The organism is Cytobacillus sp. MT66 (assembly GCF_058792595.1).
This window is the reverse complement of record NZ_JBXAFB010000011.1, coordinates 57,672-115,342: the sequence shown is the minus strand read 5'-3', so window position 1 is coordinate 115,342 and position 57,671 is coordinate 57,672. Positions and strand designations below refer to the sequence as shown.

Below are 57,671 nucleotides of genomic sequence, written 5' to 3'. Positions count from 1 at the left end.
AAGGCAAAAACATCAAATCTTGAATATTTTGCAGCTTACTATCGCGAGATGGCCAACCAGGGTGTATTCCTTCCGCCTTCACAGTTTGAAGGACTATTCCTTTCAACTGCCCATACGGATGAAGATATTGATAAAACAATACAGGCAGTTGAAACTGCTTTTTCAAAACTGAAAAATTAATTGTGCAAACACTCATCAAAAGATGAGTGTTTTTTCTTTTTCTGAGGCTTTTTTCAATCATAAAAAAAACAAAATTCTCATAGAGTGTAAATGACATAGTGATTAAACGTGCAGGTTATGAAAGGAGGAGTCGCTTTGTCTCAAGGAAACCCATCGTTTTTACGATTTTCTTTAGAAGAGTCGGTCTGGTTTCAAAAAGGACAGGAAGTCGCTGACTTAATTTCTATTTCGCTTGATCCAAATATATTTATTAAAGAAAACGAGCAATATGTAACAATCCAAGGTGCCTTGGAACTATCAGGAGAATACAGACGAAATGAAATTGGCGGAGAGGAGGATGAAGATTCATTTGCCGCTCCGAAATTTATTCAGGTTGTAGAAGACCGGGGCGAAGGAATAAACGAATTTACTCACTTCTTCCCTGTAGATATTACAATTCCAAACAATAGAATTGAAAACCTAAACGATATTGATGTAATTATAGAATCATTTGATTATGTTTTTCCAGAAAGAAGCTGTATGAAACTGACAGCGAATTTGACGATAACTGGCTTGTATGGAGACCAGCAGCATACGTCACAAGAAACCCAAGTGGCCGAAGATTTAGAACCGCTATACCGTTCTTCAGCCGCAACAACAGCCGTGGAAGAGGAGCCGGTTGAAACGGCCAATGCTAGTGCTGCTGAAAGAGAGGCCGAAGAAGAGTTTACTGAAATTAAAGTGGAATTTTCTCCTTCAAGGTCTGAAGAAGAAGCAGAGCAAGCCACAGAGCTGCCTGCTGCTCAAAGTCCGGAAGAATATGTGGAATCCTCACCAGAAAATGAAAATGAAAATGCTTTGGAGGGTATGGAATCACCAGCTGTTAATGAAGTACAGGAGAAAATAGAAGAGGAAGCGGTGCCAGGTGCCAGGGAGACTTTCGGGCGTGACCCACAAGAGGTTGTGGCATCGGATGAAGATCAGTTATACGCACCATTTGAAGCAGAGGCAAGAAAGCGGCCTGAAAATGTAAAACCAGCTGAGGTGAGGGCAGAGCCGAATGAAGAAGAGGCCAGTGAGATAGAGGCTGAGGTCATCAGCAAAGCGCCTGAAGTTTCTTTCCAGGCACAGAAAAGGAATGAGGCACCTCCATCAGCGGGAGAAATCTATGGAATGGTAGAAAGCCCTAGCGACAGCAGCGTGGATGTGGAGGAAGGAACTGTCGTTGAAGCTGAGATGGAGTCCGAGTCTTCTTCATCAGAAGAAAGTCCAGAAAAACAGCCGAAAAAGAAAAAGGCTTCAAAAAAGAAGAGCATGTCTTTAACTGAGTTCTTTGCCAGAAAAGAAGAGGAAGAAGACGTCACGAAATTAAAAATGTACATCGTCCAAGGCGGCGATACCATTGACCTAGTAGCAGAAAGATACGAAATCACTGTCCAAAAGCTGCTCAGCGTCAACCGTTTGGAGATCAGCCAAGACATAGCCGAAGGTCAAGTCCTATACATCCCAGTCTCCCCAGCCCGCCTTGAGAAATAACTTAGCGTCATAACAGAGCGGGGGCCTGACCCCCACTAGTTTAAAGCGTTAATACATTGGGGGCCTGACCCCCACTAGTTTAAAGCGTTAATACATTGGGGGTCTGACCCCCATCAGTTTAAAGCGTCACAGCAGAGGGGGCGTGCCCCCCCTCTTCTCCTCGAAAGAGAGTGAACACTTATGGATAGGAAGAATGGGTTATCGAAGGTTTCGCAGATTTTGAAGGGGTATTCGCTTGTTCCCAGGTTTACGGAGGATTTGGGACGGGTGCAAAAGGTTTACACAGATAAAGGGGTATTCGCTCTGAAAAAGATTACTCCAAATCAGGGCGGGGATTTTATTAAGTATATCCAGACCCTCTATCATAAAGGCTATAATCGGATTGTTCCCATCTACCCCACACAGGATGGGAGGTATGCGGTCTTGCATGAGAATGAATTGTATTATCTGATGCCGTGGCTTGCCAACGAAGAAAAGGAAAATTATTTTGAACGCCACCATCAGATGTTCCGTGAGCTGGCCCGTCTCCATACGATCTCTGCAAGTGAAGTCACTATAACCCCTGAAGATCGGACAGATCATTATGAAAAGACATTGGCAGAGTGGGAAAAAGAACAAGAGTTTCTCGAAGGATTTATGGAGACGTGCGAGCACAAAGAGTATATGTCTCCGTTTGAATTAATGTTTGTCCTGTCTTATCATGACACTAGCCAGGCGCTGCGTTATTCGATGAATAAGCTGAAAGCCTGGTATGAAAAAACAAAGGACCAAGAAAAGGCCCGAACCGTAGTTGTTCACGGGAAAATATCACCAGAGCATTTTTTATATGATGACAAAGGATACGGCTATTTTTCAAACCTGGAACGGGCAAGGCGAGGTTCCCCGATTCATGATTTATTGCCGTTTTTATCTCGTACTCTAAAAACCTATCCGAAGCGCTCTGAAGAATGTATTGAATGGATATACACCTATCTGAAGTACTTTCCGCTGAAGGAAGAGGAGATGCTTCTTTTTCAGAGCTATTTTGCTCATCCGGGCGCTGTCATCCGTTCAGCGGTCAAATATTATAAAAGTGAGAGGCGTTCAGAGAGAAAACTTATTCAGCATTTTCAAAGACATTATTGGCAGCTGAAAAATACGGAATATGTCATAATGAGGCTGGAAGAAATCGAAAAGCAAAAAGCAGATGCAAAGGCACAGGCAGAAGCAGCGGCACAAGAAGGAGCCCAAAATTAATGGATCATTGGGCTCCTTAAATCATTTCAAAATGAATGGCAACGGCCAATAAGATTAAAATAGCCAATAAAAGCACGTCAAATGTTGTTGGGAAAATAACTACGCGAATCCCCTGGAAACAGCAAAACGGGATGATAAACTGGTTACAGGCACCGCGTATGGTCCGCAAAAATGGCTGCAGTTTATATAAATTGTATCCCTTCTTTTTCAAATCAATTCCCCCCTTAACCCCTTCCTATTGATGTATTCTATGGCAAAAGTCCATGGATTGTGTCATTTCCCATTCGTTTAAAAAACGTATAATATTAAGGAACATTTCTCTTAGAACTGTATAAAATACTAAAAATCGGATATGCTATTGACGTCAATCCTATTTATTAGGTAGTATAAGGAATATAAATTGAATGAATACTGTGATGATAGGGAAGAGTACAATTGTCCATTGCTTTTAGAGAGGAAAGCCATTAGCTGAAAGGTTTTCTAAGCAAAACAGCTGGAAGGTCGCCCTTGAACTTCTTTCGCGAAATACTGAGTAGTGAAAGACGGGAAATCCGTTATCTATGTTAAGAGTCAATCAGGCTATTACTGGTTGAAAAAAAGGTGGTACCGCGAAGCAAACTCCATTCGTCCTTTTATAGGCGAATGGAGTTTTTTTATTTTTTCGAACAGTGAAAGGATGATAGAGAAATGGATACAAAAGAATTGGCTATGCCAACCAAATATGATCCGATTGCCATTGAAAAAGGCCGTTATGAATGGTGGCTGCAGGGGAAATTTTTTGAGGCGAAGGATGATGAAAACAAACAGCCATATACCATCGTTATTCCGCCGCCAAACGTTACCGGCAAGCTGCATTTAGGCCATGCATGGGATACAACTCTGCAAGATATTCTAACCCGAATGAAGCGTATGCAGGGCTATGATGTACTGTGGCTTCCAGGAATGGACCATGCGGGAATTGCCACACAGGCAAAAGTTGAGCAAAAGCTCCGTGAAGATGGAAAAAGCCGCTATGATCTAGGACGCGAAAAGTTTGTTGAAGAAACATGGAAATGGAAAGAAGAATATGCAAGTCATATTCGCCAGCAATGGTCTAAGTTAGGTCTTGGATTAGACTACAGCCGCGAGAGATTTACGTTGGATGAGGGCTTATCAAAAGCCGTTCGCGAGGTGTTTGTATCTCTTTATAATAAAGGGCTCATCTATCGCGGCGAATATATCATCAACTGGGATCCATCTACGAAAACGGCTCTTTCCGATATCGAGGTTATTTACAAGGATGTTCAAGGTGCATTCTATCATATGAATTATCCTTTAGCTGACGGATCCGGACAAATTGAGGTGGCAACAACCCGTCCTGAAACAATGCTTGGCGATACGGCTGTTGCTGTTCATCCTGAAGATGAGCGCTACAAGCATTTGATTGGAAAGAAAGTGAAGCTTCCAATCGTTGGCCGCGAAATTCCAATCGTTGCTGATGACTATGTTGATATGGAATTTGGTTCAGGTGCGGTGAAAATTACGCCAGCACATGACCCGAACGATTTTGAAATCGGAAACCGCCATAATCTTGAGCGTGTGCTGGTTATGAACGAAGACGGCACAATGAATGAAAAAGCAGGCATTTATCAAGGGCTTGACCGCTTTGAATGCCGCAAGCAAATTGTTAAGGATCTTCAGGAGCAGGGTGTATTGTTCAAGATTGAAGAGCATCTTCACTCTGTTGGCCACTCCGAGCGCAGCGGTGCAGTTGTTGAGCCATATTTATCTACGCAATGGTTTGTTAAGATGCAGCCGCTTGCTGATCAGGCAATCGACTTGCAGTCTAAAGAAGAAAAGGTACATTTCGTGCCGGAACGTTTTGAAAATACGTATTTAAGATGGATGGAAAATATCCGTGACTGGTGTATTTCCCGTCAGCTTTGGTGGGGACACCGCATTCCTGCCTGGTATCACAAAGAAACAGGCGAGGTATATGTTGGTCACGAAGCTCCAGCAGATATAGGGAACTGGGAACAGGATAAAGATGTTTTAGATACATGGTTCAGCTCTGCGTTATGGCCTTTCTCAACCATGGGCTGGCCAGATGTCGATGCAGCTGATTTCAAACGCTATTATCCAACTGATTGCCTTGTTACAGGCTATGACATTATTTTCTTCTGGGTATCCCGGATGATTTTCCAAGGCCTTGAATTTACCGGCAAGCGTCCATTCAAGGATGTCCTCATTCATGGACTTGTGCGGGACGCTGAAGGCCGAAAGATGAGTAAATCTCTTGGAAACGGCGTTGATCCAATGGATGTCATTGATCAGTATGGTGCAGATTCTCTTCGTTATTTCTTAGCGACAGGCAGCTCTCCAGGCCATGACTTGCGATTCGGTATGGAAAAGGTAGAAGCGACATGGAATTTTGCGAATAAAATTTGGAACGCTTCCCGATTTGCCTTAATGAATATGGATGGCATGACTTTTGAAGAAATTGATTTAACAGGGGAAAAATCAGTTGCTGACAAGTGGATCTTAACACGTCTGAATGAAACGATTGAGACAGTAACAAGATTATCTGACCGCTACGAGTTTGGTGAGGTTGGCCGTGTCCTTTACAACTTTATCTGGGATGACTTCTGTGACTGGTATATCGAAATGGCGAAGCTTCCTCTTTATGGAGAAGACGAGGCTGCAAAGAAAACAACTCGTTCAATCCTGGCTTATGTGTTAGACAACACAATGCGTCTGCTTCATCCATTCATGCCATTTATTACAGAAGAAATTTGGCAGAACCTTCCTCATGAAGGCGAGTCTATTACGGTTGCCAAGTGGCCTGAAGTGAATGATGAATATACAGATCATGAAGCTGCCGCAGAAATGAAGCTATTGGTTGAAATCATCCGCTCTGTCCGCAACAGCCGTGCAGAAGTTAACACACCGTTAAGCAAGAAAATCAAGATGATTTTAAAAGCGAAGGATCAGGATGTATTAAAGACTTTAGAGAAAAACTCCGGATACTTAGAGCGTTTCTGTAATCCAGAGGTATTAACCATTGGAACAGATGTAGAGATCCCGGAAAAAGCTATGACTTCCATTGTGACGGGGGCAGAAATCATTCTGCCGCTTGAAGGCTTAATCAATATTAACGAAGAAATTGCCCGACTTGAAAAAGAATGGGATAAATTAAATAAAGAAGTAGAGCGGGTGCAGAAAAAGCTAGGCAATGAAGGCTTTATCAAAAAAGCGCCGGAAAAAGTCATTGAAGAAGAAAGAGCAAAAGAAAAAGACTATGCAGAAAAAAGAGCAGCAGTTGAGTCTCGCATTAAAGAATTAAAAGGCGAATAATACTAGTGAAGGCGAACCAGATTTGAAAGGTTCGTCTTCGTTATGGTTATTTAGTATTATTTTAATTGCAAAGATACTTGAATGAAAATTTTTACGGTGGAGGCAATTTCTATGTTTACGACGTATGAAGAGGCTGTTTCGTGGATTCATTCCCGATTGCGTCTAGGGGTTAAGCCTGGGCTGAAGAGAATGGAATGGATGATGGAAAAGCTTGATCATCCAGAAAGAAGGATTAAAGGCATCCATATTGGAGGTACGAATGGGAAGGGCTCGACAGTTGCCTATCTTCGCTCCATTCTTCAGGAAGCGGGGTATTATGTCGGGACCTTTACTTCTCCATATTTCGAAGTATTTAATGAAAGAATCGCTGTAAACGGAGTTCCGATTAAGGATGAGGAAATCATCCGGCTGGCGAACGATATTTACCCTCTTTGTGAAGAGCTGGACAAGACAGACCTTGGCGGGCCGACAGAATTTGAAATCATTACAGCTATGGCCTATCAATATTTTGGCCGGGTAAACCCTGTTGATATTGCCCTAATTGAAGTCGGGCTTGGCGGCCGATTTGACTCGACTAATATTATTTTTCCATTGGCATCAATCATCACAAACATCGGGCTCGACCATACAACAATATTAGGAAATACACATGCAGAAATCGCTTTTGAAAAAGCAGGCATCATCAAATCTGGGACAAGCTTAATTACAGCTGTCAAACAAGAGGAAGCATTGAGCGTTATCGAAGAAAAAGCGAAAGAATTGAAAGCTCCGATCTATTTATTGGGCCGTGAATTTAAAGTAAGCGATCATGCTTCAACCATGACAGGCGAGACATTTTCGCAAAAGACACCGTATCGGGAAAGAAAAGAGCTTGAAATTAGCATGGCTGGCTTGCATCAAGTGGAGAATGCTTCATTAGCGGTTACAGCAATTGATGTGTTAAAGCAATTTTATTCTTTCCTAATAGATGATGAGCATATATATGCTGGTCTCAAAAAAGCCTATTGGCCTGGCAGATTTGAAGTACTATCAAACAACCCGTTTGTTGTTATTGATGGGGCACACAACGAAGAAGGCGTTGATGCACTTGTTGCGGAATTACAAAAACGCTTTTCTGGTAAAAAAATTCACATTGTCTTCTCTGCCCTTGCAGATAAAAAGCTTGATGCAATGATCCATAAACTAGACGGGATTGCCGATAAAATTACATTTGTTGAATTTGACTATCCGAGGGCATCTGCTGCAGAAAATTTATTTGCTTTGAGCAAGAATAGCAATAAGCATCAAAACAGCGACTGGAAAGAAGCTATTAAAGAGGAAATTAGCGAATTTCAGAAGGATGAGGTTTTAGTAATCACGGGGTCGCTTTACTTTTTGTCGGAAGTGAAGCCGTTTTTCACAGAGAATTTTATTTAATATTTATTAGAAGGATAGCCATTCCAATGCGGAATGGCTATTTCTCTATATAAATCTGCTTCACAAAAAATGTACACATTTGTATACTAGTAAAATTTAAAAATCTAGTATAATGAATCAAACAGGTGCTTTTTTACTATGTTAGAGAGGACAGCTGCATTATGCCTTCAGTTAAAAATGAAAGAGGCTTGACACTGCTTGAAGTTCTAGTATCAACTGTGATTTTAATGATCATTTTAGTAACATTTATGAACTTTTTTCCCCAGATGGGACTTATGAATTCTAAAAATGAAGAAAAACTTCAAGCAGTAAATACTGTGAAAAAAGTTCTGCTGGATTGGCAATATGATACCGAAAAGGCTCAAGAAGTTCTTTCAAATTGCTCCAATAAATTAGGTGAATATTGTTTATATGAAACTCAAGAAGATGGGTATAAGATTCAGCTAAAAATAAAGGATCATTCCGATTTGAATTCTGGACCAACAGATGCTCACCAGATTCAAATTCAGCTTTTAGATAAAAAGGATATTGTTGTCGCTGAGACATATGGATATATTATGCTCAATTAAAGGGAGAAACAAATGAATAAAAGCGAACGTGGCCTTACTTTAATAGAGGTATTAGTTACAGTTACTATCCTTTCTTTTATTGGAGTATTAATTTGGAATATCTTTTTCCAAGGGGTTAAATACTCACATGATTCTGTTTCAAAAAATCAAATGCAGCAAGAGGCTAATATTGTAGTTACATATCTTACTAAAACTCATCAAATTTCAGATAAATATACTGTTAATAATAGCAGCTGTAAAATAATCGTGAACTCTGACAAAGATGGCCAAAAGATATTTGAAAACAGTCAATTGTGTTATTCGCTTACAATTAGTCCGAAGGGTTTAGGGGATGAGATTGATCCAAATAAAGTCGACCTTTCATTAAAATTAGCTGTATACGAAAAAAACAATAATCATAATCAAATTGCTGTTGATACATTACTATACAGGATCAAGGGTGATAGTTAGGATGAAAAACGAAAAGGGATATGCTCTTGTTACTGTCTTGCTTATAAGTGTTATTTTTGTTGTTCTCGCACTTGCATTCTTTGGCCAATCTCTTAATAGTACAAAGCAATTCAAGAAAGTGGAGAAGCATAACCAATCTGTTGCGTTAGCGGAAATGGGTGTGGAGTATTTTTATCAGGCAGTGAGCAATTCATTCCTGAATAATCGGGACATCGTTGATAGTGAAATTCAGGCTTTAAGACAATTGCATGAACTAGAAGACATTTTTTGGACTGAAGAACAATATAAAACTGAAACGATAAGATTAATGATTGAAAAGATAAGCAACGATTTAAATGCGGAAAACAAAGAGATAACCATTAATTCTGAGGCGAAATTTGCCATTAATTCCGAAGGTGTTAGCAACGGGTATACAATTGGTAGAAATGGAGACAAAATTAAGGTTATTTATATAAGCAAGGGTACATCAATGGAGGAGAATACTAGTTTACGAGCATCATTATCCATTAACCTAGATGGTCCAAATGGCGGGGGAGCCAAAAAAGAATCGATATACACTTTACCTAATTACAATAGTATTGTTAAACCGAAAGAAAATTATTGTGAGGATCCAGCTTCATTAAACAAAGTTGGCTGTCCTTCCATTATTTTTACAAAGGATTGGACTTCTATTGAGAGCAACCCGGATGTACAGGATAAAACTATTTACTCAAACGGTACGATCGAATTTAAAAACATGAACAAGGTGAGCAATATAGATCTCCATGCATCTAATTTTAATGCGAAAATGGGGAACGGACAAGGAATAGATAACTCCTTTATTGAAGTAGAACAAGTAACAACATTTACGTCACATTTGCGTCTAGATTACTCAACTTTACACACAAAAGATTTAATAATTGGAGGAGATCTTGTTGTAAATGGCGGGTCGTTTGTTTATGTGGAAAATAGTGCAGATCTTTCAGAAAATGGCAGTAAGTTAACGATTGATTCTAAGTCCAAAATGTGTGTAGGCGGACCGTTAATCGTAGGCAACAAGATTGATGTGTACGGAAAACTATATATAAAAGATGATTCGGTATCGGGAAAAAGCAGAGGCAACATTATTTACGCAAAAGAAGATGATTTTAACAAAGCATGCGGTAAACCATCCTACACTTTTAAATGGGACAGCAATATCGGAAGAGATATTCAATATGATTATAAGTAGTTCAGGATTTGTAATAAATTTCCGGTAATTATAATGGTAAAATCAGTTTATAATCCAATGGGGGGTAATCATGTGGAGGCATACATAACTGCTGTGGCTTCGCTCATAGTTCTTGTTCCAATCATGCTTTTACTGCCTATGGAGATTCCAAGGAAAAGCCGATTGGGTCTAATTTTCGTAGCCTTTGCTATTGCCTGTATTGGGCTTTGGGCGAATACTCAGTATCCGGTTTGGCTAACAGGGATCATCCTTTTGCTGCTTGCTGGTTTGGCTGCAATTGTACTAGCTAATAAGATTGATCTAAGTGACTCCAAGAAAAACCAGTCTGAAACCAGACTTCATGAATATATACATACACAGGAGACTGAGGAGCCTATTCATGTTTCTCAGACCACAGATTTTCGGGAAGTGAATAAGAATAAACAGATTTTGCTGGATAAAGAACCACCTCCTGCAATGCAGCCCGCCGCCCCATTAGAATTTGATGTAGATATCTCCTTTCTAATGGAACGCGAAGAATTGTTGAAAAATGAAAACACCAACATACCTAGCAGCGGAATCAGCTTTGAAAAAGAAGTGAATACATCGGGCTATATGTCCGAAATAGAAAAGCTGCTTGAAGAAGATAGTATAGAGAAGGTACATCAAACTATTTCTGAAGATGATTCAGAAATTGAGGAAATTGTAATAAAACCAGCTGTAAAAGCAGAAGTCAGCCATATTGAAAAAACAAATGAGGATGAAGGGGTTGAGCTTGAAGAAATTATTTTTCATCGATAAAGAGTGGAAGGGGGAGGCCAGTGAGAAATAAGCAAGGGGTTAAGGTATTTATTATTCTTTTCGTTTGTACTTTTTTTATATTTGGTTTCTCGCATTTTGGCGCAAAAGCCTTCTATTCTATGATCAATAGTGACATCATCCCTAATGGTACATCTATTGGAGCTGTTGACATATCAGGAAAAACTCCTAATGAGGCAGCAAAACTGGTGGATGACCAGCTGACCAAATGGCTGGCAGAAACGGTCATAGGAATTAGCTTCAAGGAAAAAACCGTTCAGCTGGATAATGCCTTTTTTCAATTTGAGGTTGTCCGTTCTGTTGAGGAAGCCATTGAAGGCGAGCGCAATGAAGTCCGTGTTCATATTGATAAGGACCCATTTGTGGACTTTCTGAATATGAATTTCCCTACAGCTGTCAGTGAGATAGATGCCGAGAAGCTTATATCCGAGCTATTAACAGCAGCTAATTTCTTAGAAATTGGTGAATACGAGGTCGAACTTGAAAAAGCAATGCCTGAGGATGCTAATCAGGAGGAAGTTCTGAACGAAGCAAGCGCTGAGGCTAGCGATATGTGGAGCGGGAACCTGGCTGATCAGTTCATAATTAACATCCCAGCGCGGTCCCAATTTTCTTTATTAGGCTTTTTAAAAGAAAATGGTTTGGAAAATGAATCTGCAGATGAGCTGAGTGTACTGGCAACTGCGATATATCAGGTGATTTTGCCATCAAACTTTTCTATTTTAGAAAGACATATCAGTAATGAAAAGCCGGATTATACTAGTCTTGGATTTGAAGCAAGGGTGAATCCGGAAAAAAATATGGATTTGGCTTTTGCCAATAACAATGATTCAGCCTTTAGAATTGAATGGCAATATGAAGCAGGAATATTAGACGTCACCTTACTTGGAAGCCCATTACTATATCAATATCCCATTGCGACTAAAGATGAGCGAAACTTTGCACCGAAAACAATAAAAAGAATCGATCCTTTATTATCACCAGGGGAAGTCAGAGTGCAAAATGACGGAAAAGATGGGGCACTCATCAAAGTCGTCAGACAGGTTTATGATGAAACAGGAGTATTCCTAACCGAAGAGGTCGTCTCGGAAGATTATTATCCGCCTGTACATCGAGTTGAGATTCATGGAGTAATAGATGAAGAGATTGAGTCTCAGCCCAATGGCGATGAAGGATATTCACCAGACGAACCTAGTCTGCCAGGGGAGCAGGATGATTCTGAAGAGCCGCAGGAATCTGGGAAAACGGATCATGCTGACGATGCAAAAGAAACCCCGGATGATGGAGAAAATCAATACAGTGATCTTTGGGGAAAACCAAATGAAGTGAAGAAATAAATGATAGATAAAGCAGGGATGGACAATGACACAAACCCGACAGCGCCTGGGAGATTTACTAGTTAATGCTGGTTTAATTACAGAGGAACAGCTTATAACCACCTTAAGAGAAAAGAGCGATGGGCAAAAGCTTGGGGATGCACTGCTGCAAAGGGGATATATCACTGAACAGCAGCTGATTGAGGTTCTCGAGTTTCAGCTTGGGATTCCCCATATTAGCCTGTACCGCTACCCCTTTGATACGAAGATTTTTAATTTAATCCCGAAGGAAACGGCGAAAAGAAAGCTTCTTATTCCTTTAAAAAAAGAAGGGGACAAGCTGTTTGTTGCTATGGCTGATCCAATGGATTTTTTTGCCATTGATGATTTGCGGCTATCAACAGGGTTTCAAATTGAGACTGCCATCGCGACAAAGGACGATATTTTACGGGCGATTAATAAATACTATGATCTTGATGAAGGCTTTGAGGAGCTATTTGGCGAACCGCAAGCAGCACAGGTCCAGGAAGAAAAAATTACTGATGAGGATTCTCCTGTCGTTAAGCTTGTTAATCAAATGCTATCAGCAGCAGTTGCGATGAAGGCCAGTGACATTCATATAGACCCGCAGGAAACGAAGGTAATCATCCGCTATCGGATTGATGGCGTTCTTCGCACGGAAAGGGTTTTGCCTAAGCATATGCAAAGTGTGCTGACGGCAAGGATCAAAATTATGGCGAACCTGGATATCACCGAACATCGGATTCCGCAGGATGGCAGAATCAAGGCCAATCTCGATTTTCACCCTGTAGATCTGCGGATATCTACATTGCCTACAGTTTTTGGTGAGAAAATTGTAATGCGGATTCTTGATCTAGGGAGTTCGCTAAATGATATTAATAAACTGGGCTTTAATAAATTAAATCTAAAGCGATTTACAGATATGATTGAAAAGCCGACCGGGATTGTTCTGTTAACTGGACCGACCGGATCAGGGAAATCATCGACCCTATACGCGGCATTAAATAAATTAAATAGTGAAGAGGTCAACATTATTACGATAGAAGATCCTGTTGAATATCAGCTTGAAGGCGTTAACCAAATCCATGTAAACCCGAATGTCGGGATGACCTTTGCAGCTGGGCTTCGTTCGATTCTTCGTCAGGATCCAAACATCATCATGGTTGGGGAAATTCGTGATAAGGAAACGGTTGAGGTTGCTATCCGTGCCTCACTTACCGGCCATCTGGTATTGAGTACGCTGCATACAAATGATTCGATTGGCACGATTACTAGATTGCTGGATATGGGGGTAGAACCCTTTCTAGTCGCTTCCTCACTCAGCGGAATTGTTGCTCAGCGGCTTGTCAGGAGAGTATGCCGCGACTGTGCAGAGGAACAGGAGCCAACAAAAAGGGAAATAGACATCTTCGCCAAACGGGGCATGACGGTTGAAAAAGTGAAAAGAGGCCGCGGATGCTCTTCATGCAATATGACAGGCTATAAGGGGCGACTAGCTATCCATGAGGTTCTTGTCATCAATGATGAAATGAAAAGAACAATTATGAACAGTGAATCGATTACTAGACTGAGAGAGCTTGCGATTAAAAATAAAACCATTTTTCTCATTGATGATGGTCTGCTGAAAGTTAAGCAGGGTGTAACAACAACCGAAGAAATTTTACGAGTGGCAACTCTGGAGTAGGTGGTGCAAGACATGAAGGATAAAATAGACTATTTATTGCGCGCCGCATTTGAATTAAAAGCGTCAGATCTTCATTTAACCGTTGGGATTCAGCCAATTATGCGGATTAATGGAGACTTGAAAAAGTATGGGAAGGATCATTTACGGCCCGAGGATACAGAAGGAATGGCAAAAGCCATTATCCCTGAACATATGTGGGAGCAATTTAAAGAAAAAGGCGAACTCGACTTCTCTTACGGAATTCCCGGAGTTTCGAGATTCCGCGTGAATACATATTATCAGCGTTCATGTATCTCACTGGCCATCAGGGTTGTGCCACAAAGGATTCCAACGATAGATGAGCTAGAATTGCCTAATGTTTTAATGAAAATTTCTGAAAAGCCGCAGGGCCTTATTCTAGTGACAGGACCGACGGGGAGCGGGAAATCTACGACTCTTGCAGCGATGATTCATTATATGAATGAGACGATGCGCAAGCATATCATTACTCTTGAAGACCCGATTGAATACCTTCATAGGCACGGTCACTCTATTATTGACCAGCGGGAGGTCGGGTTTGATACAAAGAATTTTGCTAATGGTTTAAGAGCAGCCCTTCGCCAGGATCCCGATGTTATTCTTGTTGGAGAGATGCGTGATTTAGAAACGATTCAAACAGCGATTACTGCTGCAGAGACCGGACATTTAGTCTTTGGCACCTTGCATACCTCAAGTGCACCGGCTACGATTAACCGAATTATTGATGTATTTCCGCCTTCCCAACAGGCACAGGTTCGCATTCAACTGGCCACAGTATTAGTTTCAATTATTTCGCAAAGACTGTTTCAGCGGGAGGATAAAAAGGGAAGGAAAGCAGCAACAGAGATCCTGATTAATAATGCAGCTGTTGGAAATTTAATCCGTAATGAAAAAATCCATCAAATAATTAATATCATGCAAACATCCCGCGCCCAAGGCATGCACACGCTTGAAAGCAGTATTAAGGAGCTAGTTCAGTCTGGAGCTATTTCAAAAGAGGCCGCAGAGCCATATCTGCAGGAGATTGTCCTTTAAGATGGCAAGGTTTAAATATTCAGGCAGGGATAGAAGAGGAAAAAAAGACGGAGTCATCAATGCTGCATCTAAAAGGGAAGCCATGCTGCAGCTGAGGGCTGAAGGAGTCAGGGTCTTAGAAATCAATGAGGTTCCCGAATCCTTTCTGACAAAGGATATTTCTATTGGGAATCCTGTGAAGCTTCAGCAATTTGTCATTTATTTAAGGCAATTTTCAACCCTCTTAAAAGCAGGGGTATCTGTCGTAGATTCGACGCAGATTCTCGCTGCACAAACCGACAGCAAGGCGTTAAAAAAAGCCCTATTAGATATTGAGCAAGAGCTTCGTGAAGGCAACCCTTTATCGGATGCCGCGGCTAAGCATAAGAAAATATTTACGCCAATGTTTATTAATATGGTCCGAGCGGGTGAAGCAGGCGGTAATATGGATGAAACGCTGGACAGGCTTGCTGAGCACTTTGAGAAGCAGCATAACACAAGGCAGAAAATCAAATCAGCAATGGCCTACCCGATTGCAGTCGGCATTGTTGCGATCGCCGTAGTAATTTTTCTGCTTGTTTCTGTTGTTCCAACCTTTGTGTCGATGTTTGCTGATTTTGGTGCAGAGCTTCCGGCGATTACCCGCTTTGTATTAAAATCGAGTGAATTTATGCAGGCCTATTGGTGGCTGGTTGTTTTGTTTTTCGTTAGTATTGTTGCCGGTATAGGTATAATAAGGAAAAACGCCCAGACAAAGTATTATTTAGATTATTTTATCCTGCGTATTCCTGTGTTTGGGAAAATGCTGCAGAAGGCCGTTTTGGCCAGGATGACAAGAACACTGAGCTCATTATTTACAAGCTCTGTGCCGATTCTGCAGGCGATGACCATCGTCGAAAAGGTCGTTGAGAATGAAGTCATAGCCCGGGTAGTCCGTGAGTCGAGAAATGCTCTTGAAAAAGGGCGCTCGATGACCGAGCCGATGAAAAAGCATTGGGCCTTTCCTCCTCTAGTTACGCAAATGATTGCCATTGGCGAAGAAACTGGTTCCCTTGATGCGATGCTAGGGAAAGTGGCAGATTTCTATGAAAAAGAGGTAGAAAACAGCACAGACCGAATTAAATCACTCATTGAGCCGATCATGATTGTTTTACTGGCTGGAGTGGTCGGAACAATCGTCACCTCTATCATGGTGCCGATGCTAGAAATATTTAACCAGGTTAACTAATGTTAGCAAAAAATTAACATTTAGCACTATATTAATAGAAATAGTGTCTAGTATAATATGGGTGAGACTTTAGTCTTGTATTTTGAAGATTGATAAATGGGAGAGGAAGATTTACATGTTAAAGAAAATTGGTAAAAGGCTGAAGGATCAGCGGGGCTTGACGCTTGTTGAATTGCTGGCAGTTATCGTAATTTTGGGGATTATTGCGGCGATTGCTGTGCCTAGTATTGGGAATGTAATTGCGAAGTCTAAGTTTGAAGCTGCTAAAGCAGATGCAATTCAAGTAATTAATTCAGCTAAGTTATATGTTGCAGCAAACGGTACCCCTTCTTCAGATTTAACAATAAATTCAAGTGATGAAGATAATAAGTTAGCGGAGTTTATCGAAGAAGTAAACAATCTTGATTCTTATTCAGTTACTATTACAACAAATGGTAAAATAACAATGACTGCGGAAGCAAAAAATGGGGATAAAAATGGAGAGAAAACTATTGAAGGTGATCTTTCGAAAGTTAATTCCTATACGTATAAGACAGGTGCTCCTGCTGAACCAACTGATCCAACTGAACCAAAAAAGGATTAGATTCTACTAAAAGAATTTAAATTTAGGAGTGTTAGATCATGCTATATCTATTAATATCCATTTTTATACTAGGTCTAATACTCGGCTCTTTCTACAACGTAGTCGGTCTGCGCGTGCCTGAGAAGCAGTCGATTGTGGCTCCGCGTTCGGCCTGTCCGCATTGTCACCATCAGCTCACCGCGTTTGAGCTGATTCCTGTGTTCTCATATATGTTTTTAGGGGGGAAATGCCGCCAATGCAAGGCGCGCATTTCTCCTATTTATCCATTGATGGAGTTAGCGACTGGTCTCCTGTTTGTTCTTGCGCCGCTTATCCTAGGCTGGACAAATGAACTGTTTGTTGCCTGGACGCTGATTTCTTTATTCATTATTATTTTTGTATCAGATATCACTTATATGATTATCCCTGATAAAGTACTGCTGTTTTTTACGGGGATTTTTTTGTTGGAACGAATTGTGATCCCGCTGCAGCCATGGTGGGATTCTTTAGCAGGTGCCGCAGCTGGATTTCTTTTGCTCCTTTTTATCGCTGTTATCAGCAAAGGCGGCATGGGCGGAGGAGATATCAAGCTGTTTGCCCTCATTGGTTTTGTAATGGGAATAAAGCTTGTATTTATTTCCTTTTTTATTTCTGCCCTATACGGGGCAATTTTTGGTATCATTGGCTTAATGACAGGAAAGGTAAAAAGGAAAAATCCGATTCCATTCGGCCCTTTTATTGCAGCAGGTACCTTAACTGCCTATTTTTATGGAGATATGATCCTGCTGAAATACCTTCAATTTTTAGCTGGTTAAATAAGGAGAATTACTATGCCTCTTTCCCTCTTTTCCCGGAATCATCGAACCATCAACATCATTATTAATGATTATTCCATTCGCTTAGTAGAATTAAAGAGTAAGCAGCCGCTTTCCGTGCTTAGATGGGAGGAAAGGTATATTCCCTTTGGAATTATCACCGACGGAAAAATCGCTGATTATGAAACGTTAGCCAATATTCTCGAGGAATGTATTTCTGATTGGAAAATTCAAAAGCGTTCTATCCGTTTTACTGTCCCAGACCCGTTTGTGATTATCAGAAAGATTTCTATTCCCGCGGATGTAAAAGATGATGAAATCCATGGGTATCTCTATTTAGAACTTGGCTCAAGCATTCATCTGCCATTTGAAGAACCAGTCTTTGATATACATATTTTGTCAAATGGGACAGAAAAAAGAGAGCTGCTTATATTTGCTGCCCAGGAAGAACATGTCACGGAGTACACAGCCCTTTTTCAGGAAGTGAAGCTTTCGCCGAAAGCAGCTGATATTTCACCGCTTGCCCTCTATCGTCTCTATGATCACTTAAATATGGCCGAACAAGATGAGAGGCTTTTAATGGTCCAATTTGATTTAAATGAAGTCAATCTCTGTATTTTTGAAGGTTCCATTCCATTCTTTATGCACCATATTGCTGTTGATGCGGATGAAGAACAATGGAATATTCACCTTAATAAACTAGGTAACTATGAACTATCATTTCTAGGGGAAAAAGATGAGCTTCTATTTCTATTTGAGGATCAATATAAAGAAATCAGCAAGTTAATGGATTTCTACCGCTATTCGATCCATCAGGGAAAGCAGCAAGTATCAAAAATTCTGCTAAACGGAGATCATCCATTTCTTCCGCGGATCGCTGATGAAATGAGGAAGCGCTATGATGTTCCGATTTTATTAATAGACGGACGCTCGATAGTCTCAGCAGCAGAAAATCAGTTTCCTAGAACACACTATCTTGCCCTGGGGCTCGCTTTAAAAGAGGTGTAATCATGCTTGTTGAAATCAACCTACTGCCTAAAAAGGAATCAAGAAATAGACCCATTTTCGTGCTTGCCGGGCTCCTTTTATTTCTATTGATTATTGGGCTATCCATCCTCTTTTTCATAGGCCATTTGCATAAGAATGAAATAAAGGCAATGGATCAGCAGGTTCAAATGACGAAGCAGCTGGTTGCTGCAGAACAGCAGAAGGTGATAGATTCTGGTACCTCTGACTCTAGTGAAAATCTGCAAAATGCTGTGCAATGGGCTGAAGATTATCCGCTAAAGACAGTTCCTTTGCTTAGAAAACTTACGGAGCTCCTGCCAGAAAGCGGCTTGATCCAATCATTAGATTATCAGGAAGCCAGCGTTAGCCAGATTGTTATCCAATTCGACACAAGCAGGGAAGCAGCTTATTATTTAAGAGCTCTACTGGACTCTGACTGGGTCGTGAACGCAAAAATTTTATCACTCACAACGGAAGAACAAGATACAGAAAACGGGCTAGGCAATGATCCGTTTATTCCTCGCTATTACGCAGAATTTGCGATTGATCTCAATCAAACCGTGCTTAAAGCAGAGACTTTGGACCAGCAGGGAGGGGAGCAGGAATGACCCTTCAATTTTCGAAAAAAGAAAAGATGATTGGAGCAATAGGCATAACGGTCATCGTTCTCCTTTTAATAGGATTGTATTTCTTATATATTCAGCCGATGAAGACCTCATTGTCTAACAAACAAAAGGAGCTTGAAACAGAAAAACAGCTTCTGTCAGCGATTGAAAATCAGCTCGACGGGTCTGCTTCAATGGCATATGATAGCACCTTAAGTCTGCAGAATCGAATTCCGGTTAAGCCTCTTGCCGATCAGCTGATGCTGGATATTGAAAAAGCTGAAGTTGTATCTAATAGCTTTGTGAAGAATATGGAGTTTGCTGACGAGGATCTAAAGGCATCGGAAAACTCACAAGAAGAGGCAGGCAGTATAAAGGGTGAGACAGAATCGAAGAATGCTGCATTGCCGCATGGGATAAAGAAGCTGATTGTGACATTAACTGTCCAATCACCAGCATATATTGATATGGAAACATTCATTGATACACTCGAACAGCAAAAGCGTATTATCAGTGTTGAGAATATAGCTTTTTCAGGTATGGAAGAGATGGTTTCAGATAATAAAAATATCACTTATCAAATTCGTTTAGCTGCTTTCTATATGCCAGACCTAACGAATTTAGCTGAGGACCTTCCACAAGCCGAGATACCGGAACCTAGCCATAAAAAGGACCCATTCAGCAGCTCTGTTAATCAAGAATCGTAAAATTGAAAAATTTGACGAAAATCAGAAGTAACAAGACGACAAAAGTCTTGTTATTTTTTTTTTTCGATATGATAGGATGAAACAAAACTAGTATATCGACATGGGGGGAGGCAGCATATTGGACAGGCCGGAAAAAGAGAAAACCATTACGATAAAGATAAACGGGCAGCATCGGTCTTTCGTTGAAAATCGATTGCCGAAAAATGAAGGAAAAAATGAAGGGAAAAATGAAGACACAGCTGAAAAGAAACAAAAGACGTTCAAAAAAATTCCGGAGCAAACAGGAAAACTTGAATCCGCAGCGGCCAAGGAGCTTGAAGAGAATGACTTTGACTGGATTTTGCCAGAGGAAATGGAAACACCTTCTATTAAAGAATATAATATTCTTCCAAAACCAAAAAAACAAAAGAAAAAACGTTCATTCTCTTTTGGCAAACAGCCAAAAAACAGCTTTCTTACCTCAGTGTTTCTTACTGTATTTTTTGCTGTTGTATTAGGGACAAGCTTTGGTTTTATTATGCTCAAGCTAGTAATCACGGAAAATACGATAGAAAAAGATCAGCCTGTAATGGCTGAAAAACAGGCAGAGGAAAAAATACAAACACCCACAGAAGAAGTCAAACTAGCATCAATCCCGGCGTCAATTGTTCAGGGAGGGGTTTTTTCGAGTGCGGAATCAGCCAAAACCATTCAAGAGGAATTGGTTCAAAAGGGTGTGCCGGCACAGATTATTGAACTGGATGGAAAAGCCTATATTTATTTGGGAGTAGCCGATAGCATTGAGCATGCAAAAGCGATAGGCAGCCAGCTCAAGAGCAAAGGGGTAGAAGTGTTCGCTAAAGAAATTACATTGCCAGAAAAAACATTGGACGGGATTTCTTCCGAGGAAAAGAGACTTCTAAATTCATTGTCTTCGGTGTATAGCGCATTGGCGGCAGGGGCAGCCGATGGAATGCTAAGTCAGGCGATTTCCGAGCAGTCAGCAGAAAATATAAAGAAACAGGAAGCAGTCTTTAAAACCATCGATTCTAGCCAGCTTAAAAACGAAAAAATTGTTCAAATCGAAAAAGACTTAAAGGAATCCTTTGCACAAGTGAATGCCTATCAGGCATCAAAAGATCAGGCTGCTTTAACAAAGCTCCAGCAATCATTGCTAGACTTCATGGGAATCTATCAGACTTTATAATACCTGCTGTATGTTAATAGCAACTTAATATGACATATTATTCCTATAATCGAATATTTTCTAGGAAATAACACATATTATGGGGGTCTGTTGAACTATTTTCGACAGACCTCTTATAGTTGGCGGACAGGGGGACAGGCACTCTGTCCCGAAAAACGGGACAAGGTGCCTGTCCCCCTGTCCATTCTGAGAAATTTGCCGAATCTTGTTGAAATAAATTGTTTGTCCTGTTGAATTTTGGTACGATTAGGTTGTATCTCCCAAGCTGAGACAAAATAAAGGTAAGGTGATTACATGCAAAACCTCATTTTAGCCTCCTCTTCTCCACGACGAAAAGAACTTCTTGAAAATCTTCAATTAACATTTGAAGTTGCCAGCAGTGACGCTGATGAAAACTTTGATCCTAAGTTAACCCCTGATGAAATTGTCATGGAGCTTGCTAGCAGAAAGGCAAAAGCAGTAGGTGCATCTAAGGGCCAGGGGCCGGAGTCATTTATTATCGGGGCCGATACGGTCGTTGTTTTGGACGGTAAGGTTCTAGGCAAACCGAAAGATTCGACAGAAGCATTTGACATGCTTAAGGCATTGTCAGGTAAGACGCATTCCGTTTATACAGGCGTGGCAATAATTGCCCCGGAAAAAGTGGAAAAGTTTTATGTGAAAACAGATGTGGTGTTTTGGGAGCTGTCAGACGAAGAAATCCAAGCTTACATTGACACCGGTGAACCTTTCGATAAAGCGGGGGCTTATGGCATTCAAGGCTTTGGCTGCATGCTTGTTAAAGAAATAAAAGGAGACTATTTTTCAGTCGTAGGGCTTCCTGTTTCAAGAACGGTTCGAGAATTAAAAAAGGCTGGATATATAATTCCGTCCCTGCTATAGGTTTTCTTTTTAACGGACTCCCTTTCACCCCAAAAAAGGGAGGTATACCATGCAGAAACAGTCATTAATGATTAGGGACTTTCCACAGGATGAGCGTCCAAGAGAACGCTTTATTCAAAATGGCCCGAAAAGCTTGGCAAATCATGAATTAGTAGCGATATTGCTAGGCACAGGAACAAAGGACGAATCTGTCCTGCAGTTATCAAACAGGCTGCTGACCCATTTTGATGGACTTAGACTTCTAAAGGACGCATCATTAGATGAGATGACCTCTATCAAAGGAATTGGAACGGCAAAAGCTATTCAGCTTCTTGCTGCTGTAGAACTTGGCAGAAGAATTACAAATCTTAATTATAATGAAAGATACACCATCCGCTCGCCTGAAGATGGCGCAAAATATATGATGAACGATATGCGCTTCCTTTCACAAGAACACTTCGTTTGTTTATACCTGAATACAAAAAATCAAGTAATCCACAAGCAAACTGTCTTTATTGGAAGTCTGAATGCAAGTATTGTGCACCCGAGGGAGGTGTTCAAAGAGGCTTTCAGGCGATCCGCTGCCTCTATTATTTGCCTGCATAATCATCCGAGCGGCGATCCCGCACCAAGCAGGGAAGATATTGAGGTGACCAAAAGGCTGGTTGAGTGCGGAAAAATTATCGGGATTGAAGTTCTTGACCACCTTATTATCGGCGAGAATAAATTCGTCAGCCTTAAGGAAAAAGGTTATTTATAACACTATGTTTTTATTTGACGATAGGCTATAATATTGTTTATGCTTTTTTAGTCAACAAAAAATAATCGACAATAAATAAGATTTTCTTTGAATATTTTGAATAATTACCTTATCTATTGAAATGCATTTCGTATCAGAAAGGGAGATACAGCAATGTTTGGAACAAAGGATCTTGGAATTGATCTAGGAACGGCTAATACACTTGTATATATTAAGGGGAAGGGGATTGTTGTCAGAGAGCCCTCTGTCGTTGCCTTGCAAACAGATACCAAAAATATTGTCGCGGTTGGAAATGATGCGAAAAACATGATCGGCCGGACACCTGGAAATATTGTGGCACTTCGCCCAATGAAGGACGGGGTTATCGCTGATTATGAAACAACAGCTGTAATGATGAAATATTATATCAAGCAGGCTGTGAAAAATAAAAGCGTATTCTCAGGAAAACCGTATGTGATGGTTTGTGTACCATCAGGGATAACCGCAGTTGAACAGCGTGCAGTCATTGATGCAACAAGGCAAGCTGGCGCAAGAGATGCTTATCCAATTGAGGAGCCGTTTGCCGCAGCTATCGGTGCGAATCTGCCTGTTTGGGAGCCAACAGGAAGCATGGTTGTTGATATTGGCGGTGGAACTACCGAGGTTGCCATTATTTCTTTAGGCGGCATCGTAACAAGCCAATCTGTTCGCGTGGCCGGTAATGATATGGACGAGGCAATCATTAATTATATCCGCAAAACCTACAATCTTTTAATTGGAGATCGGACAGCTGAGATGATTAAGGTCGAAGTTGGATCAGCTGGAGACCCTGAGGGAATTGAAAACATTGAAATTCGTGGACGGGATCTTTTGACAGGGCTTCCGAAAACAATTGAAATCACAGCTAAGGAAATCGCCAAAGCACTTCATGATACAGTCTATTCGATTGTTGATGCTGTAAAGGTAACCCTTGAAAAGACTCCGCCAGAGCTTGCTGCAGACATTATGGATCGGGGAATTGTGCTGACCGGAGGAGGCGCTTTGCTTCGTAATTTGGACAAGGTCATCAGTGAAGAAACACATATGCCTGTATTGATTGCCGAAAATCCGCTTGACTGTGTAGCGATTGGCACTGGAAAGGCATTGGATCATATTGATCTTTTCAAAAACAAGGCAAAAGATTCCCGTTAAATGTGTAATAAGATTAATAGCGTAAAGAAGCCCATTCACTTTTTTCTTGGTGATTGGGCTCCCTTCGTGTTTTAGTGAGGTATAAAAAAATTAGAGGTGTAGAAAATGCCACAGTTCTTCTTGAATAAACGCCTGATTATTTTGCTTGTCAGTATTATTATTCTCGTGGCATTAATTGGGTTTTCTTTGAAGGATCGAGAACAGTTAAGCTGGCCTGAACAATTTATAAAGGATACAACTGGCTGGGTGCAAACGGCTGTATCCCGTCCAATCCACTATGTATCTGGATTTTTTGAAAATGTGAAAGATTTGCAGAATACATATACGGAAAATAAGGAATTAAAAAAGCGGCTAGATGAGCTTGCGCGTCTTGAATCAGAAGTGCAAATGCTGAAAAAAGATAATGCAGAGCTTCGGGAAATTCTTGATAAGAAGGATTCACTTAGTGCCTTTGAGCCAATCCAAGCCACCGTGATCGGCCGTAATCCAGATCGCTGGAATGAGCTTCTAATAATTAATAGAGGGACAAAGAATGGAATCGAGAAAAATATGGCTGTGATTACTGCCAATGGATTAATTGGAAAAGTAACCAATAGTCAAAACTTCACATCAACGATTCAGCTGTTAAGCTCTATGGATCCCAAAAACAGAATTTCTGCAGAAGTGCAGGCAGATGGAAAAAGCTATTTTGGATTAATTGAGGGATATGATAAGGAAAAAGGACTATTGCTCTTAAAGCGTATTCCATCTGATGCAAAAATTGAAAAAGGCCAAAATGTTATCAGCTCTGGAATGGGCGGCGTGTTCCCAAAAAATCTTCCAATAGGAAAAGTCACAGAGGTTGTGCCTGCAGAGTATGGTTTGACACAAACAGCCTATGTGAAGCCAGGCGCGAATTTTTATGATATTGAACATGTCATGGTTGTCAAAAGAAGTGCACTTAAGCCAGAGTTAGAAGATATGATTGATGCAGAGGAGGAGGAGCTTTGAGAAAGGTTATTCTTCCTCTCTTGTTAATTTTGCTCTTTGTGGGCGAAAGCGTGTTTGTAGAGCTGCTGCCGGCTGATATTTTTGAAGGGAAATTTATTCTTGTTCCGCGATTTTTACTTATTGCTTTATTGTTTTTAACATTATATGGTCCAAATAGGTATGGATTGATTTACAGCCTTATTTTTGGATTATTATTTGATGTTGTTTACACAGGCATTATTGGTATATATTTGTTTATGTTCCCTATTGTGGCTTATCTAATTTCGAAGTTAATGAAAATATTGCAGACTAACATTTTCATGGTGTCGTTTGCTTGTCTTTTTGGGGCCGCGATTCTTGAAATTGGTGTTTATGAGATGAATTTTCTAATTCATAAGACGGATATGAACTTTTCCAATTATCTATCATCGCGTTTATGGCCAACACTTATTTTAAACCTTGGATTTATCATCTTAACCGTTTATCCTTTTAAGAAGCACTTCAGCAAATTAACAGAGAGCTTGGAGACGTGAATCTTTTTCTTTATATTCTCCTGATTCCATGTGGTCCTCCAAGCTCTTTTCTAAACAAAAATGCAAATCAAAAATCACAAAAATTATTTTAGAAAAAAGGAATATGACCAAATAATGTCGAATTCTTTTTATTTAGAGGTGCGCACTTTTTTGATGAATATCTAAAAAGGGGACGCTATGTGTTTCATTTGAGGTGAACAGCTTGATATGAATAATAAATTTCAAAATGTAACGATTAAAGGAACAAAGGATGGGCTGACACTTCATCTTGATGATCGTTGCGCGTACGAGGATTTAAAAAAAGAAATCGATTATAAACTTTCAGAAAGCTCAAAATCCCGTGATAACCATCTCATTCGAGTAAAGGTTCAGGTTGGCAATAGATATTTATCCCAGGACCAGGAAGAGGAATTAAAGGATTTAATTCGGCAAAAGAAAAACTTAGCAGTTGATTCCGTTGTTTCGAATGTTATCACAAGGGATGAAGCAGAAAAATTAAAAGAGGAAGAACAAATAGTGCCTGTGACAAGAATCGTGCGATCTGGCCAGGTTCTTCAAGTCCCTGGAGATTTGCTGCTGGTTGGTGATGTGAATCCTGGAGGTACGGTCATTGCCGGGGGAAATATTTTTGTAATGGGTTCATTAAAAGGAATCGCTCATGCTGGTTTTAACGGAAATAGAGAAGCAATCGTCGCTGCATCGGTTATGAAGCCTTCGCAAATACGGATTAGTGATTGTATTACAAGGGCACCGGACCAGTATTCTGATGAGGAAAAACGGGAAATGGAATGTGCGTACATAGATGAAAACAATCAAATTCATGTTGATAGATTGCAAGTTTTAATGCATCTTAGACCGAATATTACAAGAATGGAAGGGGGATACTAGGATGGGAGAAGCAATTGTGATCACATCCGGTAAAGGAGGGGTCGGTAAGACAACGACTTCTGCCAATTTAGGTACAGCTCTAGCCTTGCAGGGAAAGAAGGTTTGTCTTGTTGATACAGATATTGGTCTGCGAAATCTAGATGTTGTTTTGGGACTTGAAAACAGAATTATCTATGACCTTGTCGATGTACTGGAAGGCCGCTGCAAGGTCCACCAAGCACTTGTAAAAGATAAGCGTTTTGATGATTTGCTCTATTTACTGCCAGCCGCTCAGACAAGTGATAAAACGGCAGTTTCCCCTGAACAAATGAAGGAATTGGTCAATGGACTAAAGCAGGACTATGATTATGTCATTATCGACTGTCCAGCTGGTATTGAGCGCGGATACAAAAATGCTGTGGCTGGTGCTAATAAGGCTATTGTAGTCACTACACCAGAGGTTTCTGCCGTTAGAGATGCCGATCGAATTATCGGTCTTCTTGAAAAGGAAGAACATGTTGAACCGCCAAAGCTGATTATTAACAGAATCCGCAATCAAATGATGAAGAATGGGGATATGCTTGATGTTGACGAAATCGCTGCCCACCTTTCCATTGATTTAATCGGGATTGTCGCAGATGACGATGAAGTCATCAAGGCATCTAACCATGGCGAGCCCATAGCTCTAAATCCTAACAGCAAAGCATCTATTTCTTATCGAAATATTGCCCGCAGAATCCTGGGAGAGTCTATTCCTCTTCAGTCGCTTGAGGACGAGCAGCAAAGCGTCTTTTCGAAAATCAAAAAATTCTTTGGTGTAAAATAAATGCATTTAAATGTCAGGGACTCCCCTGGCATTTTTTTATGGAGCGGACATAGTGCTTGTCTCTGGCGGACAGGGGGACAGGCACCGTGTCCCGAAGATGATTTTTCTCTATCCAGTCATACTCTTTTGGGACAACTCATAGACTTGTACAAAGGAATTGATGAGGAATGGTGGGGAGTATATGAGATCACGAGCAGACGATATTCGAAAGCGGGTGGCACGCAGAAAGAGAGAGCGCGACAGGGTGAAGAAAAACGTTCAGAACCGGGTCATGTGGCCGGAAGATGAGGAGCGCTATGGATTCAGCAAAATGGCCTCATATGAAGGGGAAAGCGGTGAAGGAACTCATCCGCTTTTTAACAAGGAATGGTTTCTATTTAAGATACTGGCATCGGCCTGTCTGTTCTTATTGATTGCAATCATGTTTAAAAATGGAGCTTCAGCCCTTGATCCTGCGAGAAATTTCGTGAAAAATACCATGGAAAATGACTTTCAATTCGTGGCTGTGGCGAATTGGTATGAGGAAAAATTCGGCAAGCCTCTGGCCCTCCTGCCCCTATCAGACGATAAAAAGGATGGAGAGGACAAAACGCAATCCATTGATTATGCCCTGCCTGCTTCGGCAAAGATTCTTGAGGACTTTCGGGAAAATGGCCAAAGAATTACGATTGAAACGGAAAAAGATGCCCCTGTACAAGCTATGAGTGAAGGTCTTGTCAAGTTTGCCGGGAAAAAGGATGGCTTTGGAAAAACAGTCATTATCAAACATGCAGATAATAGTGAATCATGGTACGGCCATTTAGAAGAGATAAATGTAAGTCTTTACGAGTATGCCGAAAAAGGAAAAGAGCTTGGGAAATCAACAAATATGAAGGATGGAACGAAGGGGTCCTTTTATTTCGCGATTAAAAAAGGAGATGACTTCGTCGACCCTATACAGGTGATACCATTTGATTAAAATTGCTGGATTGATAAAATATATTCATATTCATCCGCTCTTATGGGCGATTATTGGACTGGCTGTTGCAACCGCACATTTTTTAGAGTTGTCTCTTTTATTGCTGATAATTTTTGTACATGAAATGGGGCATGCGGCTGCAGCGTCTTTTTTTTCGTGGAGAATTAAGAGGATCTCCCTGCTGCCTTTTGGTGGTGTTGCGGAAATGGACGAGCATGGAAACAGGCCATTGAAAGAGGAAGTCATTGTTATTTTATCAGGTCCGCTTCAGCACCTTTGGATGATGGGATTGGCTTTTTTGCTTATGGAGTTTTCTCTCATTCATGATGGGATCTACCTGTTATTTATCCAGTTTAATCTAATGATTCTTCTTTTTAACTTACTGCCAATCTGGCCGCTGGATGGCGGCAAGCTTGTCTTCCTGTGGCTTTCTTTTCACCGCGCTTTTCCGGATGCACATCAAAAAGCATTGCAGGTGTCTATTGGGGCAGTGCTCTTATTTATCATTTCTGTTTTGATTATTAGTCCTATCCAATTAAACATTTGGGTGATCTTGGCTTTTTTGCTATTTTCCCTGTATCATGAATGGAAACAGAGCAGATATGTTTTCCTTCGTTTTCTCCTTGAACGGTATTATGGAAATACGAGCGAGCTGCGAGCATTAGTACCGATCATTGTCGCAGAGGATGAAATGATCATTCATGTTTTGGAGAAATTCCGCAGAGGATGTAAACATCCTATTATCATTGAAAAGGACGGCAAGGAAACAGGCAGTTTAGATGAAAATGAGCTGCTGCACGCTTATTTTACTGAAAAAATGGTGACTTCACCGATTAGTGATTTATTGTATTCCTATTAAAAGCGAGGCTACACGATTGTATAAATTAATTATCAACCATCTCACAAGGGAAAAACGATTTGCATTGCTCGATGGCGATGCGCCAATCAAGCTTTTTATTGACCAGCCGAAACACCATTCTAGTGTGGGCGATATTTACCTCGGAAGAGTAGAAAAGGTGCTGCCAGGAATGAATGCTGCCTTTGTTGATATCGGCGAGGGGAAAAATGGATATTTGCACCGGGATAAGCTTGTCGCTTTTGTCCAGCGCAAGGAGGAACATTTGAGTCAACAGATTACCTCCTTCGTCCATCAAGGTGAAAAGCTTCTGGTTCAGGTCGAAAAGGATGCGGCTGGAACAAAAGGGCCGCGACTGACAAACATAATCGAGCTTACTGGCAATCATTTGATTTACATGCCAGAGGGCAAGTATATCGCCATATCAAAAAAGATTGCCGATAGCCGTATTCGAAAGAAGATACGGCTTTTTGGCCTTCAATTAAAAGAAGAGCAGGAAGGGCTTATTTTCCGCACCTCATCTGAAGCCGAATCTGATAGCGTCATTGCTGATGAATTATCCAATTTACGAGCAGAATATGAAAAGATTTTGCAAAAAGCACGATCAATGAAAAAGCCTGGAAAGGTGTTGGAGCAAAATGCCTTTTTAGATGAACTGCTCAGGGAAATAAAAAAGCTGGATTCTGGTGAAATTCTTACCGATGACCTAAGCTTAAAAAATCTTCTGCAAAAACATACAGAGATTCCGATTAAATTATACACCGGCAAGGAGAATATTTTTTCTGCCTATAAGCTTGACTATGAAATTGAAAAAGCGCTAAAGCGCGTGGTTTGGCTAAATAATGGTGCATATTTGATTTTTGATGAAGCAGAAGCTTTAACAATTATTGATGTGAATACAGGAAAATTTTCTGGCAAAAATGATCTGCAGGAAACGGTTGTTAAAACCAATGAATGGGCTGCCGCTGAAGCTGCAAGGCAAATCCGCCTTCGTGATATTGCCGGCATGATTTTAATTGATTTTATTGATATGAAAGACGATCAAGACAGAAAGCATATCATGGATATCATAGAGGCAGAGCTGAAAAAAGATGACAGACGGACAAATGTTATCGGCTTTACCCCGCTTGGAATTCTTCAGCTGACCCGCAAGAAAACCAAACAAGCCATGTCAGAGGCATTAACAGTTAAATGCCCTTCCTGTGATGGAACTGGAAGGATTCTCAGCCCGGAAACGCTCGTGTTCCGCCTGGAACGTGAACTGTGGGAGCACCGTGGAGGAGATGCTGAAGCTGTGCTGATTGAAGCTTCAGAAGATGTAGAGAGAATTTTTTCTGGTGCAGATAAGGTTCATAAAAAAAGAATAGAAGAAATGCTCCAGCTTGAAGTCATTTTTCATGTTGAAAAATCAGCTCTTCCCTACTATGAAATCAGGCGGTTTGGTAATACTGCGGACCTTATGATTGGAGCAAAAATCAACTTCTAGTATGAAATTTCCGCATTGACATGTTATGATGGATTATGATAATATTTTCATGTTATATCTGTAGCACCCGTGCTACAACCGCGCAGAACAGGTCTTAAGCTTTTGCTTTTGCAAAACGCCTGGGATGGCGAGTCTTAGTCTAAGAGGAGGTGCAGTTCATGTACGCTATTATTGAAACTGGTGGTAAACAAGTACGTGTAGAAGAAGGTCAAGCTATCTACATCGAAAAATTAAACGCTGAAGCTGGAGAAACAGTTACTTTTGATAAAGTTCTTTTCGTTGGAGGAGACCAAGTGAAAGTAGGAAGCCCTGTTGTTGACGGAGCTACTGTTACAGCTAAAGTTGAAAAACAAGGCCGTTCTAAAAAGGTTATTGTTTACAAGTACAAAGCGAAGAAAAACTATCACAAGAAGCAAGGTCATCGTCAGCCATACACTAAAGTTGTGATTGAAAAAATCAACGCTTAAGGTATAAAGATGATCGAAGTTACGATTTATCGTAATCATTCCGGTATCATTCAATCATTTGTAATCAGCGGTCATGCTTTTTTTGCTGAAAGAGGAAAAGATATTGTCTGTGCAGGTGCATCAGCTGTATCTGTCGGTTCAATTAATGCCGTGCATGCCCTTACCGGCATCACTCCAGAAATTGAGCAGGGCGACGGTTTTCTCCGCTGTACCATTCCGGAAAATCTTCCGAAGGATGTACACGAGAAAATTCAGCTTCTTCTTGAAGGAATGGCTGTCTCATTGCAGACCATTGAAGAGGAATACGGACAGAATATAAAAATTACCTTCAAAGATCAGGAGGTGGAATAAATGTTATTGAAATTAGACCTTCAGTTGTTTGCGTCTAAAAAGGGAGTAGGTTCTACAAAGAACGGCCGTGACTCTATCTCGAAGCGTCTTGGCGCTAAGCGTGCAGACGGACAATTCGTAACTGGCGGATCCATTCTTTACCGTCAGCGCGGAACAAAGATCTACCCTGGAGTAAACGTTGGAAAAGGCGGAGACGATACACTTTTCGCGAAAGTGGACGGTGTTGTTAAATTCGAACGTCTTGGACGCGACCGCAAGCAAGTAAGCGTATATCCTGCAGCTCAAGAAGCATAATGATGGAAGGAAAACTCTAACCATAAGGTTAGAGTTTTCTTTTTGGCCTTTGAGTGTAAAGCATTAAAGCATTGGGGGACAGGCCCCCGATAGTGTAAAGCATTAAAGCATTGGGGGACAGGCCCCCAGTGATGTAAAGCGCTAAAGCAATCTGGGTTCATATGGTTAAAATATGATTACGAATTTTGACTTTTTTGTTATACTTACATAAAAGCGGTTTTTTCGCAAGATTGAATCTTCACTCCCAGCGAGATAAGAGATAAATAGAAAAAATCAGTGTAGGAGTGCATATATGAAAACAGATTGGAGTCCGGTCGAGGTGCTGCGGTATGCACGCCATGATTGGTTAAACAAAATTCAGCTCATTAAGGGCAATTTGTCTCTTAATAAAATTGACAGGGCAAATGAAATTATTGACGAAATTGTCAGTGATGCGCGTGAGGAGGCAAACCTCACTAATTTGAATTTGCCGAGGTTTGCCACCCTGCTGCTTACATATAATTGGAATAACCAGCGCTTTCAGGTAGACTATGAAGTATTGGATGTTTTGAAATGTGAGTACATAGATGATGAGGGACTGGCTCAATGGACAGATGATTTTTTTGCTTGTTTAAATGCTTCTATTAAACCTTACTATGAAAATCATTTAACAGTGACAATAGACCCGCAATTGACAGGAACCCGTTTCTTTTTTGATTTTAGAGGGATAATAACAGATATAGGCCAGATTGAGGAATTCCTGTCAAGGGATGGATTTCTTGCGGTTGTCAATCAGGAAATTTCTGATTATGAGCTGTCACTTGAAGTGTTCTTCTCCTCAAAATAGCGGCCAAAAAAAGTTACATATTGAAACAATGTTCTTGCTGTTACCAGAGATGGATCAGCCAAGACAGGAGGAGTTATATGTTTGTTGATCGTGTAAAAGTGTATGTAAAAGGCGGAGATGGAGGCAATGGAATGGTTGCCTTTCGCCGGGAAAAATATGTTCCAAAGGGCGGTCCTGCCGGAGGAGACGGCGGTAAAGGCGCAGACGTGGTCTTTAAAGTTGATGAGGGCCTGCGCACCTTAATGGATTTCCGCTATCAAAGACATTTTAAGGCACCCCGCGGAGAGCACGGGATGTCTAAAAATCAGCATGGTAAAAATGCCAAAGAAATGGTTGTAAAAGTTCCTCCAGGCACGGTAGTGACGGATGCAGAAACCAATGAGGTAATCGCCGATCTTACCGAGCATGGACAAAGTGCAGTCATTGCAAAAGGCGGGCGCGGAGGAAGAGGCAATTCCCGGTTCGCTACACCGGCAAATCCAGCTCCTGAGCTTTCAGAACACGGGGAGCCTGGTATTGAAAGAGAAGTCGTTCTTGAATTAAAGCTACTTGCTGATGCTGGTTTGGTCGGGTTTCCAAGTGTAGGAAAGTCCACCTTGCTTTCCGTTGTTTCTTCAGCAAAGCCTAAAATTGCCGAATATCATTTTACAACCATTGCCCCGAATCTTGGAATGGTTGAAACAGATGATGGACGCAGCTTTGTGCTGGCTGATTTGCCAGGTCTTATAGAAGGTGCACACTCAGGGGTAGGCCTAGGCCATCAATTCCTGCGTCATATCGAACGGACAAGGGTTATTGTTCATGTGATTGATATGGCAGCAACAGAAGGAAGAGATCCTTATGAAGATTTTATAACCATTAATAAGGAATTAAAAGAATACAATTTGAGGCTGATGGAAAGACCGCAAATTATTGTAGCGAACAAAATGGAAATGCCTGAGGCTGAAGAGAATTTAGCGAAATTTAAAGAACAAATCCAAGAGGACTATCCGATTTTTCCAATATCAGCAATTACACGCCAAGGCTTGAGAGAACTGTTATTTGCCATTGCTGATAAAATAGAAGAAACTCCTGAATTCCCGCTGCATGAGGAAGAGGAGGAGACAGGAGTTCATCGTGTTCTTTATAAGCATGAGGCAGAACAGAAGGAATTTGAAATTACGAGAGATCCAGCCGGTACATTTGTTGTAACTGGTGATGCAATTGAAAAGCTCTTTAAGATGACTGATTTCACAAGGGATGAATCCGTCCGCCGCTTTGCCAGACAGCTTAGGGGTATGGGGGTTGATGAAGCCTTGCGTGAAAAAGGAGCAAAAGATGGGGATACAGTCAAGCTGATGGACTATGAATTCGAGTTTATTGAGTAACCTCTAAGGTTAATGGGGTGGGGGAAATGAGACAGGCTAAAATTGATAAAAAGTTTTTCCTTGTTCGTGAAGATGTCTTACCGGAGGCCATGAAAAAAACATTGGATGCAAAGGAAATGATCGAACGCGGAAAGGCAGAATCCGTTTGGGATGCCGTACAAAAGGTTGATTTGAGCAGGAGCGCCTTTTATAAATACAGGGATACGGTATTTCCATTCCATACGGTTGTAAAGGAAAAATTAGTTACTTTATTTTTCTATTTGGAAGATCGTTCAGGGACCTTGTCACATCTGTTAAGTGTTGTGGCATCTGCAGGGTGCAATGTATTGACCATTCACCAGACGATTCCGCTTCAGGGAAGAGCAAACGTCACCCTCTCATTAAATGTTACGGAAATGGGCATTGAATTTGATGAGCTGCTTGCTCGCTTAACAAAATTAGAATTTGTGGAAAAAGTAGAGGTGCTTGGATCTGGTGCATAATGGCTGCCAGATTCAGCACCTTTTTTTTGGCAAATTTTTTTAAAGTAAAAGGTTAAAAAAATTCGCACATCCATAGGCTAAAGTGGTAAAGTGTATATAATAGATTAAAGGGAGAGATGATCATGAGAATTGGCTTTTTAGGGCCGAAAGCAACATTTTCTGACATTGCTGTCCGAGAAATGTTTCCAGCTGAAGAGTCAGTGCCCTATACAACAATTCCCAAATGTTTCGATGCTATTGTGGATGATGAAATTGATTTAGCGGTGGTTCCCATAGAAAACGCATTAGAAGGATCTGTAAATATTACGCTTGATTATTTAATCCATGAAGTGGATTTGCCAATCATCGGTGAAATTACTTGTCCGATTCGTCAGCATTTTATGGTACACCCTCAAAACAAGGATAAATGGAAAGAAACTGGCATTGTTTATAGCCACTCACATGCGATTGCCCAGTGCCATAAATTTTTACATAAAGAGCTGAAGGGGATTCCCTGCGAAAATACAACATCTACCGCAGCAGCGGCTCAATATGTAAAGGACCATCCGAATTTATTAGCTGGAGCGATTGCAAACGAACTGGCTGCAGAGGAATATGGACTGGAGATTGTCAGCAGAGATATTCATGATGCCAAACATAATCATACACGATTTATAATCATTTCTAAAAAGGCGCAGCCATTAAAGGAAGATCGCCCAATATTTAAAGGGCATAAGACAACATTAATGATTATGCTGCCTTCAGACCGGTCGGGTGCCCTGCATCAGGTACTTTCAGCATTTGCATGGAGGAAAATCAACCTTTCTAAAATCGAGTCAAGACCGATGAAAACCGGATTGGGAAATTATTTCTTCATTATTGACGCAGAAATGAAACAAGATGATGTGCTCATTCCGGGAGCAACTGCAGAACTTGAAGCATTAGGCTGTAAAGTGAAAATACTTGGAAGCTACCCATATTTTCAAATTAGCTCAGAAAAATCAAGCGTAGCGATACAGGAATAAATATAGACAAATAAAAGCAGCGGGGCATGTTCTCCGCTGCTTTCGTTTTGGCTGCTGGGATTTTTAAGGACGCTATCATGCTATATGTGGCCTATTCAATTAATATTCCAGCGTTTCTTAAAGCATCAGCTGCTTCATTAATTATTTTCTCTGTCGATGCTGAAATCGTGTGAAGATGGATGCCTTCTGTTAGTTCTGACAAAAAGGCGGCATTGGTTGATTTTACCTTATTCATAAATTGCTTAACTTCTTTGCGATTAGATACCATGATTGATGCGGTTAAATCCCCGTAGACGGGATGTTCAATGGTTACATTCTTTACGGTGACCCCATAGTCAACCAGTATAGTTAATTCTTCCTCAGCTTTTTCCGGACTGTGATTGCAGGCAATGGTACGTTCCACTGTTGCGGATAAGGATGCCTGCTTAAGGTACATATAACCTTGGCTTGTTGCAATGATGGGTTCCCCCTTTGCTTTAAGCAAGGTGATATCGCCAACAATGACCTGTCTGCTTACATTTGTTCTTGCTGCAAGCTCGCTTCCTGTAATTGGCGCACCATTATCTTTTAGCAGCTGAAGAAGTAATTCCCTTCTTTCTTCTCCAAGAATCTTTTTCTGTTCCATTTTGTCATCACCCTTACATCCCAATTATGCCCATTTTATCATATTTGCCGGGCAAAATTAACTAAAGGCACATATGTGAGTTTTTTGCTTGGCCGCCCCTTTTAGAATTTACTATATATCCGTGACGCTATCATAATTTGGATAAATAAAGCATAGATTTTTGTGTAGATTGTTAGCAATTTGCCCATTTTGTCATACACTATATGGACTTATGACTAGGAGGGAAAATCAGAGTGAAGATCCATATCGTACAAAAAGGGGATACGCTTTGGAAGATCGCCAAGAAGTACGGCGTTGATTTTGAAGAGCTGAAAAAGATGAATACACAGCTCAGCAATCCTGATATGATTATGCCCGGAATGAAAATAAAAGTTCCATCAGCAGGGGGTTCCATAAAGAAAGAAATGCCGCAAGGGACCATGCCTCAGGCTAACATCAACATGGGTGCTAAGAAAGAAATGCCAAAAACAATGCCGATGGCCCCGCCAAAAGAAATGCCAGTAAAAGAAACGCCAGTAAAAGAAACGCCAATGGAGGCACCACCAAAAGCGGAGGTACCAAAAGAAATACCAAAAGAAATACCAAAAGTGGTTGCACCAAGCGTTGAAATTCCAAAAGAAGTTCCCGCAAAGCCATTCATTCCTAAGATGCCCCAGCCAATTATCCCGGAGATCGATATAAATAACTACTATATGATGAATATGGCCAATTTGTCTGTCCAGCAGCAGGCGGCGCCAAAGGCTCCTGTGCTACCTCCAAAACCGGTAAATATTCTTCCGGAAGTAAAACAGCCAAAACCAGTAAATATCCTACCGGAAGTAAAACCTGCAAAAGAAGTAAAACCGATAAAATCCGTAAAACCGGTAAAATCCGTAAAACCAGCTGCAGAGGAAGTACAAGAAATGTCCGAAATGGAATCATACGAAGAAGTTCAAGGAGGGTATTATCAGCCAATGTATCCACATCAACCAAGTTTTTATCCAGTTGCCCCAGTAAATCCATGCTCATGCTGCGGCGGCTATGGCGGCTATCATCAGCCAATGCCAATGCCGATGCCAATGCCTGCATACGGTCAGGTTCAAGGGGCACAAATGATGCCAATGCCGCAGCAAATGCCAAATCTGGCACCACAGTATGGCGTGGCTGGGGTACAGGATTATGGATTTGAGGAGTCATCATCCTCTTCCTCTTCTGAAATGATGCAGCACCATATGCAGGCAATGCCGTATGAGTATGGGAAGCATCCTCTTCCTCAAATGCCTGGAACGGTAATGGGAGTGGAAGAAATGGAGCAGCCTGCATTTAATGCACCGGCTATGGAAATGCCTCAATTCTATCAGCAGCCAATGATGGAATATAATCCAGCAATGCCAGGAACAGGATATTATGGACAAATGCCATATGGTCAGCCAGGGGCAGAAATGATGCAAGTGCAGGGGGTTCAAGAATCTCCAGAAATGCCGCAAATGCCGTTGTACACACCTGAAATGCAAACCCCATATATGCCTGAGGCAGTGGGATCGCAATCAGGATGTGGCTGCGGCGATCCAGCGGGAATGCCGGGAGGCTATGCACCAGGCTATCCAATGGGAGGTTATCCAGCGGGAATGCCGGGAGGCTATGCACCAGGCTATCCAATGGGAGGTTACCCAGCGGGAATGCCAGGAGGCTATGCACCAGGCTTTCCGGGAGCACTTCCAACAGGAGGATTTCCTGCACCTGGCGGCTATGCCGCACCAGCTGGCGTTGCTCCAGGATATGCGATGGGACCTCAATTCCAAGCACCTTATGCACCACAAATGGGCTTTGGCCAGCCATATATGAATCCATATGGAACTGAATTTGCCGATGGTTATGCTTTTGGTATGCCGCGCGAAGATGATGAAAGCAGTGAATATGACGTATAAACATGGAGGAGACGATTTATATCAAAATCGTCTCTTCTCCTATTTGCAAAAGCAGTTGAAGGTAAAGATTAACGAGATGAAGCCAATTAGAAAAAATGTATATTTTATCGAAGGAGAAAATATAGAGTTTATTTTAAAAGGCTTCTCCTCTTATCAAAGGTACATGAACCAAAATGATCTTTCAGAAGCATTACTAAAAGAAGGATTTTCTCAAACCTATTCATTTTACCAACTGGCAAATAGCCCCCCGTTATTTTTTGAAAAAAAGTATTACGGTACGATTGAATATTTGCAGCCCTCGGAGGAAAGCTTTACTTACAGTGAAGAAAAGCACCAAAAGGAAGCTCTTGACCTTTTAGCAAGATATCATACGGCAACAGAAAAACTAACAGAAACTTTTAAAGACCGGCTTTCTGTTTTTAAGCAAGTGGATAAATGGGTGGAGCGGACATCAATTTTTTTAAGTCATTTGCCTGTTGTCCGATATTATGTCCAGAAAGAGATTATTAATGAATTGCTGTATTGGGCTGATTGGTCATTAAAAGGAATCCGCCAAGAAGGTCAAATGTTTAAAAAGGGGAAGAAAGTAATATTGCATGGGGATGTTGCTCATCATAATTTTCTGCGGGGGAGAAATAATCAGTTATATTTGATTGATTTTGATCTCATCAGTCTTGGAACACCTCATTGTGATTATCTGCAATTTGCCAACCGAATTCTGCCAAATTTAGACTGGTCTTTTGAAAAATTATCCTCATTCGATAGAATGGCTCCATATTTACATGAAAAAGGCTTTATATACGGTCTGGGATTTCCAACTGATATCTTCCGCGAATGGAATCGGGCAATACGGGATAGGACTTATTTATCAAATGAGGATAAAATTAATCAGCTCCTGGAGATTACTGTTTCCCAATTTAAGGCTAGACAGGAATTCTTTAAAGAACTGAAGAACCAAATAGCTGGTGGTTACTGACAGAATGAAAGCCCCCTTTAGCTGACAAACTATTAGTGAGCATATTGCTCACTTTTTGCAGCAAACGAAGGGGGTTTTCGTTTGAAAAAGAAACTGGCCGTTTTTCCGATTGCAGCTGTTATGTCTTTTGGCTTAATCGGCTGCGGTGCCAATAATCAATCCGCAAGCCAAGATGGTTATACAGATACCTTCGAGCCTGTTGGCTACTATTCAAATGAAAATCATCAGAAGAACAATGGCGGGAATGCTCGCCTGTTAGATGGTGCTGACAATGATGGGCCGATGGTTGAATGGATGGATCATACTTATGGCCTTGAAGGGCAAGATACCAATCGGTATGATCAAATAACGGGGTTAAATCAGGATTTAACCCAAAGAAAGCAAAACAGGCTTTTCCACCGGGATGATCAAAATTTCCACGGCCATTTAGGCTATGATCAAAAAAGGGCGAGAAGTTCTTACTTTGTGAACTATGACGGAAACCTGGTGGAAAAAATTAATAGTGCAGCCAAGGTTGAAAATGTCGAAGGGGTTAAAAGTATCGTTCAGGGTGACCAAGTCCTAATTGCTTTGAAATTAAAAGACAGCAAAAAGGAAAGGGAAACCGTTGAAAAGGTACAAAGGGCTGTACAGCCATATCTAAATGGAAAAATAAGCAGAGTTGTTACAAACCCAAGCCTGTATTATCGAGCAAAGGTTATTGATAATGACTTAAAAAATGGCTGGCACAGGGAATATTAGATTGGACATGGCCGATTGTGCCAAGGGTTCGAATCTGCGGTGCTTGCCCTAAAACAATAAATAGAAGGGCAGTCTCCCCAAGCGGTAAAGAAATTCCGCCTGAGGGAGCTGTCCTTTTTATGTGTGTAAAATATCTAATATACGTTTTAGTTCACCCGCTGGTACTTGGCCAGGTGCAGATGTTTTTTTCGCAGCCCCAAAAGTGAGAGCGGAGCCAAAGATTTCTCCTGCTAATCGGCTGATGACTCCTAAAGGCCCCATCGACATAGTAATGATAGGTCTATCAGCATATTTTTCATTCATTGTATTTGTTGCATCCAGCAATGTTAATACATCAGCTGGAGTTTGCGGCATTACTGCGATTTTTGCAATATCTCCGCCAAGCTCCTGAGCCTTTTTCAATCGGGATACGATTTCATCCTTTGCAGGTGTCTTGTTAAAATCATGATTGGATAGGATGACCGGAATTTGTTTAGCATGTGCAAATTCCAGCATATTCTTAATATCATCTTCCCTATTAAATAATTCAATGTCGATAATATCAGCCTGTCCTGATTCAACCACAGCTCTATTTATCGAAAAATAATATTCTAAATCAATTTCTTTTTCTCCGCCTTCTTTTAAACTGCGAAAGGTAAAAATAATCGGTACCTCAGGCAGAATGGAGCGTACTTCAGATAATGCCTTCAAAACATGTTCAATTGATTCAACATGATGATAAAAATCTGCCCGCCATTCAACAATATCAAAATCAACTGTTTTTAAATATAAAGCCTCTTCTTGGATCTGCTCCAGCGTACTGCCGACAATTGGAATACAGATTTTTGCCGAACCATCGCCGATGGCAATATTTTTAACGTTAACCGTTCGTTTCATAGCTTTCTCCTAACGCGAAAAAAGTTAAATTTTATCTGAATTTAAGTATTCTAGTATACTTTTTGCAATTCCCTCTGGATTTTGGTTTCCAGTATTGATTTTAAAATGGTGCTGAGAGTAAATGGACTTTCTATTATAAAAAAGCTCTTTCATTTCCGTTTCGGATTTGCCTTGAAGAACCGGACGAGTGTCTAGAATTAGCGGGATTCTTTCCTTCCATTGTTCCCATGGAATGTCTAAATAGATGACAATACAATTTTTCATGCACACTTCTCTGATATCCTCTTGAAGAAATGCCCCGCCGCCTAGGGAAATAACATGCATTTCCTCCTTGCAAAGGCTAGTTACTAATTTCATTTCTTCCTCGCGAAATGTTTGCTCTCCAAATAATTTAAAAATATCTGAGGCAGGCAATTTATATTTTGTTTCTATCTCTTCGTCTGTATCAATAAAGTCCCGGCCGAGAGCGTTAGCGATCATCTTTCCGATGGTGGTTTTTCCAGCTCCCATAAAACCGGTAAAAACTATGCTTTTTTGTGTCTGATAAATAAGCACATTCCCCAACCCCTTTGTCCATATTATAAGCTATTTTTTCATCTTATAAAAAGTTTGAAAAATTCTGTCTATATTTACTGGTTTGTGTCCTTTTTGAGATTTTACCAGATATATTCGATAAAAATCATGAAAATTTGACAAATTAATTATGAAAAATAAAAATTTTTGTTGAAATCAAATTTTGTATTATTGTATACTTGTCCTACAAGTCAGTCAATTTTACACATAAGGGGGAAGAAATTTGAAACTTAAAAAAAGTTTATTGATGCTTGTACTTTCACTGGTTGTTGTCGTGGCAGCGGCATGCGGCTCTTCAGACGCCGGTTCAGACTCTAGTTCTGGTTCAAAATCTAAGAAACCACAGTTTATCACAATTGCAACCGCTTCCACTGGCGGAACATACTACCCAATTGGTGTTGGTATGGGAAATTTATGGTCTGAGAAATTAAAAGACCAGGGAATTAAAGCAACTGGACAATCTTCAGCAGGGTCAGTTGAAAACATCGATCTAATCAAAAATGGCGAAGCTCAAATGGGTATTCTTCAAGGTTTAATCGGTGCACAGGCTTGGCAGGGAAAAGGAAACTTCGAAGGCAATGCTTATAAGGATCTAAGAAGTATTTCCATGCTATGGGCAAACGTTGAACACTTTGTTTTAATGAAAGACAAAATTAAAGACGGAACAATCGCTGATATCGAAGGAAACAGCTTCTCAGTTGGACCGCAAGCAAGCGGTACAGAGCAATCAACTCTTGTTATGATGGAAGCATTAGGCTTAACAAAAGATAATATCAAACCTGAATACTTAGGCTATGATGATACAATTTCTGCTATGCGTGACGGTCGTTTAGACGGCGGTTCACTTCCTGCAGGTACTCCAGTTGCGGCAATTACAGATATGTATGCAAGTGGTGTTAACGCAGAAGTGCTAGATGTAACTGATGAGCAATTAGATGCCATCAACAGTATTTACAACACATGGTACCGTTTCGATATTCCAGCAGGAACATATCCAAAGGTTGATAGAGTGATTCATACAATCGCACAGCCAAACTTCCTTGCAGTATCAAAGGAACTTGACGAAGAGTTGGTTTACACATTAACAAAGACTCTTTATGAAAATCTGGATGATATGTATAAAGTTCACAACTCTGCAAAAGATATGAGTTTAGAAAATGCTCTTGATGGCCTTCCAGCGCCACTTCATATTGGTGCATATAAATATTTCAAAGAGGCAGGATTGGAAATTCCTGATAACCTCGTTCCTCCAGAGGCAAAGTAAGAAAAATATCACTTATAAGCAGCAAAAGGGGATGGTCCTTACCATCTCCTTTTCAAAAAGAAATCTGCAGCTGCTTTAACTCCTAAACTAAGAAACTACTCGGAAAGAAATGAGGAGGCGAAATTATGGCCCTGTTTAAAAAGAAAAATCAAGACAATGCACTAGTTAATGCCGATAAAGAAGGCGGATCAGGCGTCAGAAAATTATCAGGCATCACTGGGAAAATTGCTGTGGGTGTACCAATCCTAATGTCGCTCTTTGCAATCTATGTCAATGGTTTTACAACTACCCAAGAAATCTACAGAAATCTTATCTTTTTATCATTGCTATTAGTCATGTCATTTATGCTTTACCCTGCTACAAAACGGTCGCCATTAAATAAAGTATCGATTTTTGATTATGTTTTAATGTTTGCCGGATTAGCGGGAACTCTTTATCTATTATTCAATTATACAGTCATTCACGTAGAACGAAATTCACAGGCAATTCCAATAGATTATATTTTTGGTTTGATCGCTATTGTGATCCTTCTTGAAGCGGGACGAAGAACAATTGGCATATTCATTCCATTGCTTGCTGTTATTGCTGTTGTATATGCCGTATACGGCCCGTATTTCCCTGGAATGTTTGCCCATGCCGGCTTTACACCAGAACGTCTTTTATACCGTATTTACATGACAACAGAAGGGGTATTTGGCATGACCCTTTCCATTGCATCCACCTACATTGTTCTTTTCGTTTTATTTGGAGCATTTTTAGGCGTGAGCGGAGCATCCCAGCTGTTTAACGACCTGGCTCTAGCCGTTGCAGGTAAACGCCGTGGTGGTCCTGCACAGGTTGCCGTTCTTTCAAGTGCTTTGACAGGTTCTTTGAGCGGAAGTGCCGTTGCAAACGTTGCAACAACAGGTACTTTTACTATTCCATTGATGAAAAGCATCGGTTTAAAGCCAAGATTTGCAGCAGCCGTTGAGGCAACAGCTTCGACAGGGGGCATGATCATGCCGCCGATCATGGGTGCAGCTGCCTTTATCATGGCTGGATTCCTTGGAGTTTCTTATACAGTTATTATCATGGCTGCCATTATTCCAAGTTTATTTTATTACTCTGCCTTATCCATCGCCATCGATTTAGAAGCGAAAAAGCAGGGGATGAAAGGAATCAGCAAAGAAAGCATTCCACTTGTAAAAGAAGTTTTAAAAGAACGCGGTGTTCTATTGCTGCCTATTATTATCGTTATTGGTACATTGCTTGTTGGAAAAACTGCTATGTTTGCAGGTTTTGCCGGTATCATTTCTGCTATCGTTGCAAGCTGGCTTACTTTTGATAAGTCCAACCGCATTGGCTTAAAGAAAATTACCCAAGCACTTGAAGAAGGCGGAAGAGGCGTTATCCAGGTTGGGGTGGCCTGTGCTGCCATCGGTATTTTAATCGCCGTCGTTACAATGACAGGTCTTGGTTCAACGATTGCCTATAACATTATTGAATTATCAGGCGGGGTTTTATGGATCATCCTGCTTCTAGTCATGGTTACTTGTATTGTTTTAAGTATGGGACTTCCTTCAACTGCACTTTACATTGTTGTTGCTGTAACAGCAGCACCTGCGCTTGTTGAAGCTGGTGTTACTCCGCTTGCAGCCCATTTCTTTGTATTCTGGTTTGGAGCTTTGTCAAACGTAACACCGCCAGTAGCGTTAGCTTCTTACACGGCTGCTGGTATTGCTGGAGCAGATCCAATGAAGACATCATGGACGGCAATGAAGTTAAGCTTGCCTGGATTCATTATTCCATTTATGATTGCCTACAATCCAACACTTGTTATGCAATCAAGTACCGGTGACGGCGTATCCGCTGCAGCAATCATCACCGCGCTTGTAACAGGACTGATTGGCATCTATGCATTGGCCATTGCTATTAATAACTTCTTCTCTATTAAGTTAAATATTTTTGAGAGAATTGTATTTTTAGTGGGTTCCTTAATGCTAATTGACCCAGGCTTCATTACGGATGTAATTGGTATTGGTTTAGTGGCTGTTGCCTTTGCTATTCATACTGTCCGTGCTAAAAAGCATAAAGAAAAGGGTCTATCATCAGGACAGTTAAGTGCTTAAGGAGGAAATAGATGGTTGTTCCTATCGAGAGAAAAAAAGTATCGGAACAAATTCTCGAGCAATTAAAGAAAATGATAAAAGACGAGATATTCCCTCCCAATTCCAAATTGCCTTCAGAGAATGAGCTGGCAAAGATGTTTGGTGTGAGCAGAGCGCCTATTAGGGAAGCATTGAGTGTCCTGGCAGCAAGCGGCATCATCGAGTCACGTCAAGGCGGAGGAAGCTGGGTGAAAGAGATTCGTCTAGTGGACATGCTGGAATCCATCACATTGGACATGGTCCCAGTTGAACACGTATTCGATTTGCTTGAAATGAGATCAATTATTGAGTCGGAGGCGGCAGCACTTGCTGCCTCTAGACACCTTCAAGAAGATATAGAGAGAATTGAAGGTGCCTTAAAGTATTTTAAAGAGACAATGGAAATTGGTAACAAGATTGGCCATGAAGCCGACTTTCAATTTCATTTGGAAATTGTAAAGGCTTCAAAAAACCATTTTCTTCTGCAAAGCGTGGAAAGTCTCTCTGAACTCTATGAAAAATCTCTTGTATTTTCACTAAAGAAAAACCTTGGTTTCCAAAGAAAGCGGGAACAAATTTATCAGGAGCACTGTAATATTGTTCAGGCGATTAAAAACAGAGAGCCTGAAGAGGCTGCAAAGCATATGAAAGTTCATCTGACAAATGTAAGGTTAAAAATCGGAGATCCTAGAGTTTAATTCATTTATTTTCAGAGGGTTTTTATTGAAAATATAGAAATATAAATAAGCACAAATTTTTTTCACCTTACTGGACCACCCAGTAGTCCTCTTGAAGGAGGCCAAAATGAATATAAAACCAATAAAAAGGCGAAAAAGACTTTATCAAGAAGTGATAGAGAGAATCCAGGAGCTTATCAGCGAAGGAAAGATTGAACCAGGTGGCCAGATTCCATCAGAAAGAAAGCTTGCTGAATCTCTAGAGGTTTCAAGATCGACAATTAAAGAGGCTTTTTCGGTGCTCGAGGCAAAAGGAATTGTGACAATTCATCAAGGTGTGGGGGTTTTCCTAATCTCACAGTCAAAAGAATGGATTAGCTCACAGATCCAGTTAATTATCAATGAACAAAATCCCCTCTTACAGGAGTTAATCGAAATACGGCAGGCCATTGAGGGGGATGCCGCTTACTATGCGGCTTTAAGGATTGATGATCAGGGGAAGACCCAGCTGGCAAATGCCTTTAATAAGCTTGTAAAAGCTGAGCAGCTTAAAAAAACAGCAGTGGAAGAGGACTATAACTTTCATCTGGCCATTATAGCTGCATCAAAAAATCGGCTGATGCATGAGTTAATCGGTGTTATTTCAAAGTCAATCAAATCTGCATTATTGCAAAGCCGAAATGAATCCATAAAGTCATCAGAGAAAAATGAAGCCGTCATCATGGAACATCAGGAGATCTATCAGGCAATTATCGACGGGAGAGCAGAAGATGCCCGCAAGGCCATGTGGAATCATTTAAAAGCTGTTTCCAAACGACATCTTAATTAAAGGAGAAATGATATATGGAATTGATTACAGATTCAATTCTGAAAAAAGTAGAAACGATCATTTTCGATAAAAAGAGAATACTAACCGATATCACTGACAGGCATGGCTATGCCTACGATGCCTCCTTCGGTGTATATGTACCAGATCTGGTTTTGCAGCCTGTGTCAACGGAAGAGGTTGTTGGGATTGTTAAGCTGGCTAATGAGCATAAAATCCCAATCTATCCTCGCGGGCGGGGAACATCTTTAAGCGGAGGTTCTTTGGCTGTTGAAGGCGGGATTACCCTAGATTTCTCTTTATGGAACCAAACATTAGAGGTTCGTCCAGACGATCTTATTGCCATTGTTTCACCAGGGGTTATCACAGCAGATATCAATAAAGAAGCAGGCAAATTTGGTCTTATGTATCCGCCAGACCCAAGCAGTTCTCATGTGTCCACCATTGGCGGGAATTTAGCCGAAAATGCCGGGGGACCAAGAGGGCTAAAATATGGCGTGACAAGGGACTATGTACTTGGTTTAGAGGTTGTTACACCTGAGGGAGAAGTCATTCGAACCGGCGGCAGAACGGTTAAAAATGTTACAGGATTTGACCTAACCAAACTCATTATTGGCTGTGAAGGTACATTGGGGATTATCACAGAAGCTACCTTAAGGCTTATTCCAAAGCCTCTGGCAACAAAAACGGTTATGGCTGTTTTTGAAGATATCGTTGATTCAGGAAGAGCGATTTCTACTATTTTAAGATCTGGGATTCTTCCTTCGAAAATGGAGCTGATGGACCAGGAATCCATAAAGGCAGTCGAAGCCTATGAACCTCTTGGACTTCCAACAGATGCAGAAGCTATTCTTTTAATTGAAGTCGATGGACATCCAGATGCTCTAAAATCAGAAGTTGTTAAAGTTGAAGAAAAGTGTATGGAATCTGGAGCAAGAGAGGTTAAAGCAGCACAAACAAGCGAAGAGGAAGCGGAGCTTTGGAGAGCGAGGAAGCTTGTTTCACCAGCGATTGTGCGCATAAAACCGACAAAGATCTCGGAAGACGCAACGGTACCAAGAAGTAAAATTCCTGATATGTTTAAGAGATTAAGAGAAATAAAGGAAAAATATAATATTCACCTGGTCGTTTTTGGCCATGCGGGTGACGGAAACCTGCATCCAAACATCATCGCTGATCAGCGTGACAAAGACGAAATGCTTAGAGTTGAAAAGGCTGTAGAAGAAATTTTTACTGCGGCCATTGAACTTGGCGGAACACTGTCTGGAGAGCATGGCATCGGGGTGATGAAAGCACCATTCATGGAATTGGAGCTTGGCGAAAATGGATTGGATATGATGAAACGAATTAAGCGGGCTTGGGATCCCAATAACATTTTAAACCCTGGGAAGATCTTCCCGAAAAAGGGTCAAAGGCTGGTGCTTCACCATGACAGCTAATATAGCATTACTTGATAAATTAGCTTATAAAGAAACATTTTCCTGTGTGCAATGCGGATATTGCCTTCCATCCTGTCCGACCTATATGACAATGGGAAAGGAAAGCCATTCACCAAGAGGTAGAATTCATCTTGTAAAAATGGCTGCTGAAGGAAAAATCGATATTGAGGCGATGGGACGTGCCATGGATCTTTGCCTAGGCTGCCGTGCCTGTGAAACCGTTTGCCCGACAAATGTAGAATATGGAAAAATCTATGAAACTGCCAAAACCGTGATCACTGAACATGAGAAAAAATCGCGGTCATTTAAAGAAAAGGTCATTCGCAAAGTGGTTCTTGAGCGGGGCTTAAGCAGCAAGGGAATGATGAAGGTTCTGGGAACCGGAATGGATTGGTATCAGAAAACAAAGCTTGATCAAGTTTTCCGAAAGAGCCAGTTAAATAAAATTCTACCTGAATCGATGCGTGAAATGGAATTGATCATTCCGAAAGTCGATAAGTCAAAGCAAATGAGCAGAAAGTATACCATTTTAAAACCGGAAGGAAAACCGGTTATGAGGGTTGCCTTCTTTGTTGGCTGCATTATGGATGCCTTTTTCGGCAGAATCAATGATTTAAGTATGAAGATCTTGCAAAAGGCAGGCTGCGAGGTTTTTTTAATAGAAGAACAGACATGCTGCGGAGCACTGCATCAGCACAGCGGGGAAAGTGAAAAGGCGAAGGAATTGGCAAAGGCAAATATCACGGCCTTTGGAAAATATAATCTTGATTATGTTGTCAACAGCATTGGCGGGTGCGGAGCGATGATGGTGGAATATCATCATCTATTCCATCCAAATGATCCATGGCACAGCCGAGCAAAGGCATTCGCAGAAAAGGCGAAAGATGTCAGCTGGATATTAGATAAGCTGGAATTGCCTTTTGTGAATAACGTGCCTAGAACAGCTGTATACCAGCCTTCTTGCCATTTAAGAAATGTCCAAAAGGTTTCAAGTCAGCCTGTGAATCTGCTTAAGCAGATACCAGAGTTAACCTATGTGAAAATGCCTGAGGAAGATATGTGCTGCGGGTCAGCAGGGATTTATAATATCATTCATTATGATGAGGCGAATGATATTTTAGACCGTAAAATGGGCAATATCAAACCAATAAAACCGGATACAATTGTTACAAGCAACCCTGGCTGCCATTTACAGATGCTGCACGGGGTGCAAAAGGAAGGCTTGCAGGATCAAATCCGGGTGGTGCATATTATTGAATTACTAGCAGAGTCAGTCGGCATTTCAATATAGAGTAGGGGGAAGAAATATGTACGATTACATTATCATCGGCGGAGGAATTGTTGGCCTTTCAACAGGTAAAGCATTACAGGAACGGTTTCCTGCAGCAAAAATAGCTGTCTTAGAAAAGGAATCAGAATTAGCTGCCCATCAGACAGGCCACAACAGCGGGGTTATTCATTCAGGCATATACTATAAGCCAGGAAGCCTAAAAGCAAAGCTTGCCAAGAGCGGCAGCGAATCCATGCGCCTTTTTTGTGAGGAACAGGACATCCAGCATGATATTTGCGGAAAGGTCATTGTCGCTACAAACGAGAAAGAACTTCCTCTTTTAGAAAATCTTTATCAGCGGGGGCTTGAAAATGGTCTTGGCATCAAGAAAATCGGCCAGGAAGAATTGAAAGAGCGGGAGCCCAATGTTAATGGACTTGAAGCTATTCATGTACCAATGGCAGGGATTGTCAATTACAAGCAGGTATGTGTAAGATTTGGCGAAATTATTAAGGAAAGAGGCGGAGACGTCTTATTAAACCAGCGTGTATCATCCATTACTGAAGATGCTGACGGTGTAACCATTGAAACAGATAAAGCGACTTTTAAAGCAAAATACATGATTAACTGCGGCGGTCTTTACAGTGATAAAATTGCTAAAATGGCAGGCTACCATATTGATATGAAGATCATTCCGTTCAGAGGGGAATACTTCCAAATCAAGCCGGAGAGACATTCACTTGTAAATCATCTGATCTATCCTGTTCCAAATCCTGATTTCCCATTCTTGGGTGTGCATTTTACAAGAATGATAGACGGAAAAAGGGATGTTGGTCCAAACGCTGTCTTAAGTTTCCGTAGAGAAGGGTATAAGAAAACAGATATTCATCTAGGCGAGCTTGCAGAAGTCTTGAAATATAAGGGCTTCTGGAAGCTGGCAGGAAAGTATATGAAAGAAGGCGTAGAAGAAATGGTGCGTTCTTTCAGCAAAAAGCAATTTGTTGAAAATGCCCGCAATCTTATTCCAGACTTAAGGGAAGATGACCTAATCCCAGGACCTGCAGGTGTTCGGGCGCAAGCCTTAACTATAGACGGGGCACTTGTCGATGACTTCCAAATTATCAACGGAAAAAACTGCACACACGTCTGCAACGCACCATCGCCAGCAGCAACCGCCTCTATCGAAATCGGCAAAATCGTCGCAGCAGGCATCCCAGAGAAAGCAACTGTAGCACTTTAAAGCATTGGGGGCCTGACCCCCAGTGGTGTAACGCATTAAAGCGATGGGGGCCTGACCCCCGATGCGGTAAAGCGGTAAAGAGATTCGGAAGATAAAAAGGAGGGGCCAGCTCCCTTGTGCGGATTTGTTAATCTGCAGAGGAGGCGGCCCCTTTTATTAGCTGGCTTAAGAAGGTGTCCAGCTGCTTTTTATTTTTATTTTGGAAGGCGATCAGAAGATCCTGAAGTGTCCAGCCGATATTGAGTTCGTCAAGAAAGCCTTGTTTGGCAAGCATTGGGAAGATGCTGTTCCATAATTTGAGGTAATAGTCGTTTTCCAATTGGCTCCCTAAGACATTTATCCATTCAGAAAACCCTTCCCAGAAATCGGTGTTTCGAATTTGTAAAATTGGTTCAGTATGATCCAGTTCAATCGACAGGGATATTATTTTCTCTGCATTTAATAGAGCCATTTCGAAATACTTCTTTAAAGTTTGTTTGTCCATGTATTGGCTGACTATCTGGACAGGAATTAGAAATGGTTCAGGCTGTGATACAAAGGTTCCGCCTCCTTGCTTTGATTCCAAATACCCAAGCATTTCAAGAATTCTTATTGCCTCACGTACAGAGGAGCGGCTCACGCCAAGTAATTCGCTTAGTTTTCTTTCTGGCGGAAGCTTGACACCCTTTTTGAGATTTTCAGTTTGAATATAGTTAACAATTGCCCGAGTCACTTCTTCGAACATTCTCGGGACGGACCGAATTTGATAAATATTTTCCACGTTTGATTCTCCGTTTCGTATGATAATTTGAGTTTAGCAAAAAGAATGGCAAAAAAATAGTATTAGAATAAACCTTGACAGAATTATCTAAATTATTTTATATTTTTTTATGAGGGAAATTTTTTTTAAGATTAATGGTCCGACCATATGATTATGTTTGGTCTAAGCTAAAAGCGGGGGTGCCAGCTAATAAAAGTTAATTATTCCGGTGATTACATGGGACTTAAACCAATCAAGAAAAAAAGATTATATGAAGAAGTAATGATTGCTATTGAGGATTATGTTTTAACAGAAGGCATTTCGTCCGGGGATAGGCTTCCATCCGAAAATGAGCTTTCTTCTATGTTTCAGGTCAGTAAAACAGCGGTTCGCGAGGCTTTGAGTGTATTGCAAGCCAATCAAATTATAGAAAAACGCTCGGGTGCTGGAATTTTTCTGAAAGATTTGGAAGGAGAAAGCATTGGCCAAAGAGTCACAAACCTTTTGCTGACAAGAAAGGATTTGCTGGAAATTCTTGAACTTAGAAGGGGAATTGAAACAGAGGCTGCCGCTCTTGCTGCCCAGCATGCAACAGATCGTGATCTGCAAAAGATTGTAGAAGCACATCAAAATTTAATCGAAGCTAATAAAGCTGGCGGCATGGGGATAGAGGAAGACAGGCTGTTCCACTATTCTATCATTCATGCATCAAATAATTCTATTTATAAAGAAGTATTTGATACGGTAGGTGAGAGATTTGATGAGGGCATGAGATTAAGCAAATGGCAGTCATCAAAACTTCCAGGCCGGTTTGAAGAAGCGGTCAAAGAGCATGAAAGCATACTAAACGCGCTGCGAAAAAGGGATGCCAGGATGGCTGCTGAAGCTATGCGTAATCATCTTATTCAAAATGAAAAAAAGATCTGGTCTAATCTCAAAAAAAATAAATAATAGCTGTTTTATTGGTCAGACCATATGATTTAAATATTAATAAGTGTTCCATTGATAACAGTCCTGTTTTACAAAATTCCCCCTAAAAAAGGATGTGAGTTTATGATTGAAAGTTCTGTCCGCATTGCCAAAAGCGATTTAGTAGAATTTCTCGAGAACATTTTTCTAGCTGCTGGCTTAGATAGCCATCAGTCTGTTTCCATTGCCAGCCACTTGGTACATGCCAATTTAAGGGGAGTAGATTCGCATGGTGTAAGCCGAGTTGATATTTACACCAAACGGCTAGATCTTGGTCTTGTCAATAAAGTTTTTGACCCGCAGCATACATATGAAACAACGATTAGTGTCCTAATTAATGCGCAAAATTGCCAAGGGATCCCGGTCTCATCCTATGGTATGGACCTTGCCATCGAAAAGGCCAAGGAATCCGGCATAGGGATTGTCGGAATAAAAAATTCGAATCACTGCGGAATGCTTGCAGATTATGTAGCCAAGGCAGTTAATGAGGACTGCATTGCTCTTGCAACAACGAATGCACCGTCCAACATGCCCCCATGGGGCGGAAGCGGAAGATTTTTCGGCACCAATCCAATTGCCTATGGAGTGCCAGCTGGCGAGGAAGAAAATATCATCTTTGATATGGCAACGAGCAAGGTATCGCGGGGGAAAGTTATTTTAGCACAAAAGAACAATCAAAGTATCCCATTGGGCTGGGCTCTTTCATCATCTGGCATGCCTACTGAAGATCCTTCTCAGGCTGCAGACGGTGTTCTTTTACCAGTCGGTGAGCATAAAGGCTATGGATTAGCGTTTCTCGTTGAAACATTATCCGCTCTTTTCACAGGGGCTGCCTTTGGTCCGCAGATTGGTGATTTATATAAAAACCTCGAGGACACACAAAATGTCGGCCAATTTTTCCTCGTTATGAGAGCGGATTTATTCCAGCCGATTGAGGTGTTCAAACAGCGGATGGACGAAATAATCCGGGAAATCCGTCAAGTTCCTTTAATGGAAGGCACCGATAAAATTTACCTGCCAGGTGAAATCGAATTGGAGACCTACAGGGACAGGATTCAAAATGGGATACCAATTTCTCAAGAGATTATAAACGAACTTATAAGAGTTGCCGAAAGGTATGAAGTGAAAGCTGATCTTTTTAAAAGATTAATATAAAAATAAGGGAGAGAATCGTATGCGATTAGCGACAATTATCATTAATGGACAAGAAAAAGCGGCAGTCATTACAAAGGATGGTGCGGTACCTGTAGATTATATCAATAATAAGTACAATCAAAACTTTGAAAATAGCTTTTTAAATATTCTTCAAACAGGACAATTAGAAGAGTTAAAAACATGGCATGCAGACAACAAAGCGGAATTAGAGAACTCTGAAGGTGTCATTGCAGCAAGTGAACTGAAATATGGCCCGCTTTACAGACAACCAAGAAAAATTTGGGGAATTGGCCTAAACTATGTGGAGCATGCTGCGGACTTGAGTGAAAAAGCTCCAAATACCGAGCCGGCAAGCTTTATGAAGCCTGACACTTCCATCATCGGACCACATGACACAATTTCGATCCCGCTTCAATCTGAACGCACAACAGCTGAAGCTGAGCTTGGAGTTATCATCGGAAAAGAGTGTAAAGACATCTCTGAAGAAGATGCTCCATCCGTTGTTGCCGGGTTCACAACCATCATCGATATGACGGCTGAGGATATTTTGCAAAGAAATCCGCGCTATCTGACAAGATCAAAAAGCTTTGATACATTCTTTAGCTTCGGCCCGCAGTTTGTTACCATTGATGAGGTGGAAGAAGTATTAGATTTAAATGTATCAACAGTTATTAACGGTAAAATCCATCGTAAAAATACAGTCAGCAATATGACCTTCCGTCCATGGAATTTAGTATCATTCCATTCACAGGTAATGAAAATGCTTCCTGGTGATATTATTTCAACAGGAACTCCAGGTGCTGTAGTAATTAGCGATGGAGACGTCGTCGAGTGCCATATTGATGGATTTGAGCCTTTAGTCAATTCTGTAGAGGATTTAAAGGTAAAAAGTAAATCTGAAAAAGAACAATTAGCATAGAAAAGTAACAAGCACGCTTTTTCAAAAGCGTGCTTGTTGTATGTTTAAACCTCCTGTTTTTGTTTGACAGGTGCAACGAGAAAGTCAAAGTCACAGCCTTGGTCTGCTTGAAGGACATGCTGCTGGTAGAGCCTTGTATATCCTCTCTCTTGTACGACAGGCGGTGCCCATTGCTGTCTTCTTTTTTCAAGCTCTTCTTCGGAAACGAGAAGCTCAAGCTTTCTTTCTTCTACATCCAGCTCAATGATATCTCCCGTGCGAATTAAGCCAATTGGTCCGCCAATGGCAGCCTCTGGGGCAACGTGAAGAACGACAGTGCCAAATGCTGTTCCGCTCATTCTCGCATCTGAAATTCTAACCATGTCTCTAACCCCTTGCTTTAGCAGCTTTTGCGGGATTGGAAGCATCCCGGCTTCAGGCATTCCAGGAGCACCGACAGGGCCGGTGTTTTGCAAGACAAGAATGTCTTCCGGGCTGATATCAAGATCTGGATCATCTATTCTCATTTCCATGTCCTTGGCAGATTCAAAAACAACTGCTTTTCCGCGATGCTTTAATAATGATTTAGAAGCAGCTTTTGGCTTAATAACTGCTCCGTTTGGCGCCAAATTTCCTTTTAATACGGCAATGCCGCCATCTTTATGTAATGGATTGTCAAAAGGAACAATAATGTTGCGGTATACATCGTCAACAGATACACCCACAAGGTTTTCACCAAGGGTATTTCCAGTTACGGTCATTTCATCTAGATGAAGCAGGGATTTTAATTCATTTAAAACGCCAGGTGTTCCTCCAGCTTTGAAGAAATCCTCCATTTGATATTGTCCAGCAGGGCGTAAATTAGCAATAAACGGCGTTGTTCGGCTAAGCTCATCAAATAACTCAAGTGGAAGCTCGATTCCTAAACGGCCGGCTATGGCTATCAAATGAATCACGGCATTTGTGGAACCGCCGACAGCCATTAAGGCACGGATCGCGTTTTCAAGAGAATTTCTTGTGATGATTTGTGATGGAGTGATATTTTTTCTTGTCAGCTCAACGATCTTTTTGCCTGTTTCCATCGCATGAGTGATTCGGCGGTTATCAGTTGCCGGAATGGCTGCACCGCCCGGAAGCATCATTCCCATAGCTTCTGCACAAACGGCCATCGTACTTGCGCTTCCCATAACCATGCAGTGTCCTGCCGTTGGAGCAAGGGCAGCGTTAATTTCTTCAATTTCCTCGTCATTTACGCTGCTTCCGCGGTATTCCTGCCAAAAGAACCGGCAATCTGAACAGGCTCCGAGGGTTCTTCCCTTATATTCGCCATTGTTCATTGGTCCTCCGGTAATCATGATCGAAGGGATGTCTGCACTGGCTGCACCCATCAGCTGCGAAGGGGTCACTTTATCACAGCCGCCAATAAGGACAACCCCGTCAATAGGCTGTGCGCGGATCATTTCTTCCGTATCCATGGCTGCCAGGTTTCTATAAAGCATTGTGGTAGGGCTTGTGTTAATTTCTCCAAGTGAAATGGTTGGGAACTCCAATGGAATCCCTCCAGCCATTAATACGCCTTTTTTTATGGCTTCGACAAGAGGTCCGATATGTGTGTGGCAGCGGTTAATTTCGCTTTTCGTATTGCATATACCAATCACAGGCTTTTCAAAATCCTCAGGTTCAAAGCCAAGATGTCGATTAAACGCTTGTCTGATAAAGCGGCTAAACCCAGGGTCTCCATAGGAGGTGAGCTTTTTATCTGACATTCAATTCACTCCATTTCTAATAAAATATGATGGTAGGACCATTTTAAGATATTTCATAATTATTTTAACATTGTGTAATCTGCTTTAAAATACTCTTCTAAGAATTAAAGAACGATATTTTTTAAAAATTTTAGGATAATGAAGCAATTATTGGTCAAAATAGGATTGTGAAAGGTTAAGCATCTTTTGTATCCAATACGAGGTGAACGATAATGACAATGAGCTGGCGTATAGGTATGTTCACATTTATTATGATCGCAGGTCTATTTGGGACATTGATAGACTCTCATAATGGACATGCAGCATTAGCAAAAGAAGCGGAACCAGCACGTACGGAGCCGCTTTTTGTCAATGTTATTTTGGAAAGAATTTATCTGGACGGCGAGGTCAGTCAAGAGACAATTACGGAAACAGTCTGGTCTCTGGAGAACTTTTGGGCTAAGTACGATCAGTGGCAGCTAATTGATATAAACAAAGAAACAATGAAATTCCGCAAATACACGGACGATATTTCACCATTATTGAAGGCGAATGGATACTTTGGCATCACTGATGAAGGAGTCTTGACCATTTTCAATGGCAAGCCGCAAAAAACAAATATCATCCAATCTTTTTACCAAATAGATTTAGGCAAACTAGAAAGCAAGAAATGCGAGGAATTGAAAAAAGGCATCCCGATAAAGTCGAAAGAACAATATGTCGATGTCATTGAAACCTTCAAAACCTACTCCAAAATGGAAAGACAAGCAAACTAAGTAATGACAAAAACCGGCCTCTTAGAGCCGGTTTTTTTCGTGCAACCTGTGACAATAAAGTATGGTACAATGAGATACAGCAAATTAGGGGAGCGAAGGAGATTGTACGAGTTTATTAAAGGGCGCGTGGATTATATTGGGCCTGAGTTTGTGGTTGTTGAGAATAATGATATTGGCTATCAAATTTATACGCCCAATCCTTATAGTTTTTCAAAAGAATTTGGGCAGGCTGTGAAGGTTTATACTTATTATCATGTAAGGCAGGATCTGATTGCTCTGTATGGCTTTCATACACGTGAGGAGAAAACACTATTCATTAAGCTTTTAGATGTGACAGGCATTGGACCGAAGGGAGCTCTTGCTGTTTTAGCTTCTGGAGAGCCGGAGCAGGTTGTTCAGGCAATTGAAAACGAGGATGAAGCCTACCTTGTTAAATTCCCGGGGGTTGGAAAGAAAACAGCGAGGCAAATGATTCTTGATTTAAAAGGAAAGCTGCAAAATATTGTTCCCGACTATTTCCCGGACCTATTTTCGCAGGATAAGCTAGAATCGAAGGATCACGCAATGGATGCAGCGTTTGAAGAGGCAATTTTAGCCTTGCAGGCCTTAGGCTATTCTGATAGAGAAATCAAAAAGATTTCACCTGATTTAAAGAAAGAAAAGCTAACAACCGATCAGTACATAAAAAAAGCCCTGCAAAAGCTCTTAAAATAAAGAAGGTGATGGATAAATGGAAGAGCGGATTATTTCCGGTGAAGCTGATTTTCAAGAGGAATCTTTCGAACAAAGTCTAAGGCCGCATAACCTGCGCCAATACATTGGGCAAGATAAGATAAAAGAAAACCTTGAAATTTTTATTAAAGCCGCAAAACTTCGCAAGGAAACACTAGATCACGTGTTGCTTTACGGCCCGCCTGGCTTAGGAAAGACAACGCTTGCAGCCATCATTGCCAATGAAATGGGCGTCAACATCCGGACTACCGCGGGTCCTGCCATTGAAAGGCCGGGGGATTTAGCTGCTATTTTGACAGCTTTGGAGCCTGGAGATGTGCTTTTCATTGATGAAATTCATCGCTTGCCGCGGACGATTGAAGAGGTATTGTATCCAGCGATGGAGGATTTTTGCCTGGATATTGTCATAGGCAAGGGCCCAAGCGCAAGGTCCGTCCGATTGGATCTGCCGCCTTTTACGTTAGTCGGGGCGACCACAAGAGCCGGCTCGTTGTCAGCACCATTAAGGGACCGCTTTGGGGTACTTAGCAGGCTTGAATATTATAGTGAAGCTCAGCTTAAAGAAATTGTTTCCCGAACAGCAGATGTTCTTGATACACAGATTGACAATCAAGCAGCGCTGGAGATCGCCAGAAGATCAAGAGGAACCCCAAGAATCGCCAACCGCCTTCTAAAAAGGGTAAGAGATTTTGCTCAGGTAAAGGGAAATGGAGCGATTGATGAAAATCTTGCCATAGAAGCATTAGAATTGCTGCAAGTGGACCGTTTAGGCCTTGACCATATTGACCATAAATTATTAAGAGGGATTGTTGAAAAATTCCGCGGGGGTCCTGTAGGCCTAGATACAATTGCCGCAACTATTGGCGAAGAATCAAGCACGATTGAAGACGTCTATGAACCATACCTGCTGCAAATAGGATTTCTTCAGCGGACCCCTAGAGGGAGAGTAGCGTCAGAATTGGTCTACCGACATTTAAATTTGGAGGTGCCTAACACTTGACTGGCCTTTCTAAGTGGCTAATGATATTAGGGGCAATTGTTTTGCTATCGGATTTTTATCGCAATTTATTAAAATAGGCAAGCTCCCAGGAGATATTCTTATTAAAAAGGGCAATGCTACCTTTTACTTTCCGCTGATGACGTCAATTATAGTAAGTATTGCATTATCT

58 protein-coding genes, 1 pseudogene and 2 other annotated features (2 of these 61 cut by a window edge) are annotated in these 57,671 nt (G+C 41.1%); of the genes and pseudogenes, 53 read left to right on the top strand and 6 right to left on the bottom strand.

What is annotated here, in order from left to right; translation table 11 throughout:
• From hemL to ysxE, 3 genes are all read left to right on the top strand, one after another.
• On the top strand, positions 1 to 180 hold the end of the coding sequence (hemL, locus tag AC1Q59_RS18585; RefSeq protein ID WP_492367354.1) for a glutamate-1-semialdehyde 2,1-aminomutase. It extends 1,110 nt beyond the left edge of the window; 180 of the gene's 1,290 nt are visible here — the last part of the coding sequence; its start codon lies off the left edge, out of view; it ends in the stop codon at positions 178 to 180.
• Between the two features lie 135 nt (positions 181 to 315).
• Positions 316 to 1,695, top strand: a complete 1,380-nt coding sequence (gene spoVID / locus AC1Q59_RS18580; RefSeq protein WP_492367353.1) for a stage VI sporulation protein D — start codon at positions 316 to 318, stop codon at positions 1,693 to 1,695.
• 180 nt (positions 1,696 to 1,875) lie between these two features.
• The gene (gene ysxE / locus AC1Q59_RS18575; RefSeq protein WP_492367352.1) at positions 1,876 to 2,931 is read left to right on the top strand and encodes a spore coat protein YsxE; all 1,056 of its coding nucleotides are present in this window, start codon (positions 1,876 to 1,878) and stop codon (positions 2,929 to 2,931) included.
• Between the two features lie 16 nt (positions 2,932 to 2,947).
• Here the strand turns inward: ysxE and AC1Q59_RS18570 are convergent, their stop codons facing one another.
• Complete coding sequence (locus AC1Q59_RS18570) at positions 2,948 to 3,142, bottom strand: YszA family small membrane protein (protein WP_492367351.1); 195 nt, start codon at positions 3,140 to 3,142, stop codon at positions 2,948 to 2,950.
• 196 nt (positions 3,143 to 3,338) lie between these two features.
• Positions 3,339 to 3,566 (top strand) — a binding site (T-box leader).
• A gap of 52 nt (positions 3,567 to 3,618) precedes the next feature.
• Here AC1Q59_RS18570 and AC1Q59_RS18565 point away from each other — a divergent pair.
• The 33 genes from AC1Q59_RS18565 to pheA all read left to right on the top strand — a co-directional run bounded on the left by AC1Q59_RS18565 (position 3,619) and on the right by pheA (position 34,948).
• Complete coding sequence (locus AC1Q59_RS18565; protein ID WP_492367350.1) at positions 3,619 to 6,264, top strand: valine--tRNA ligase; 2,646 nt, start codon at positions 3,619 to 3,621, stop codon at positions 6,262 to 6,264.
• 111 nt (positions 6,265 to 6,375) lie between these two features.
• Positions 6,376 to 7,680, top strand: coding sequence for a bifunctional folylpolyglutamate synthase/dihydrofolate synthase (locus tag AC1Q59_RS18560; RefSeq protein WP_492367349.1), 1,305 nt, complete (start codon positions 6,376 to 6,378; stop codon positions 7,678 to 7,680).
• Between the two features lie 161 nt (positions 7,681 to 7,841).
• Positions 7,842 to 8,249, top strand: coding sequence for a type IV pilus modification PilV family protein (locus AC1Q59_RS18555; protein WP_492367348.1), 408 nt, complete (start codon positions 7,842 to 7,844; stop codon positions 8,247 to 8,249).
• Positions 8,250 to 8,261: 12 nt separating this feature from the next.
• The gene (locus AC1Q59_RS18550; protein ID WP_492367347.1) at positions 8,262 to 8,699 is read left to right on the top strand and encodes a PulJ/GspJ family protein; all 438 of its coding nucleotides are present in this window, start codon (positions 8,262 to 8,264) and stop codon (positions 8,697 to 8,699) included.
• 1 nt (position 8,700) lies between these two features.
• The gene (locus AC1Q59_RS18545; RefSeq protein WP_492367346.1) at positions 8,701 to 9,909 is read left to right on the top strand and encodes a hypothetical protein; all 1,209 of its coding nucleotides are present in this window, start codon (positions 8,701 to 8,703) and stop codon (positions 9,907 to 9,909) included.
• Positions 9,910 to 9,981: 72 nt separating this feature from the next.
• Positions 9,982 to 10,689 carry a hypothetical protein gene (locus AC1Q59_RS18540; RefSeq protein WP_492367345.1) on the top strand — a complete coding sequence of 236 codons (708 nt, stop codon included), beginning with the start codon at positions 9,982 to 9,984 and terminating at the stop codon, positions 10,687 to 10,689.
• Positions 10,690 to 10,709: 20 nt separating this feature from the next.
• A complete protein-coding gene (locus tag AC1Q59_RS18535; RefSeq protein ID WP_492367344.1) occupies positions 10,710 to 12,044 on the top strand; it encodes a VanW family protein in 1,335 nt (444 codons plus the stop codon).
• A 25-nt stretch (positions 12,045 to 12,069) separates the two neighbouring features.
• Complete coding sequence (locus AC1Q59_RS18530) at positions 12,070 to 13,728, top strand: GspE/PulE family protein (RefSeq protein ID WP_492367343.1); 1,659 nt, start codon at positions 12,070 to 12,072, stop codon at positions 13,726 to 13,728.
• A gap of 12 nt (positions 13,729 to 13,740) precedes the next feature.
• Positions 13,741 to 14,781, top strand: coding sequence for a type IV pilus twitching motility protein PilT (locus AC1Q59_RS18525; RefSeq protein WP_492367342.1), 1,041 nt, complete (start codon positions 13,741 to 13,743; stop codon positions 14,779 to 14,781).
• Position 14,782: 1 nt separating this feature from the next.
• Complete coding sequence (locus AC1Q59_RS18520; RefSeq protein WP_492367341.1) at positions 14,783 to 15,988, top strand: type II secretion system F family protein; 1,206 nt, start codon at positions 14,783 to 14,785, stop codon at positions 15,986 to 15,988.
• 115 nt (positions 15,989 to 16,103) lie between these two features.
• Positions 16,104 to 16,571: a type IV pilin protein gene (locus AC1Q59_RS18515; RefSeq protein ID WP_492367340.1), complete on the top strand. Its 468-nt coding sequence runs from the start codon at positions 16,104 to 16,106 to the stop codon at positions 16,569 to 16,571.
• 38 nt (positions 16,572 to 16,609) lie between these two features.
• A complete protein-coding gene (locus AC1Q59_RS18510) occupies positions 16,610 to 17,365 on the top strand; it encodes a prepilin peptidase (RefSeq protein WP_492367339.1) in 756 nt (251 codons plus the stop codon).
• 15 nt (positions 17,366 to 17,380) lie between these two features.
• On the top strand, positions 17,381 to 18,373 hold the full coding sequence (gene pilM, locus AC1Q59_RS18505; protein WP_492367338.1) for a type IV pilus biogenesis protein PilM: 993 nt from the start codon (positions 17,381 to 17,383) through the stop codon (positions 18,371 to 18,373).
• Positions 18,374 to 18,375: 2 nt separating this feature from the next.
• Complete coding sequence (locus AC1Q59_RS18500) at positions 18,376 to 18,981, top strand: hypothetical protein (protein WP_492367337.1); 606 nt, start codon at positions 18,376 to 18,378, stop codon at positions 18,979 to 18,981.
• Positions 18,978 to 19,685 carry a hypothetical protein gene (locus AC1Q59_RS18495; RefSeq protein ID WP_492367336.1) on the top strand — a complete coding sequence of 236 codons (708 nt, stop codon included), beginning with the start codon at positions 18,978 to 18,980 and terminating at the stop codon, positions 19,683 to 19,685. Before AC1Q59_RS18500 ends, AC1Q59_RS18495 begins: the two co-directional genes overlap by 4 nt.
• Positions 19,686 to 19,803: 118 nt before the next feature.
• Positions 19,804 to 20,871, top strand: coding sequence for a hypothetical protein (locus AC1Q59_RS18490; protein ID WP_492367335.1), 1,068 nt, complete (start codon positions 19,804 to 19,806; stop codon positions 20,869 to 20,871).
• A 294-nt stretch (positions 20,872 to 21,165) separates the two neighbouring features.
• Complete coding sequence (locus AC1Q59_RS18485; protein ID WP_492367334.1) at positions 21,166 to 21,753, top strand: Maf family protein; 588 nt, start codon at positions 21,166 to 21,168, stop codon at positions 21,751 to 21,753.
• Between the two features lie 49 nt (positions 21,754 to 21,802).
• On the top strand, positions 21,803 to 22,492 hold the full coding sequence (gene radC, locus AC1Q59_RS18480; protein WP_492367333.1) for a RadC family protein: 690 nt from the start codon (positions 21,803 to 21,805) through the stop codon (positions 22,490 to 22,492).
• A 153-nt stretch (positions 22,493 to 22,645) separates the two neighbouring features.
• Positions 22,646 to 23,662 (top strand): rod shape-determining protein, encoded by a 1,017-nt coding sequence (locus tag AC1Q59_RS18475; protein WP_492367332.1) that lies wholly within the window; start codon positions 22,646 to 22,648, stop codon positions 23,660 to 23,662.
• Positions 23,663 to 23,767: 105 nt separating this feature from the next.
• Complete coding sequence (mreC, locus tag AC1Q59_RS18470) at positions 23,768 to 24,652, top strand: rod shape-determining protein MreC (RefSeq protein WP_492367331.1); 885 nt, start codon at positions 23,768 to 23,770, stop codon at positions 24,650 to 24,652.
• Entirely contained in the window at positions 24,649 to 25,164 is a 516-nt protein-coding gene (gene mreD, locus AC1Q59_RS18465; protein ID WP_492367330.1) for a rod shape-determining protein MreD, read from the top strand. The genes mreC and mreD overlap by 4 nt, the downstream gene beginning before the upstream one ends.
• 207 nt (positions 25,165 to 25,371) lie before the next feature.
• Positions 25,372 to 26,052, top strand: coding sequence for a septum site-determining protein MinC (minC, locus tag AC1Q59_RS18460; protein ID WP_492367329.1), 681 nt, complete (start codon positions 25,372 to 25,374; stop codon positions 26,050 to 26,052).
• 1 nt (position 26,053) lies between these two features.
• Positions 26,054 to 26,857, top strand: a complete 804-nt coding sequence (gene minD, locus AC1Q59_RS18455; protein ID WP_492367328.1) for a septum site-determining protein MinD — start codon at positions 26,054 to 26,056, stop codon at positions 26,855 to 26,857.
• 181 nt (positions 26,858 to 27,038) lie between these two features.
• Complete coding sequence (locus tag AC1Q59_RS18450; protein ID WP_492367327.1) at positions 27,039 to 27,815, top strand: peptidoglycan DD-metalloendopeptidase family protein; 777 nt, start codon at positions 27,039 to 27,041, stop codon at positions 27,813 to 27,815.
• Positions 27,808 to 28,674 (top strand): M50 family metallopeptidase, encoded by an 867-nt coding sequence (locus tag AC1Q59_RS18445; RefSeq protein WP_492367326.1) that lies wholly within the window; start codon positions 27,808 to 27,810, stop codon positions 28,672 to 28,674. Before AC1Q59_RS18450 ends, AC1Q59_RS18445 begins: the two co-directional genes overlap by 8 nt.
• Before the next feature lie 16 nt (positions 28,675 to 28,690).
• Complete coding sequence (locus AC1Q59_RS18440; RefSeq protein ID WP_492367325.1) at positions 28,691 to 30,157, top strand: Rne/Rng family ribonuclease; 1,467 nt, start codon at positions 28,691 to 28,693, stop codon at positions 30,155 to 30,157.
• 66 nt (positions 30,158 to 30,223) lie between these two features.
• Positions 30,224 to 30,302: a sequence feature (ribosomal protein L21 leader region), on the top strand.
• 13 nt (positions 30,303 to 30,315) lie between these two features.
• The gene (rplU, locus tag AC1Q59_RS18435) at positions 30,316 to 30,624 is read left to right on the top strand and encodes a 50S ribosomal protein L21 (RefSeq protein WP_492367324.1); all 309 of its coding nucleotides are present in this window, start codon (positions 30,316 to 30,318) and stop codon (positions 30,622 to 30,624) included.
• A gap of 9 nt (positions 30,625 to 30,633) precedes the next feature.
• Positions 30,634 to 30,975 (top strand): ribosomal-processing cysteine protease Prp, encoded by a 342-nt coding sequence (locus AC1Q59_RS18430; RefSeq protein WP_492367323.1) that lies wholly within the window; start codon positions 30,634 to 30,636, stop codon positions 30,973 to 30,975.
• On the top strand, positions 30,976 to 31,269 hold the full coding sequence (gene rpmA, locus AC1Q59_RS18425) for a 50S ribosomal protein L27 (RefSeq protein ID WP_009333115.1): 294 nt from the start codon (positions 30,976 to 30,978) through the stop codon (positions 31,267 to 31,269). It begins immediately after the preceding gene.
• 292 nt (positions 31,270 to 31,561) lie between these two features.
• Entirely contained in the window at positions 31,562 to 32,095 is a 534-nt protein-coding gene (locus tag AC1Q59_RS18420; protein ID WP_492367322.1) for a Spo0B C-terminal domain-containing protein, read from the top strand.
• 77 nt (positions 32,096 to 32,172) lie between these two features.
• Entirely contained in the window at positions 32,173 to 33,462 is a 1,290-nt protein-coding gene (gene obgE, locus AC1Q59_RS18415) for a GTPase ObgE (RefSeq protein ID WP_492367321.1), read from the top strand.
• Between the two features lie 26 nt (positions 33,463 to 33,488).
• Positions 33,489 to 33,944, top strand: coding sequence for an ACT domain-containing protein (locus AC1Q59_RS18410; protein ID WP_492367320.1), 456 nt, complete (start codon positions 33,489 to 33,491; stop codon positions 33,942 to 33,944).
• 122 nt (positions 33,945 to 34,066) lie between these two features.
• Entirely contained in the window at positions 34,067 to 34,948 is an 882-nt protein-coding gene (pheA, locus tag AC1Q59_RS18405; RefSeq protein ID WP_492367319.1) for a prephenate dehydratase, read from the top strand.
• Positions 34,949 to 35,039: 91 nt separating this feature from the next.
• Here pheA and AC1Q59_RS18400 read toward each other — a convergent pair whose 3' ends face one another.
• A complete protein-coding gene (locus AC1Q59_RS18400) occupies positions 35,040 to 35,573 on the bottom strand; it encodes a transcription repressor NadR (protein WP_492367318.1) in 534 nt (177 codons plus the stop codon).
• Between the two features lie 233 nt (positions 35,574 to 35,806).
• On the opposite strand from AC1Q59_RS18400, the gene safA reads away from it, so the two are divergent.
• The 3 genes from safA (at position 35,807) to AC1Q59_RS18385 (ending at position 39,197) form a co-directional block, all read left to right on the top strand.
• Positions 35,807 to 37,480: a SafA/ExsA family spore coat assembly protein gene (gene safA, locus AC1Q59_RS18395; RefSeq protein WP_492367317.1), complete on the top strand. Its 1,674-nt coding sequence runs from the start codon at positions 35,807 to 35,809 to the stop codon at positions 37,478 to 37,480.
• On the top strand, positions 37,470 to 38,456 hold the full coding sequence (locus AC1Q59_RS18390; protein ID WP_492367316.1) for a phosphotransferase: 987 nt from the start codon (positions 37,470 to 37,472) through the stop codon (positions 38,454 to 38,456). The genes safA and AC1Q59_RS18390 overlap by 11 nt, the downstream gene beginning before the upstream one ends.
• An 81-nt stretch (positions 38,457 to 38,537) precedes the next feature.
• Positions 38,538 to 39,197, top strand: a complete 660-nt coding sequence (locus tag AC1Q59_RS18385) for a YhcN/YlaJ family sporulation lipoprotein (protein WP_492367315.1) — start codon at positions 38,538 to 38,540, stop codon at positions 39,195 to 39,197.
• Between the two features lie 117 nt (positions 39,198 to 39,314).
• On the opposite strand, the gene aroD is transcribed toward AC1Q59_RS18385, so the two are convergent.
• Both aroD and AC1Q59_RS18375 read right to left on the bottom strand, forming a co-directional pair.
• Positions 39,315 to 40,073: a type I 3-dehydroquinate dehydratase gene (aroD, locus tag AC1Q59_RS18380; protein ID WP_492367314.1), complete on the bottom strand. Its 759-nt coding sequence runs from the start codon at positions 40,071 to 40,073 to the stop codon at positions 39,315 to 39,317.
• A 24-nt stretch (positions 40,074 to 40,097) separates the two neighbouring features.
• Entirely contained in the window at positions 40,098 to 40,628 is a 531-nt protein-coding gene (locus AC1Q59_RS18375; RefSeq protein WP_492367313.1) for a shikimate kinase, read from the bottom strand.
• Between the two features lie 241 nt (positions 40,629 to 40,869).
• Between AC1Q59_RS18375 and AC1Q59_RS18370 the strand changes: the two genes are divergently transcribed.
• From AC1Q59_RS18370 to lhgO, 7 genes are all read left to right on the top strand, one after another.
• On the top strand, positions 40,870 to 41,910 hold the full coding sequence (locus AC1Q59_RS18370; protein ID WP_492367312.1) for a TAXI family TRAP transporter solute-binding subunit: 1,041 nt from the start codon (positions 40,870 to 40,872) through the stop codon (positions 41,908 to 41,910).
• Positions 41,911 to 42,035: 125 nt separating this feature from the next.
• Positions 42,036 to 44,018 (top strand): TRAP transporter permease, encoded by a 1,983-nt coding sequence (locus AC1Q59_RS18365; RefSeq protein WP_492367311.1) that lies wholly within the window; start codon positions 42,036 to 42,038, stop codon positions 44,016 to 44,018.
• 11 nt (positions 44,019 to 44,029) lie between these two features.
• Positions 44,030 to 44,734, top strand: a complete 705-nt coding sequence (locus AC1Q59_RS18360) for a FadR/GntR family transcriptional regulator (RefSeq protein WP_492367310.1) — start codon at positions 44,030 to 44,032, stop codon at positions 44,732 to 44,734.
• A gap of 106 nt (positions 44,735 to 44,840) precedes the next feature.
• A complete protein-coding gene (locus AC1Q59_RS18355) occupies positions 44,841 to 45,542 on the top strand; it encodes a FadR/GntR family transcriptional regulator (protein ID WP_492367309.1) in 702 nt (233 codons plus the stop codon).
• Positions 45,543 to 45,556: 14 nt separating this feature from the next.
• Complete coding sequence (locus AC1Q59_RS18350) at positions 45,557 to 46,978, top strand: FAD-binding oxidoreductase (RefSeq protein WP_492367308.1); 1,422 nt, start codon at positions 45,557 to 45,559, stop codon at positions 46,976 to 46,978.
• Positions 46,968 to 48,269 (top strand): (Fe-S)-binding protein, encoded by a 1,302-nt coding sequence (locus tag AC1Q59_RS18345; RefSeq protein ID WP_492367307.1) that lies wholly within the window; start codon positions 46,968 to 46,970, stop codon positions 48,267 to 48,269. The genes AC1Q59_RS18350 and AC1Q59_RS18345 overlap by 11 nt, the downstream gene beginning before the upstream one ends.
• A 16-nt stretch (positions 48,270 to 48,285) precedes the next feature.
• Positions 48,286 to 49,488 (top strand): L-2-hydroxyglutarate oxidase, encoded by a 1,203-nt coding sequence (gene lhgO / locus AC1Q59_RS18340; RefSeq protein WP_492367306.1) that lies wholly within the window; start codon positions 48,286 to 48,288, stop codon positions 49,486 to 49,488.
• Positions 49,489 to 49,615: 127 nt separating this feature from the next.
• On the opposite strand, the gene AC1Q59_RS18335 is transcribed toward lhgO, so the two are convergent.
• The gene (locus AC1Q59_RS18335; protein ID WP_492367305.1) at positions 49,616 to 50,248 is read right to left on the bottom strand and encodes a FadR/GntR family transcriptional regulator; all 633 of its coding nucleotides are present in this window, start codon (positions 50,246 to 50,248) and stop codon (positions 49,616 to 49,618) included.
• 216 nt (positions 50,249 to 50,464) lie between these two features.
• On the opposite strand from AC1Q59_RS18335, the gene AC1Q59_RS18330 reads away from it, so the two are divergent.
• From AC1Q59_RS18330 to AC1Q59_RS18320, 3 genes are all read left to right on the top strand, one after another.
• Positions 50,465 to 51,178 (top strand): FadR/GntR family transcriptional regulator, encoded by a 714-nt coding sequence (locus tag AC1Q59_RS18330; RefSeq protein WP_492367304.1) that lies wholly within the window; start codon positions 50,465 to 50,467, stop codon positions 51,176 to 51,178.
• A 102-nt stretch (positions 51,179 to 51,280) separates the two neighbouring features.
• On the top strand, positions 51,281 to 52,351 hold the full coding sequence (locus tag AC1Q59_RS18325) for an Ldh family oxidoreductase (RefSeq protein ID WP_492367303.1): 1,071 nt from the start codon (positions 51,281 to 51,283) through the stop codon (positions 52,349 to 52,351).
• Between the two features lie 19 nt (positions 52,352 to 52,370).
• Positions 52,371 to 53,270: a fumarylacetoacetate hydrolase family protein gene (locus AC1Q59_RS18320; RefSeq protein WP_492367302.1), complete on the top strand. Its 900-nt coding sequence runs from the start codon at positions 52,371 to 52,373 to the stop codon at positions 53,268 to 53,270.
• A gap of 44 nt (positions 53,271 to 53,314) precedes the next feature.
• On the opposite strand, the gene AC1Q59_RS18315 is transcribed toward AC1Q59_RS18320, so the two are convergent.
• Positions 53,315 to 55,015, bottom strand: coding sequence for an IlvD/Edd family dehydratase (locus AC1Q59_RS18315; RefSeq protein WP_492367301.1), 1,701 nt, complete (start codon positions 55,013 to 55,015; stop codon positions 53,315 to 53,317).
• Positions 55,016 to 55,227: 212 nt separating this feature from the next.
• On the opposite strand from AC1Q59_RS18315, the gene AC1Q59_RS18310 reads away from it, so the two are divergent.
• From AC1Q59_RS18310 to AC1Q59_RS18295, 4 genes and pseudogenes are all read left to right on the top strand, one after another.
• Complete coding sequence (locus AC1Q59_RS18310; protein WP_492367300.1) at positions 55,228 to 55,770, top strand: BofC C-terminal domain-containing protein; 543 nt, start codon at positions 55,228 to 55,230, stop codon at positions 55,768 to 55,770.
• A gap of 102 nt (positions 55,771 to 55,872) precedes the next feature.
• Positions 55,873 to 56,484, top strand: coding sequence for a Holliday junction branch migration protein RuvA (gene ruvA / locus AC1Q59_RS18305; RefSeq protein ID WP_492367299.1), 612 nt, complete (start codon positions 55,873 to 55,875; stop codon positions 56,482 to 56,484).
• A gap of 16 nt (positions 56,485 to 56,500) precedes the next feature.
• The gene (ruvB, locus tag AC1Q59_RS18300; protein WP_492367298.1) at positions 56,501 to 57,502 is read left to right on the top strand and encodes a Holliday junction branch migration DNA helicase RuvB; all 1,002 of its coding nucleotides are present in this window, start codon (positions 56,501 to 56,503) and stop codon (positions 57,500 to 57,502) included.
• Positions 57,499 to 57,671 (top strand): annotated as a pseudogene (locus AC1Q59_RS18295) (DUF2905 domain-containing protein) (it continues 33 nt past the right edge of the window). The gene ruvB and the pseudogene AC1Q59_RS18295 overlap by 4 nt, the downstream one beginning before the upstream one ends.

Bases quoted from the DNA above. Each gene is read 5' to 3' on its own strand.
- AC1Q59_RS18530 (WP_492367343.1), top strand. From the start codon at position 12,070: ATGACACAAACCCGACAGCGCCTGGGAGATTTACTAGTTAATGCTGGT.
- AC1Q59_RS18515 (WP_492367340.1), top strand. From the start codon at position 16,104: ATGTTAAAGAAAATTGGTAAAAGGCTGAAGGATCAGCGGGGCTTGACG.
- AC1Q59_RS18330 (WP_492367304.1), top strand. From the start codon at position 50,465: ATGGGACTTAAACCAATCAAGAAAAAAAGATTATATGAAGAAGTAATG.
- AC1Q59_RS18565 (WP_492367350.1), top strand. From the start codon at position 3,619: ATGGATACAAAAGAATTGGCTATGCCAACCAAATATGATCCGATTGCC.
- ysxE (WP_492367352.1), top strand. From the start codon at position 1,876: ATGGATAGGAAGAATGGGTTATCGAAGGTTTCGCAGATTTTGAAGGGG.
- AC1Q59_RS18520 (WP_492367341.1), top strand. From the start codon at position 14,783: ATGGCAAGGTTTAAATATTCAGGCAGGGATAGAAGAGGAAAAAAAGAC.
- AC1Q59_RS18320 (WP_492367302.1), top strand. From the start codon at position 52,371: ATGCGATTAGCGACAATTATCATTAATGGACAAGAAAAAGCGGCAGTC.
- AC1Q59_RS18310 (WP_492367300.1), top strand. From the start codon at position 55,228: ATGACAATGAGCTGGCGTATAGGTATGTTCACATTTATTATGATCGCA.
- AC1Q59_RS18410 (WP_492367320.1), top strand. From the start codon at position 33,489: ATGAGACAGGCTAAAATTGATAAAAAGTTTTTCCTTGTTCGTGAAGAT.
- AC1Q59_RS18545 (WP_492367346.1), top strand. From the start codon at position 8,701: ATGAAAAACGAAAAGGGATATGCTCTTGTTACTGTCTTGCTTATAAGT.
- AC1Q59_RS18475 (WP_492367332.1), top strand. From the start codon at position 22,646: ATGTTTGGAACAAAGGATCTTGGAATTGATCTAGGAACGGCTAATACA.
- AC1Q59_RS18510 (WP_492367339.1), top strand. From the start codon at position 16,610: ATGCTATATCTATTAATATCCATTTTTATACTAGGTCTAATACTCGGC.
- AC1Q59_RS18560 (WP_492367349.1), top strand. From the start codon at position 6,376: ATGTTTACGACGTATGAAGAGGCTGTTTCGTGGATTCATTCCCGATTG.
- AC1Q59_RS18550 (WP_492367347.1), top strand. From the start codon at position 8,262: ATGAATAAAAGCGAACGTGGCCTTACTTTAATAGAGGTATTAGTTACA.
- AC1Q59_RS18450 (WP_492367327.1), top strand. From the start codon at position 27,039: ATGAGATCACGAGCAGACGATATTCGAAAGCGGGTGGCACGCAGAAAG.
- mreC (WP_492367331.1), top strand. From the start codon at position 23,768: ATGCCACAGTTCTTCTTGAATAAACGCCTGATTATTTTGCTTGTCAGT.
- AC1Q59_RS18500 (WP_492367337.1), top strand. From the start codon at position 18,376: ATGCTTGTTGAAATCAACCTACTGCCTAAAAAGGAATCAAGAAATAGA.
- AC1Q59_RS18485 (WP_492367334.1), top strand. From the start codon at position 21,166: ATGCAAAACCTCATTTTAGCCTCCTCTTCTCCACGACGAAAAGAACTT.
- ruvB (WP_492367298.1), top strand. From the start codon at position 56,501: ATGGAAGAGCGGATTATTTCCGGTGAAGCTGATTTTCAAGAGGAATCT.
- AC1Q59_RS18365 (WP_492367311.1), top strand. From the start codon at position 42,036: ATGGCCCTGTTTAAAAAGAAAAATCAAGACAATGCACTAGTTAATGCC.
- rplU (WP_492367324.1), top strand. From the start codon at position 30,316: ATGTACGCTATTATTGAAACTGGTGGTAAACAAGTACGTGTAGAAGAA.
- lhgO (WP_492367306.1), top strand. From the start codon at position 48,286: ATGTACGATTACATTATCATCGGCGGAGGAATTGTTGGCCTTTCAACA.
- AC1Q59_RS18315 (WP_492367301.1), bottom strand. From the start codon at position 55,015: ATGTCAGATAAAAAGCTCACCTCCTATGGAGACCCTGGGTTTAGCCGC.
- AC1Q59_RS18360 (WP_492367310.1), top strand. From the start codon at position 44,030: ATGGTTGTTCCTATCGAGAGAAAAAAAGTATCGGAACAAATTCTCGAG.
- AC1Q59_RS18390 (WP_492367316.1), top strand. From the start codon at position 37,470: ATGACGTATAAACATGGAGGAGACGATTTATATCAAAATCGTCTCTTC.
- minC (WP_492367329.1), top strand. From the start codon at position 25,372: ATGAATAATAAATTTCAAAATGTAACGATTAAAGGAACAAAGGATGGG.
- AC1Q59_RS18555 (WP_492367348.1), top strand. From the start codon at position 7,842: ATGCCTTCAGTTAAAAATGAAAGAGGCTTGACACTGCTTGAAGTTCTA.
- AC1Q59_RS18345 (WP_492367307.1), top strand. From the start codon at position 46,968: ATGACAGCTAATATAGCATTACTTGATAAATTAGCTTATAAAGAAACA.
- AC1Q59_RS18350 (WP_492367308.1), top strand. From the start codon at position 45,557: ATGGAATTGATTACAGATTCAATTCTGAAAAAAGTAGAAACGATCATT.
- aroD (WP_492367314.1), bottom strand. From the start codon at position 40,073: ATGAAACGAACGGTTAACGTTAAAAATATTGCCATCGGCGATGGTTCG.
- AC1Q59_RS18495 (WP_492367336.1), top strand. From the start codon at position 18,978: ATGACCCTTCAATTTTCGAAAAAAGAAAAGATGATTGGAGCAATAGGC.
- rpmA (WP_009333115.1), top strand. From the start codon at position 30,976: ATGTTATTGAAATTAGACCTTCAGTTGTTTGCGTCTAAAAAGGGAGTA.
- radC (WP_492367333.1), top strand. From the start codon at position 21,803: ATGCAGAAACAGTCATTAATGATTAGGGACTTTCCACAGGATGAGCGT.
- minD (WP_492367328.1), top strand. From the start codon at position 26,054: ATGGGAGAAGCAATTGTGATCACATCCGGTAAAGGAGGGGTCGGTAAG.
- obgE (WP_492367321.1), top strand. From the start codon at position 32,173: ATGTTTGTTGATCGTGTAAAAGTGTATGTAAAAGGCGGAGATGGAGGC.
- AC1Q59_RS18400 (WP_492367318.1), bottom strand. From the start codon at position 35,573: ATGGAACAGAAAAAGATTCTTGGAGAAGAAAGAAGGGAATTACTTCTT.
- AC1Q59_RS18525 (WP_492367342.1), top strand. From the start codon at position 13,741: ATGAAGGATAAAATAGACTATTTATTGCGCGCCGCATTTGAATTAAAA.
- AC1Q59_RS18355 (WP_492367309.1), top strand. From the start codon at position 44,841: ATGAATATAAAACCAATAAAAAGGCGAAAAAGACTTTATCAAGAAGTG.
- pilM (WP_492367338.1), top strand. From the start codon at position 17,381: ATGCCTCTTTCCCTCTTTTCCCGGAATCATCGAACCATCAACATCATT.
- AC1Q59_RS18325 (WP_492367303.1), top strand. From the start codon at position 51,281: ATGATTGAAAGTTCTGTCCGCATTGCCAAAAGCGATTTAGTAGAATTT.
- pheA (WP_492367319.1), top strand. From the start codon at position 34,067: ATGAGAATTGGCTTTTTAGGGCCGAAAGCAACATTTTCTGACATTGCT.
- AC1Q59_RS18420 (WP_492367322.1), top strand. From the start codon at position 31,562: ATGAAAACAGATTGGAGTCCGGTCGAGGTGCTGCGGTATGCACGCCAT.
- AC1Q59_RS18430 (WP_492367323.1), top strand. From the start codon at position 30,634: ATGATCGAAGTTACGATTTATCGTAATCATTCCGGTATCATTCAATCA.